This is a genomic window from Subtercola endophyticus (assembly GCF_021044565.1).
In the GTDB taxonomy this organism is placed as follows: Bacteria; Actinomycetota; Actinomycetes; order Actinomycetales; family Microbacteriaceae; genus Subtercola; species Subtercola endophyticus.
Genome location: NZ_CP087997.1, coordinates 1,146,998 through 1,204,668 on the forward strand (window position 1 = coordinate 1,146,998; position 57,671 = coordinate 1,204,668).

At 66.0% G+C, this 57,671-nt stretch carries 45 protein-coding genes (2 of these 45 running past the window's edge); 26 read left to right on the plus strand and 19 right to left on the minus strand.

What is annotated here, in order from left to right:
- The 3 genes from sucB to LQ955_RS05500 form a co-directional block, all read right to left on the minus strand.
- Positions 1–494, minus strand: the 5' portion of a protein-coding gene (sucB, locus tag LQ955_RS05490; RefSeq protein WP_231027184.1) for a 2-oxoglutarate dehydrogenase, E2 component, dihydrolipoamide succinyltransferase. The gene continues 1,000 nt to the left of window position 1, outside the view; the window shows 494 of its 1,494 coding nt (coding positions 1–494); it begins with the start codon at positions 492–494; its stop codon lies off the left edge, out of view.
- Positions 495–557: 63 nt separating this feature from the next.
- Complete coding sequence (gene lpdA, locus LQ955_RS05495) at positions 558–1,931, minus strand: dihydrolipoyl dehydrogenase (protein WP_231027185.1); 1,374 nt, start codon at positions 1,929–1,931, stop codon at positions 558–560.
- 125 nt (positions 1,932–2,056) lie between these two features.
- Entirely contained in the window at positions 2,057–3,589 is a 1,533-nt protein-coding gene (locus tag LQ955_RS05500) for a leucyl aminopeptidase (RefSeq protein ID WP_231027186.1), read from the minus strand.
- A gap of 96 nt (positions 3,590–3,685) precedes the next feature.
- Between LQ955_RS05500 and LQ955_RS05505 the strand changes: the two genes are divergently transcribed.
- The 5 genes from LQ955_RS05505 (at position 3,686) to LQ955_RS05525 (ending at position 9,748) form a co-directional block, all read left to right on the plus strand.
- A complete protein-coding gene (locus tag LQ955_RS05505; RefSeq protein ID WP_231027187.1) occupies positions 3,686–4,621 on the plus strand; it encodes a proteasome assembly chaperone family protein in 936 nt (311 codons plus the stop codon).
- Positions 4,622–4,757: 136 nt separating this feature from the next.
- Complete coding sequence (locus tag LQ955_RS05510) at positions 4,758–6,071, plus strand: MFS transporter (protein ID WP_231027188.1); 1,314 nt, start codon at positions 4,758–4,760, stop codon at positions 6,069–6,071.
- Positions 6,072–6,317: 246 nt separating this feature from the next.
- Positions 6,318–7,637 (plus strand): RNA polymerase sigma factor, encoded by a 1,320-nt coding sequence (locus LQ955_RS05515; protein WP_231027189.1) that lies wholly within the window; start codon positions 6,318–6,320, stop codon positions 7,635–7,637.
- Between the two features lie 3 nt (positions 7,638–7,640).
- On the plus strand, positions 7,641–8,936 hold the full coding sequence (locus LQ955_RS05520) for a MurT ligase domain-containing protein (RefSeq protein WP_231027190.1): 1,296 nt from the start codon (positions 7,641–7,643) through the stop codon (positions 8,934–8,936).
- Positions 8,933–9,748 (plus strand): type 1 glutamine amidotransferase, encoded by an 816-nt coding sequence (locus tag LQ955_RS05525; protein ID WP_231027191.1) that lies wholly within the window; start codon positions 8,933–8,935, stop codon positions 9,746–9,748. Before LQ955_RS05520 ends, LQ955_RS05525 begins: the two co-directional genes overlap by 4 nt.
- A 178-nt stretch (positions 9,749–9,926) precedes the next feature.
- Here LQ955_RS05525 and LQ955_RS05530 read toward each other — a convergent pair whose 3' ends face one another.
- Positions 9,927–10,541, minus strand: coding sequence for a helix-turn-helix domain-containing protein (locus LQ955_RS05530; protein WP_231027192.1), 615 nt, complete (start codon positions 10,539–10,541; stop codon positions 9,927–9,929).
- Positions 10,542–10,676: 135 nt separating this feature from the next.
- On the minus strand, positions 10,677–12,764 hold the full coding sequence (locus tag LQ955_RS05535; RefSeq protein WP_231027193.1) for a DNA gyrase/topoisomerase IV subunit B: 2,088 nt from the start codon (positions 12,762–12,764) through the stop codon (positions 10,677–10,679).
- 228 nt (positions 12,765–12,992) lie between these two features.
- On the opposite strand from LQ955_RS05535, the gene LQ955_RS05540 reads away from it, so the two are divergent.
- Positions 12,993–13,229, plus strand: a complete 237-nt coding sequence (locus tag LQ955_RS05540; protein ID WP_231027194.1) for a DUF7455 domain-containing protein — start codon at positions 12,993–12,995, stop codon at positions 13,227–13,229.
- A gap of 79 nt (positions 13,230–13,308) precedes the next feature.
- Here the strand turns inward: LQ955_RS05540 and LQ955_RS05545 are convergent, their stop codons facing one another.
- Positions 13,309–15,891: a DNA gyrase/topoisomerase IV subunit A gene (locus LQ955_RS05545; protein WP_231027195.1), complete on the minus strand. Its 2,583-nt coding sequence runs from the start codon at positions 15,889–15,891 to the stop codon at positions 13,309–13,311.
- 63 nt (positions 15,892–15,954) lie between these two features.
- Here LQ955_RS05545 and LQ955_RS05550 point away from each other — a divergent pair, with 63 nt between their 5' ends.
- A complete protein-coding gene (locus LQ955_RS05550) occupies positions 15,955–17,124 on the plus strand; it encodes an alkaline phosphatase family protein (RefSeq protein ID WP_231027196.1) in 1,170 nt (389 codons plus the stop codon).
- A 236-nt stretch (positions 17,125–17,360) separates the two neighbouring features.
- Here LQ955_RS05550 and LQ955_RS05555 read toward each other — a convergent pair whose 3' ends face one another.
- On the minus strand, positions 17,361–18,290 hold the full coding sequence (locus tag LQ955_RS05555) for an SDR family oxidoreductase (RefSeq protein ID WP_231027197.1): 930 nt from the start codon (positions 18,288–18,290) through the stop codon (positions 17,361–17,363).
- An 87-nt stretch (positions 18,291–18,377) separates the two neighbouring features.
- Here LQ955_RS05555 and LQ955_RS05560 point away from each other — a divergent pair, with 87 nt between their 5' ends.
- Entirely contained in the window at positions 18,378–19,046 is a 669-nt protein-coding gene (locus LQ955_RS05560) for a TetR/AcrR family transcriptional regulator (RefSeq protein WP_231027198.1), read from the plus strand.
- 67 nt (positions 19,047–19,113) lie between these two features.
- On the opposite strand, the gene sepH is transcribed toward LQ955_RS05560, so the two are convergent.
- Positions 19,114–20,571 (minus strand): septation protein SepH, encoded by a 1,458-nt coding sequence (gene sepH / locus LQ955_RS05565; RefSeq protein ID WP_231027199.1) that lies wholly within the window; start codon positions 20,569–20,571, stop codon positions 19,114–19,116.
- 202 nt (positions 20,572–20,773) lie between these two features.
- On the opposite strand from sepH, the gene LQ955_RS05570 reads away from it, so the two are divergent.
- A complete protein-coding gene (locus LQ955_RS05570) occupies positions 20,774–21,067 on the plus strand; it encodes a DUF4193 domain-containing protein (protein ID WP_104244106.1) in 294 nt (97 codons plus the stop codon).
- 20 nt (positions 21,068–21,087) lie between these two features.
- On the opposite strand, the gene LQ955_RS05575 is transcribed toward LQ955_RS05570, so the two are convergent.
- The gene (locus LQ955_RS05575; protein WP_231027200.1) at positions 21,088–21,540 is read right to left on the minus strand and encodes a DUF3093 domain-containing protein; all 453 of its coding nucleotides are present in this window, start codon (positions 21,538–21,540) and stop codon (positions 21,088–21,090) included.
- Positions 21,541–21,591: 51 nt separating this feature from the next.
- On the opposite strand from LQ955_RS05575, the gene dut reads away from it, so the two are divergent.
- The 6 genes from dut to dxs all read left to right on the plus strand — a co-directional run bounded on the left by dut (position 21,592) and on the right by dxs (position 31,063).
- A complete protein-coding gene (gene dut / locus LQ955_RS05580; RefSeq protein WP_231027201.1) occupies positions 21,592–22,089 on the plus strand; it encodes a dUTP diphosphatase in 498 nt (165 codons plus the stop codon).
- A 116-nt stretch (positions 22,090–22,205) separates the two neighbouring features.
- Positions 22,206–22,832 (plus strand): DUF3710 domain-containing protein, encoded by a 627-nt coding sequence (locus tag LQ955_RS05585; RefSeq protein WP_390623473.1) that lies wholly within the window; start codon positions 22,206–22,208, stop codon positions 22,830–22,832.
- Between the two features lie 5 nt (positions 22,833–22,837).
- Positions 22,838–23,560, plus strand: a complete 723-nt coding sequence (locus tag LQ955_RS05590; protein WP_231027202.1) for a DUF3159 domain-containing protein — start codon at positions 22,838–22,840, stop codon at positions 23,558–23,560.
- Positions 23,557–26,013, plus strand: coding sequence for an HAD-IC family P-type ATPase (locus LQ955_RS05595; protein WP_231027203.1), 2,457 nt, complete (start codon positions 23,557–23,559; stop codon positions 26,011–26,013). The genes LQ955_RS05590 and LQ955_RS05595 overlap by 4 nt, the downstream gene beginning before the upstream one ends.
- Positions 26,014–26,154: 141 nt before the next feature.
- Positions 26,155–28,980, plus strand: a complete 2,826-nt coding sequence (gene acnA, locus LQ955_RS05600) for an aconitate hydratase AcnA (RefSeq protein WP_304961460.1) — start codon at positions 26,155–26,157, stop codon at positions 28,978–28,980.
- Positions 28,981–29,101: 121 nt separating this feature from the next.
- A complete protein-coding gene (gene dxs, locus LQ955_RS05605; RefSeq protein ID WP_231027204.1) occupies positions 29,102–31,063 on the plus strand; it encodes a 1-deoxy-D-xylulose-5-phosphate synthase in 1,962 nt (653 codons plus the stop codon).
- A 119-nt stretch (positions 31,064–31,182) separates the two neighbouring features.
- On the opposite strand, the gene LQ955_RS05610 is transcribed toward dxs, so the two are convergent.
- The 5 genes from LQ955_RS05610 to LQ955_RS05630 all read right to left on the minus strand — a co-directional run bounded on the left by LQ955_RS05610 (position 31,183) and on the right by LQ955_RS05630 (position 37,062).
- Complete coding sequence (locus LQ955_RS05610) at positions 31,183–31,737, minus strand: dihydrofolate reductase family protein (protein ID WP_231027205.1); 555 nt, start codon at positions 31,735–31,737, stop codon at positions 31,183–31,185.
- Positions 31,738–31,789: 52 nt separating this feature from the next.
- Positions 31,790–33,925: a 3-hydroxyacyl-CoA dehydrogenase NAD-binding domain-containing protein gene (locus LQ955_RS05615; protein WP_231027206.1), complete on the minus strand. Its 2,136-nt coding sequence runs from the start codon at positions 33,923–33,925 to the stop codon at positions 31,790–31,792.
- A 33-nt stretch (positions 33,926–33,958) separates the two neighbouring features.
- Positions 33,959–35,170 carry a thiolase family protein gene (locus LQ955_RS05620; RefSeq protein WP_231027207.1) on the minus strand — a complete coding sequence of 404 codons (1,212 nt, stop codon included), beginning with the start codon at positions 35,168–35,170 and terminating at the stop codon, positions 33,959–33,961.
- 79 nt (positions 35,171–35,249) lie between these two features.
- Positions 35,250–36,473, minus strand: coding sequence for an HRDC domain-containing protein (locus LQ955_RS05625; RefSeq protein ID WP_231027208.1), 1,224 nt, complete (start codon positions 36,471–36,473; stop codon positions 35,250–35,252).
- Positions 36,466–37,062, minus strand: a complete 597-nt coding sequence (locus LQ955_RS05630) for a DUF3000 domain-containing protein (protein ID WP_231027209.1) — start codon at positions 37,060–37,062, stop codon at positions 36,466–36,468. Before LQ955_RS05630 ends, LQ955_RS05625 begins: the two co-directional genes overlap by 8 nt.
- Positions 37,063–37,170: 108 nt before the next feature.
- Here LQ955_RS05630 and LQ955_RS05635 point away from each other — a divergent pair, with 108 nt between their 5' ends.
- Together LQ955_RS05635 and LQ955_RS05640 are read left to right on the plus strand one after the other, a co-directional pair.
- Positions 37,171–38,418, plus strand: a complete 1,248-nt coding sequence (locus LQ955_RS05635; protein ID WP_231027210.1) for an alpha/beta hydrolase family protein — start codon at positions 37,171–37,173, stop codon at positions 38,416–38,418.
- 72 nt (positions 38,419–38,490) lie between these two features.
- Positions 38,491–39,009, plus strand: a complete 519-nt coding sequence (locus LQ955_RS05640; RefSeq protein WP_231027211.1) for a hypothetical protein — start codon at positions 38,491–38,493, stop codon at positions 39,007–39,009.
- On the opposite strand, the gene LQ955_RS05645 is transcribed toward LQ955_RS05640, so the two are convergent.
- On the minus strand, positions 38,999–39,442 hold the full coding sequence (locus LQ955_RS05645) for a SufE family protein (protein WP_231027212.1): 444 nt from the start codon (positions 39,440–39,442) through the stop codon (positions 38,999–39,001). The two genes, LQ955_RS05640 and LQ955_RS05645, sit on opposite strands and share 11 nt — an antisense overlap.
- 101 nt (positions 39,443–39,543) lie before the next feature.
- Positions 39,544–40,452 carry a sulfurtransferase gene (locus tag LQ955_RS05650; RefSeq protein ID WP_231027213.1) on the minus strand — a complete coding sequence of 303 codons (909 nt, stop codon included), beginning with the start codon at positions 40,450–40,452 and terminating at the stop codon, positions 39,544–39,546.
- Between the two features lie 59 nt (positions 40,453–40,511).
- Here LQ955_RS05650 and zapE point away from each other — a divergent pair, with 59 nt between their 5' ends.
- A complete protein-coding gene (gene zapE / locus LQ955_RS05655) occupies positions 40,512–41,549 on the plus strand; it encodes a cell division protein ZapE (RefSeq protein ID WP_231028060.1) in 1,038 nt (345 codons plus the stop codon).
- A gap of 256 nt (positions 41,550–41,805) precedes the next feature.
- Positions 41,806–43,083 (plus strand): ammonium transporter, encoded by a 1,278-nt coding sequence (locus LQ955_RS05660; protein WP_231027214.1) that lies wholly within the window; start codon positions 41,806–41,808, stop codon positions 43,081–43,083.
- 75 nt (positions 43,084–43,158) lie between these two features.
- Here the strand turns inward: LQ955_RS05660 and LQ955_RS05665 are convergent, their stop codons facing one another.
- Positions 43,159–44,862, minus strand: a complete 1,704-nt coding sequence (locus LQ955_RS05665; RefSeq protein ID WP_231027215.1) for a long-chain-fatty-acid--CoA ligase — start codon at positions 44,860–44,862, stop codon at positions 43,159–43,161.
- A gap of 227 nt (positions 44,863–45,089) precedes the next feature.
- Here LQ955_RS05665 and LQ955_RS05670 point away from each other — a divergent pair, with 227 nt between their 5' ends.
- Together LQ955_RS05670 and LQ955_RS05675 are read left to right on the plus strand one after the other, a co-directional pair.
- Positions 45,090–45,284, plus strand: a complete 195-nt coding sequence (locus LQ955_RS05670) for a hypothetical protein (protein ID WP_231027216.1) — start codon at positions 45,090–45,092, stop codon at positions 45,282–45,284.
- A gap of 86 nt (positions 45,285–45,370) precedes the next feature.
- The gene (locus tag LQ955_RS05675) at positions 45,371–45,829 is read left to right on the plus strand and encodes a type II toxin-antitoxin system PemK/MazF family toxin (protein WP_231027217.1); all 459 of its coding nucleotides are present in this window, start codon (positions 45,371–45,373) and stop codon (positions 45,827–45,829) included.
- Between the two features lie 61 nt (positions 45,830–45,890).
- Here LQ955_RS05675 and LQ955_RS05680 read toward each other — a convergent pair whose 3' ends face one another.
- Entirely contained in the window at positions 45,891–48,590 is a 2,700-nt protein-coding gene (locus tag LQ955_RS05680; RefSeq protein WP_231027218.1) for an MGH1-like glycoside hydrolase domain-containing protein, read from the minus strand.
- A gap of 158 nt (positions 48,591–48,748) precedes the next feature.
- Here LQ955_RS05680 and LQ955_RS05685 point away from each other — a divergent pair, with 158 nt between their 5' ends.
- Positions 48,749–51,487 carry a helix-turn-helix transcriptional regulator gene (locus LQ955_RS05685; protein ID WP_231027219.1) on the plus strand — a complete coding sequence of 913 codons (2,739 nt, stop codon included), beginning with the start codon at positions 48,749–48,751 and terminating at the stop codon, positions 51,485–51,487.
- Here LQ955_RS05685 and LQ955_RS05690 read toward each other — a convergent pair.
- On the minus strand, positions 51,431–52,771 hold the full coding sequence (locus LQ955_RS05690) for a glycosyltransferase family 2 protein (RefSeq protein ID WP_231027220.1): 1,341 nt from the start codon (positions 52,769–52,771) through the stop codon (positions 51,431–51,433). The genes LQ955_RS05685 and LQ955_RS05690 overlap by 57 nt on opposite strands.
- Positions 52,772–53,075: 304 nt before the next feature.
- On the opposite strand from LQ955_RS05690, the gene LQ955_RS05695 reads away from it, so the two are divergent.
- The 4 genes in view from LQ955_RS05695 to LQ955_RS05710 are tightly spaced (at most 59 nt apart) and all read left to right on the plus strand, a layout consistent with a single transcriptional unit that may run on beyond the window.
- Positions 53,076–54,434, plus strand: a complete 1,359-nt coding sequence (locus LQ955_RS05695; RefSeq protein ID WP_231027221.1) for a nucleotide sugar dehydrogenase — start codon at positions 53,076–53,078, stop codon at positions 54,432–54,434.
- A complete protein-coding gene (locus tag LQ955_RS05700) occupies positions 54,431–55,462 on the plus strand; it encodes a GDP-mannose 4,6-dehydratase (protein WP_231027222.1) in 1,032 nt (343 codons plus the stop codon). The genes LQ955_RS05695 and LQ955_RS05700 overlap by 4 nt, the downstream gene beginning before the upstream one ends.
- On the plus strand, positions 55,462–57,300 hold the full coding sequence (glmS, locus tag LQ955_RS05705; RefSeq protein WP_231027223.1) for a glutamine--fructose-6-phosphate transaminase (isomerizing): 1,839 nt from the start codon (positions 55,462–55,464) through the stop codon (positions 57,298–57,300). The genes LQ955_RS05700 and glmS overlap by 1 nt, the downstream gene beginning before the upstream one ends.
- Before the next feature lie 59 nt (positions 57,301–57,359).
- Positions 57,360–57,671, plus strand: partial view of a polysaccharide deacetylase family protein gene (locus LQ955_RS05710; protein WP_231027224.1) — the 5' end (the start) only. The gene runs 1,449 nt beyond the window's last position; only the first 312 of its 1,761 coding nucleotides appear in the window; the start codon lies at positions 57,360–57,362; the stop codon falls past the right edge of the window.

A 57,671-nucleotide genomic window follows, 5' to 3' on the forward strand; every position in this document is an offset into this window, starting at 1 on the left:
GCGGGTGCCGCAGCGGGTGCCGGCGGAGCCGCGGGGGCCGGTGCTGCAGCAACGGGTGCCGGCGCAGCGGCGACCGGAGCAGGCTCCGGCGCAGCAGGAGCGGGCGCCTGCGCTTCAGTGGCTGCGTCGGCAGAGGGTGCTTCGGCGACGGCGGGACCGGCGTCGGGAACCTGCGCCTCGGCCGGAGCCTCAGCAGCCGGAGCCTCAGCAGCGGGAGCCTCAGCAGCCGGAGCCTCGGGCGCGGCAGCCGCACCCGAACCATCGCCGATGGTCACCAGAGGCGTACCCACCTCGACGGTCTCGTCTTCTTGAACCAGGATCTGCTCGATGACCCCGGCGACCGGCGACGGGATCTCGGTGTCGACTTTGTCCGTTGACACTTCGAGAAGGGGCTCGTCGACCTCGACGTGGTCCCCGACGTTCTTGAGCCAGCGGGTCACCGTTCCCTCGGTTACACTCTCGCCGAGTGCGGGAAGGTTGACGGATTCGCTCATCAGTGTGTCTCCTCTTCAGAAACAGTTCAGTTGTTGATATCTACTTTAGGTCTACAGCGAGATCTAGATTGCGTGCAGCGGCTTGCCCGCGAGAGCAAGGTGTGCCTCGCCGAGGGCTTCGTTCTGCGTGGGGTGCGCGTGGATGAGCGAGGCGACGTCTTCGGGGTACGCCTCCCAGTTGACGATCAGCTGGCCCTCACCGATGAGTTCTCCGACGCGAGCACCGATCATGTGGATGCCCACGACCGGCCCATCGTTCACACGAACGACTTTCACCGACCCCGTGGTGCCGATGATGTGGCTCTTGCCGTTGCCGGCGAGGTTGTACTCGTACGCCGAGACGTTCTCGGCGCCGAACTTGTCGGCGGCCTTGGCCTGTGTGTAACCCACCGACGCCACCTCGGGGTCTGAGTACGTGACCTTGGGAATGTTGACGTCTTCGACGACCTGAGGCTTCAGCCCGGCGATCTCTTCTGCAACGAAGATGCCCTGCTGAAAGCCGCGGTGCGCCAGCTGCAGACCGGGCACGATGTCGCCGACGGCGTACACACCCGGGATGCTCGTCTCGAGCCGCTCGTTCGTGATGACGAAGCCGCGGTCGATGGTCACACCCTGCTCTTCGAAGCCGAGACCGGCGGTCGAGGGGCCGCGGCCGACGGCGACGAGCAGCAGCTCGGCCTCGATCACGGTGCCGTTCTCGAGCGTCACGACGACACCCCGGTCATCCTGAGTCACGCCTTGAAAGCGCACCCCGAGCGAGAACTCGATGCCGCGCTTGCGGTACGCGCGCTCGAACTGCTTGCTGATCGACTCTTCTTCGTTGGGAACCAGGTGCGGCAGCGCCTCGATGATCGAGACGTCGGCGCCGAACGACTTCCAGACGCTGGCGAACTCGACGCCGATCACGCCGCCGCCGAGAATGGCGACCTTCTTCGGAATGTAGTCGAGCGCGAGGGCCTCTTGGCTCGTGATGACGCGGCCGCCGAGCTCGAGGCCGGGCAGTGAGCGCGAGTACGAACCGGTGGCGAGGATGACGTTCGTGCCGGTGATACGGTCGTCGCCGACCTGAACGGTCTTGGGGCCGACCAGCTTGCCTTCGCCCCGCACGACGGTGATCTTGCGGGCGTTGATGAGACCCTCGAGACCCTTGAACTTGCTTGAGACGATGCCCTCGCGGTACGTGGTGACCGCGGCGATGTCGATACCCTCGAACGTTGTCTTCACGCCGTACTTGCCCGATTCGCGGGACACATCGGCGACCTCGGCGGAATGCAGCAGCGCCTTGGTCGGAATGCAGCCGCGGTGCAGGCAGGTGCCGCCCAGTTTGTCTTTCTCGATCAGCGCGACGCTGAGGCCCAACTGGCTGGCACGCAGAGCAGCAGCGTAGCCACCGCTCCCGCCGCCCAGAACGACAAGATCAAAGTTCTGTTCCGACACTACGAGACTCCCTCATGCATGAAGATTCTGCTGCATGGCGTTTGTAAGGCCATGACGATCGTGAGACGGCCCTGCGCCAAGCAGGTATCTCGACGGCGAGCTATTTTTTCGCCCATCAGAGCCTACTACGCCTGTGCGGCCGCCAGCTTCTCGGCGACATCGAGCAACGTGCGAACGGTGACTCCGGTCGGGCCCTTCGGGGTGTAGCCGTAGCCTTCGCCGCCGTTGACGGCAGGCCCGGCGATGTCGAGGTGCGCCCAGGGGATCGGCCCGGATCCGTCGGCCTTGTCTCCCACGAACTCCCGCAGAAAGATCGCAGCGATGAGCATGCCGCCGGCCGTGTTTCCGGGTTTCATGTTCTGCAGGTCGGCGATATCGGAGTTCAGCAGCGGCCGCAGTTCTGCCGGCAGGGGCATGTGCCAGAGCGTCTCGCCGACGGCACGCGCCGACGCAAGCACCGAGGCGACGAGTTCTGAGTCGCCCATCGTGCCGACGTAACGGTTGCCGAGCGCCGTCACCTGGGCTCCGGTCAGGGTGGCGACGTCGATGATGGCATCCGGATGCTCTTCGCTGGCGATCACGAGACCGTCGGCCAGCACGAGCCGCCCTTCGGCGTCGGTGTTGAGCACCTCGACCGTGCGACCGCCGTAGATGCTGAGCACGTCGCCGGGCCGGATCGCGGCACCCGACGGCATGTTCTCGGCGAGGCACAACCACGCCGTCACGCGAACGTTCAGGCCGAGAGACGCCGCGGCCAGCACCGTCGCCAGAACCGTGGCGGCGCCTGTCATGTCGTTCTTCATGCCGATCATCGAGGCGGGCGGCTTCAGCGAGAGTCCGCCGGAGTCGAACGTGATGCCCTTGCCGACCAGGGCGAGGTGCTTGGCGGCTCCGCTCGGCTCGTACGACACACGAACCAGTCGCGGGCCACGAGTCGAGCCCTGACCGACGCCGAGAATGCCGCCGAAGCCGCCCTCGGCCAGTTCGTCGACGTTCCAGACCTTGAGCGACACCGGAACACCGTCTGCCGCCGACACCACCTTGTCGACGAACGAACTCGGGTACAGATCGAGTGCCGGCTCGTTCACCAGGTCGCGCGTGAGCGCCACGGCGCGGGCCGTTGCGCTGGCCGCCGAAACGGCCGCGTGCACGTCAGAACTCGCCGCAGAGTCGCCGGCCAGCGTCGTCGACAGCGCGATCGTCTGGGCGCCAAGCAGCTTCGCGTCGAGCGACTTCACCCGATAGGTCGTATAGCTGTACGAGCCCATGGCAGCGCCCTCGAGAATCGCGCGCACCTCGTTCGCATCGGTGGCGGGAAAGGCGATGCCCATCTTCGGCAGGCCTCGCACCCGGCGCCCGGCGGTGCCTGCGGCGAAGCGCAGCGACTCCGAGTTGGGGTCACCGGTGCCGAAGCCGATCACCACGACGACGGGCGAACGGATGCCCGCGGGAGCCGGCAGCCGAACCAGTTCGTCTTTCTTGGCGCCGAATCCGAACGCTTCGAACATGTTCTCTATGGCGGCCTCGACCTCGGCGTCGAAACCCGGCGGAACGAGAAGCCGGCCCCGGTCATCCACTCGCGTCGCCCCCAGAACGAGTACATCTGTGTCGAGTTCTGACGCGGCGAGTGACGTGATGGAAATATCGGGGATGCTCATGCGCTTAATGCTACAGAGCCGTTCGCACCGGGCTCGTTCGCTGAGGGCATGAGCCGACCGGGCTCGAGTGACGGCGCTGAAGATTAGAGTGGAAGTATGAAGGATCCGGCAGAGCTGTACGAATTGGCCGACGAAGTCGACCAGATTCCCGATGGTCTGCCGCTCGTGGCCGCACTGACGGGGTTCACCGACGCGGGCTCGGCTGTGAGCCAGTTCGGCGAATACGTTCTCGACACCCTGAACAATCGGGTCGTCGCCGAGTTCGACGCCGACATTCTGCTCGACTACCGGGCGCGCCGACCGATCATCTACTTCGATCAAGACCACCTCACCGACTACCAGCCGCAGACCCTGCGGCTGTACCTGGTCAACGATGAACTCGGCCAGCAGTTCTTGCTCTTGCACGGTTTTGAGCCCGACTTCCGCTGGGAACAGTTCACTGCGGCAGTGCTGCAGCTGGTCGACCGGTTCCAGGTGAAGACCACGACGTGGGTGCACGCGATTCCGATGCCCGTTCCGCACACCCGCACGGTGGGCGTCACGGTGAGCGGTAACCGCACCGAGCTGACCGACGCGATGTCGGTGTGGCGGCCGCACACGCAGGTGCCCTCGAATGCGCTGCACCTCGTGGAGTACCGCCTGCAGCAGCTCGGGCATCCGGTCGCCGGGTTCGTGCTGCTCATTCCGCATTACCTCGCCGACACCGAGTATCCCTCTGCCGCCGTCGCTGCGCTGGAGTGCATCAGTGCGGCGACCGGACTCATCTTTCCCACCGACAAGCTGCGCGAAGAGGGTCGTGAGTTCTTGACGAAGATCGACCAGCAGGTGGGTTCGAACTCCGAACTCGAAAAGCTCGTCGGAACGCTCGAAGAGCGGCACGATTCGTACATGCAGAACGCGGGCCTGCGCTCGCCCCTGACCGACGAAGACGGCGAGTTGCCGTCGGCCGACGAGATCGCGGCCGAGCTCGAGAATTTTCTCGCCATCAAGCGTCGCGGTGACGACTCGGGGCCGGGGTTCGGGGGGCTCTAGGCTCTCGCCGCGCGGTCGCGCGCGACAGCTTTCGCCGGGGCGCTCGCCCTCGGTAGAGCGGATGCCCGGGCCTTGCTTTCGCCCTCGGTAGAGCGGATGCCCGGGCCCCGCTTTTGCCCTCGGTAGAGTAGAGCGAGTGAACTCGCGGCGCTCCTGGCTCATCTTCGGCATCGCCGCGCTCGCCTACGTGGCCGCCGTTCTGCAACGCTCGACGCTCGGCGTCGCGGGAGTCTCGGCGGCCGATCGGTTTCAAACGTCAGCGGCGATCCTCTCGAGCCTGGCCGTCGTTCAGCTGATCGTGTACGCCGCGCTGCAGATTCCCAATGGCGTGCTGATCGACAAGCTCGGGCCGCGCTGGCTGGTGATCGTCGGTACCGGCGTGATGGTGGCCGGCCAGCTGATTCTGGCCTTCTCACCGACCATCGGGATGGCGATCTTCGGGCGAATTCTCGTCGGGGCGGGGGACTCCGCGATCTTCATCTCGGTCATCCGCCTGGTGAATTCGTGGTTCTCGGGGCGCATCGTGCCGCAGTTGTCGCAGTGGATGGGCAATATCGGCGCGCTCGGGCAGATTCTCTCCGCCATTCCGTTCGCTTATGTGCTGCACACGGCCGGGTGGTCTACGGCGTTCACCTCGGCCGCGAGTGTGGCCTTTCTCGCGTTCGTGCTGAGCATCATCGCCCTGCGCGACCGTCCGGCGTCTGTGATCGCAGCGCCCGCGCCCACGTTTCGCACGGTTCTCGGCCGGCTGGGGCCGACACTGAAACGCCCGGGCACTCGGCTGGGCTTCTGGTCGCATTTCGTGACGCAGTCGTCGGGCACGGTGTTCAGCCTGTTCTGGGGTTTTCCGTTCATGGTCTCGGCGCTCGGATTCTCGACCGGGCTCGCCTCGGGCCTGCTGGTGGTGATGGTCATCACGGGACTCATCGCGGGGCCGCTGCTCGGGGTACTCACCGCTCGCTTTCCCACCCGGCGATCGAACCTCGTGCTGGCCATCGTCGCGATGCTCGCCATCGTCTGGACCGTGGTTCTGCTCTGGCCCGGCACGCCGCCGCTGTGGATGATCGTGGTGCTCGTTGTGGCGCTCGGCATCGGCGGCCCGGGCTCCCTCATCGGGTTCGACTTCGCTCGCACCTTCAACCCGCCGCACACCCTCGGTTCGGCGAACGGCGTCGTCAACGTCGGCGGCTTCACCGCGAGCTTCATCATGATGTTCGTCATCGGCGTGCTGCTGGATGCTCAGCACAACCTGGGCTGGAGCGCGAACCTCTATGACCTGGGAGCCTTCCGGCTCGCGTTCTGCATTCAGTACGTGGTCATCGGCACCGGAGTCGTCTTCTTACTACGGGCTCGCCGCCGAGCCCGGCAACAACTAGAAGAAGACGAGGGAATATCGGTAGCCCCCTTATGGGTTGCACTCAGTGCGGCATGGCAACGAAGAAGGTCTTGACAAATCGGTGAGCGACACTAAGCGCGCGGTCAGGCTCCACTCGCAAACCGTGCAATAATTGTCGTTAGAGACCCGTTCTTGTGTAGGGGTGGTCAGTAACATGACCACGCAAAATCCCCGCACTTGACATGGGTCTTAGTAATGTCAAAAAACAACTCTGGTTGACCGTGACGCGGGGCGGCGACTGTGCCTCTTTCTCAGTCAGTGCCGCTCGAACGTATCTCTCCCAGTGTGAAAGGTGATCGTATGGCCACCACAAAGGCTCCAACAGCCAAGACCCCCACCAAGGCGCCCGCCGCGAAGGCGAGCGCAACCAAGAAGACCGCAGCGGCCGGCAAGGGCCCTGCCACCAAGACGGCCGCCAAGGGCAAAGCCACCGCGAGCAAGGCCAGCGCCGAGCTCGACGGTGACGATGAAGAGGCCGTCGACCTCGAAGACGTCGTCGACGACGACACTGAGGGCGAAGACGTGCTCGTCGTCGTCGCCGTGCCCGACGATGCCGACAGTACTGAGGCAGTCGCAACCGACGACGACACCGACTCCGACGACGACTCGAAGAAGAGTGCTGTCGCCGAAGACCTGCCGACCGGTGCGCTCGTGTTGTCGCTCGTCGACGACGATGACGACGTTCCCGTCTATTCGAGCGCCATCACCGGTGCGACCGCCGACCCTGTCAAGGACTACCTGAAGCAGATCGGTAAGGTCGCCCTGCTGAACGCGGCCGAAGAGGTCGAGCTCGCCATGCGCATCGAGGCGGGCCTGTTCGCCGAAGACAAGCTGGCGAACACCGAAGGCATGACGCCCCAGCTGAAGCGTGAGCTGCAGTGGGTGGCCAAAGACGGTCAGCGTGCGAAGAGCCACCTGCTCGGTGCGAACCTGCGCCTCGTGGTGTCGCTCGCCAAGCGCTACACCGGCCGCGGCATGCAGTTTCTCGACCTCATCCAAGAGGGCAACCTGGGCCTCATCCGTGCCGTCGAGAAGTTCGACTACACCAAGGGCTTCAAGTTCTCGACCTATGCCACCTGGTGGATTCGCCAGGCGATCACGCGTGCCATGGCCGACCAGGCCCGCACCATCCGTATTCCGGTGCACATGGTCGAGGTCATCAACAAGCTCGCCCGGGTTCAGCGGCAGATGCTGCAAGACCTCGGTCGTGAGCCCACGCCAGAAGAACTCTCCCGCGAGCTCGACATGACGCCTGAAAAGGTCGTCGAGGTGCAGAAGTACGGTCGCGAGCCGATTTCGCTGCACACCCCGCTGGGTGAAGACGGCGACAGCGAGTTCGGTGACCTCATCGAAGACACCGAAGCGGTCGTTCCGGCCGACGCGGTGGGCTTCACCATGCTGCAGAAGCAGTTGGAGTCGCTGCTGGATTCGCTCTCCGAACGTGAGGCGGGCGTCATCCGCATGCGCTTCGGGCTCGGCGACGGCATGCCGAAGACGCTGGACCAGATCGGTGACACGTTCGGCGTGACGCGTGAGCGCATTCGCCAGATCGAGTCGAAGACCATGGCGAAGCTTCGTCACCCGTCGCGCTCGCAGTCGCTGCGCGACTACCTCGAGTAAACCTTGGGCGTTCGCACCACGACGGCCGTTCTTGTCGGTCGCGCCGTACGCGTCGCTGCGCGTGCGCGCGGCGGCGGGTCGGCGATTCCGGGCAACATCGCGCTCAAGATCGATCCCGAGTTTCTGCAGCACAGCATCGCGCGCATTCCGCTCGGTGTGGTCGCGGTCTCCGGATCGAACGGCAAATCGACCACGACGAACATGCTCGCGGCCATCCTGCGCGAGCACGGCCTGAGGGTTTTCACGAACCCCTCCGGCGGCAACCTGCCGCAGGGAATCGCGTCGTCGGTACTGGCGTCGGTCTCGGCTTCGGGGGTGCTCGACGCCGACATCGCCATTCTCGAGGTCGACGAGGGGTATGGCCCGAAGCTCACGAAGATGCTGAAGCCGACGACCGTACTGCTGCTGAACATCCAGATCGACCAGCTGAACCGTTACCACGAGCCCGATCGGGTGGTGCGGATGCTCGCTGAAGTCGCCAGTACGGCCACGAAGTCGCTCGTGCTGAACCGCGACGACAACCATCTCGTCGACCTCGACTCCAGGCTCGGCGCAGCGTTCACCTCGTCTCGCGACGTGTCGTTCTTCGGGGCGACGCCTGAGCTCATCGGGGCTTCGGCCCACGGTCTGGCCTCGGCCGACCGGTTCGGAGACGAAGCAGCCGGAGCAGGCGACCGCGAGGCGGCGGTCACCGTCACCGACCTCGGCGACAGCCAAGCCGTGCTCGGCGTCGACGGAACCGACATCGCTGTTCGCTTGCCCGCCCGTGGCCTGCACTATGCGCTCGACGCCGCCGGAGCTACCGCCGCCGCTCGTTCGGTACTCGGTGCACGCTTTCGCCCGGGGCTCGTCACTGCCGCCCTCAACGGGCTCACCACGGTCTACGGCCGCGGCGAACTGCTGCGGGTCGACGGCGAAGACATCGAGATCATCATGATGAAGAACCCGGCGAGTCTGCAGCTGAACCTCGACTCGCTCGAGTCGGCGCCCGAGCAGGTCTTCATGGCGGTCGACGAAGGCACGCCCGATCCGTCGTGGGTGTACGACATCGATCTGTCGAGCCTCGACCACGTCGATGTCATCACCGGGTCGAAGGCCTGGCAGTTCGCCGTGCGCTTCGGTTACGCGAACATTCCCGTCGGCACGGTCGATCTCGACGTTCGCGCCGCCATCAAACAGTTTCTCGCTCTGCCTCGGCCGGCACACGGCCGCAAGACCATGATTCTGAACTATGAGCAGATGATGCTCATTCGTAAGATTCTCGGGTTCAAAGAACTCGAAGGCGGGGGCAAGGCATGAGCGAACCACTGCGCATCCTGCACCTGTTCCCGCGCACACTGGGGCTCAACGGCGAAAGCGGAAACGTCGAGATTCTGCGCCGCAGGGCCGAGTCCCGCGGGCTGACGGTCGAGGTGACTCGGCTCGAAGACGGTGACACCGTTCCTTCGCCGGTCGATCTGGTCTTCATCGGCAGCGGTCCCGTCTCTGCGCAGGTGCAGACGCAGGCTGCTGTGCTGGCGGTCGCTCCGGCGCTGCGAGAGCTGGCCTCATCCGGTGTGCCGTTTCTCGCCGTGGGAGCCGGGTTTCAGTTGCTCGGCACGTCGATCACGCTTGCCGACGGTGCGGCGCTGGTCGGGGCATCCGTTTTTCCGGTGACCACGGTGGTCGCGGGCGAGCGCGTGGTGGGCGACTTCGTCGTCGAGTCACAGATCGGCACCCTGGTGGGGTTCGAGAACCGTGGTTCGTACCTCGACATCGGCACAGCGACGCCCATCGGGCAAGTGGTCTACGGGCGCGGTAACGTCGCGGCCGAGGGCCCCGGTGCCGGTGCGTCGGCGGCGGCGATCGCGGCCTCGGGTGGTACGCCCGCCTCGGTGGTGCGCGTGGCTCCGGATGCCCGCGTCGAAGGATTCTGGGTCGACAACCTCATCGGCACCCACCTGCACGGGCCGGTTCTCGCGAACAACCCGGCCCTCGCCGACTGGCTGCTTTCGGTCGCCCTCGCCCGTCGCGGCGAGACCCTCCCCGCGGCGACGCCCGACCTCGTCGAGATCGACCGCCGCGCCGCCGAGGCGCGCGCCACCATCGCGGCCGCCCCTCTCTCCGAGTAACCACTCTCCCTCCCTCCCTCCCGCTCCTCCCTCTGTCCCTCACGCTCGTTTCGATTTTGCGCAGATGCACCTAAGTTCACGGTCTTAGGGGCATCTGCGCAAAGTGGATAAACAGGGGTGCGGGGAGATCGCGGAGGAGACGAGCCGGGGAGGGACGGGCCGAGAGGGAACCGGGGGGTCAGGCGGGGGAGGCGCGCACGTGCATCCGCTCGCCCTGGGGGCCGAAGAGGCTCAGAAACTCGACGGGCTCGGTGCCGGCGCGGCCGAACCAGTGCGGGATGTCGGTGGCGAACTCCGCCACTTCGCCGGCGGCGAGCAGCAGGTCGTGCTCGCCGAGAACGAGGCGCAGCGATCCCTTGAGCACGTAGACCCACTCGTGGCCGGGGTGCGTTCGCGGCACCGGATCGCCCTGCGGCGCAGAAGCGGGAATGATGTGCTTGAACGCCTGAACCCCGGTCGCTCCACGGCTGAGCGGCAGAATCGTCTGCCCGTGGCGCCGCAGCGGACGGATGTGGATGCGCGGGTCTCCCGTCGCCGGAGCCCCGACCAGCTCATCGAGCGGAACGCCGTACTCTCGCGCCAAGGGCAGCAGCAACTCGAGCGTCGCACGGCGCTGGCCCGACTCGAGCCGGCTCAGCGTGCTGACCGACATTCCCGCGTTCTGCGCCACCTCGGCGAGGCTGCGCTGCCGCGCGGTTCGCAGGGCCCGAAGTCGCGGCCCGACGGCATGCAACACAGCGTTGAGATCGCTGTTTTCGGCGGAGATGTCGCCGGAACCCTCGCTATGCTTCATGCCGTTATCTTGCCAGAGCAGCAAACGACATTGCTGAAAGCGCCGGCAGGAAAAAAAGAGGAGTTATCGAGGGGGTGCGCCCCTACCGCGCCTTCCCGGTCGAAATCTCCTTCGTTTTGACGCGAGGTGGTGCGCTCAGGTGTCGATACGATCAGCACTGAGGCTCGCGCCGCCGGCGATGATGAACTCCTTGCGCGGCGCGACGTCGTCACCCATGAGCAGCTCGAAGGTGCGCTCGGCGAGCTGGGCGTCAGAGACGCGTACGCGGCGCAGCATGCGGTGCCGCTTGTCCATGGTGGTGAGAGCGAGCTGGTCGGCATCCATCTCGCCGAGGCCCTTGTAGCGCTGAATCGGGTCTTGGTACTTCTTGTTCGACTTCTTGAGCCCGGCCAGCACGCCGTTGAGCTCGGTCTCCGAGTAGGTGTAGATCGTCTCGTTCGGCTTGGTGCCGGGGTTCATCACCACGACCCGGTGCAGCGGTGGCACGGCGGCGAACACGCGCCCGGCGTCGATCATCGGCCTCATGTAACGGAAGAACAGCGTGAGCAGCAGCGTGCGGATGTGCGCGCCATCGACATCGGCGTCGCTCATCAGAATGATCTTGCCGTACCGGGCGGTATCGATATCGAACGAGCGGCCCGACCCGGCCCCGAGCACCTGGATGATCGACGCGCACTCGGCGTTCGACAACATGTCGGCGACCGACGCCTTCTGCACGTTCAGAATCTTGCCGCGAATGGGCAGCAGCGCCTGGAACTCGCTGTTGCGCGCGAGCTTCGCCGTGCCGAGCGCGGAGTCACCCTCCACGATGAACAGCTCACTCGACACGACGTCGCTCGAGCGGCAGTCGACGAGCTTCGCCGGCAGCGACGAGCTTTCGAGCGCATTCTTGCGGCGCTGCGTCTCTTTGTGCGCACGGGCCGAGATACGCGACTTCATCTCGGCGACGACCTTGTCGAGCACCAATGCGGTCTGCGTCTTGTCGTCGCGCTTGCTCGAGGCGAATCGTTCGCCGAGAGCCTTGGTCACGACGCTCGTCACGATGTTGCGCACGGCCGGGGTGCCCAAGATCTCTTTGGTCTGCCCCTCGAACTGCGGCTCGGGCAGCCGTACCGTGAGAACCGCGGTAAGCCCGGCCAGCACGTCTTCTTTGTCGAGCTTGTCGTTGCCGACCTTCAGCCGGCGGGCGTTGTCTTCGACGGTCTTGCGCAGAAAACGCAGCAGCCCGGCCTCGAAGCCGGCGAGGTGCGTGCCGCCCTTCGGCGTGGAGATGATGTTGACGAAGGTCTTCACCTCGGTGTCGTAGCCGGTTCCCCAGCGCAGGGCGATGTCTACCGCGCAGTCGCGCGTGAGCTCGGTGGGCACCATGGCGCCCGCGTCGCTCAGCACGGGAACGGTCTCGGTGAAGGTGCCATCACCTTGCAGACGCCAGGTCTCGGTCAACGGGGCATCCGGTGCCAGAAAATCGACGAACTCGGCAAGCCCTCCTTCGTAGGAGAACGACTCGTGCTGCGTTTCTTCGCCCCGGGCATCCGTGATGTCGAGCTGCAGGCCCGACACGAGAAAGGCCGTCTGGCGGGCGCGGTCGACGAGTTCATCCGTCTGAAACTGCGTCGACTCGGTGAAGATCTGCGGGTCGGCCCAGTAGCGGATGCGCGTGCCGGTCACGGTGCGGCCCACCTTGCCGACCACCCGCAGCTCGCTGGTGTTCTCGAAGGGAGTGAATTTCGACGACGGCGACGGGTTCTTCGGGTTGACGTCGTCGAAGTTTCCCGGCTCGCCGCGGTGGAACGACATCGCCCAGGTCTTGCCGTCACGGTCGACTTCGACGTCGAGCCGCTCGCTCAGGGCGTTCACGACCGAGGCGCCGACGCCGTGCAGGCCACCGGATGCGGCGTACGACCCCGAACCGAACTTGCCACCCGCATGCAGTTTGGTGAACACGACCTCGACGCCGGTGAGGCCGGTGCGCGGCTCGATGTCGACCGGGATGCCCCGGGCGCGATCGCGCACTTCGACGCTGTTGTCGGGGTGCAGGATGATCGAGATCTCGTCGCCGTGACCACCGAGCGCCTCGTCGACCGAGTTGTCGATGATCTCCCAGAGGCAGTGCATGAGCCCCTTGGGGCCCGTGGAGCCGATGTACATTCCCGGGCGCTTGCGAACAGCTTCGAGGCCCTCCAGAACCGAGAGGTGTCTGGCCGAATAATCGGAGGATGCCACAGAGTTCTCCTTGTGAGGTGGTGCGGAAAGGCGCAGGGGCGGGCTGGGGATCCCGTCCAACGTCTAAGACTACGTTCCGGCACCGACACCGAGCCGCTTCGACACGTCAGACCAATCCGCTCGTACGCGCACAGCGAAACACAGGGGAATGTAACGTAGAGGGAACATAGTCATGCTTGAATCGGTTACACAGATTGTCTGAGGTACGAACCCGTGAGGAGCCATAAGATGCAATCCATTGCAACAGATGACGGCGTGGTAGGCGATCTGCACGTGAGCAGGCAGTTGACCGGCGCAGACCGCTGCGACAGCTGCGGCGCCCAGGCGTACATCCGGGTCGAGATGGCGAGCGGCGAGTTGCTGTTCTGCGCCCACCACGGCCGCGAGGTGCACGCGAAGCTGTTCCCCATCGCCAAGAGCTGGCACGATGAGTCGGCGCGTCTTCTCGAAGACCACCGCTCCTAACTCGTAGCCCTAAACAACGTCGGCGGCGCCGGTGCATCCTTCGGGATGCCCGGCGCCGCTTTTTAGCGCTGAGCGAGGCTTAGGGCTGGGTGACGGCGAAGCCGATGGAGCCGACGGGGGCGGCCAGGGGAGTGCCGGAGGCGTCGCGTTTGGCGCCGGAGTCGGGGAGGGTGCGCACGGCGCCGTCGGGGGCGACGGCCAGAGCGGGGGCGGGGCCGACCCAGGCGAGCTGCAGGGCGTCTTCACCCTTGATGAAGCGCTGGGAGCGCACGCCGCCGGTGGCGCGGCCCTTCTGCGGGAACTCGCTGAACGCAGAGACCTTCGCCGAACCGGCGTCGGTGCCTGGCAGCGTGGCCGAGCTGCCGGCGATCGTGACGACCACGATGCCAGGGCCTGAGGGCGAAGCATCGTCGCCACCGGCAGCGGATGCTGCCTCGACGCCCGATGTCGCCGCCAGCGGATCGACGGCGCTGAAGGCGATGATGGAGGCACCCGCGCCGAGGCTCATGCCGGCCATGCCACCCGCGGAACGGCCCTGGGGGCGAACACTTGCGGCCGGGAAGTGGAGGAGCTGGGCATCCGTCGCCACGAACACGAGATTCGACGACTCGGTGGGCTGTTCGGCTCCGACGACTTCGTCGCCGGGCTTCAGCGTGATGAGCTCGAAGTCGGGCTTGTTCGGCCAGTCGCCCGGGATGACTCGCTTCACGGTGCCCTGCTTGGTGCCGAGCGCAATCGGCACCGAACTCGTGAGAGACACCAAAGCGACGACACGCTCGCGCTTGGCGTCGAGAGCGAGGTAGTCGGCGATGCGAACGCCGGCCCCGAGCTGGATCGAGTTGGCGGGCGCCGCAGGCAGGTCGAGCACCGACATGCGGATGAGGCGGCCGAAGTTTGTGACCGCGCCGATCTCGGTGCGGGTCGTGGTGGTGACGATGGAGCGCACGGCGTCGTGCTTGCTGCGGCGCAGTTTCGCGGCAGGTGCCGGGCGGGCGGAGGTGGCCGAGGTGATCTCCGCTGCGACGTCGTCGGCGCCTGCGGCATCGTCGGGTCGAGCATCCACGCGAATCGTGCGACCCGTCGTGGAGAGGAACACCTGGCACGGGGTATCTGCCAGCTCGAGCACGGCCTGCTCGCGGCGTGCGGCGGCCGTCGACGCGGGCGCCGGGCGCGCCTCGGTGAGCAGCGTACGGCGCGGCGTGCCGAGCCGGTCGGCGACCTCGTCGAGCTCTTCGGAGACGGTCTGACGTATCAGGTTCGGGTTCGACAGCAGATTCTCGAGCATCTCGATCTCGCTGAGCAGGGCATCCCGCTCGGTCTCGAGCTCGATGCGCGAGAACTTCGTCAAACGGCGCAGGCGCAGCTCGAGAATGTAGTCGGCCTGCAGGGTGTCGAGATCGAAGACGTCGATGAGCCGCGTGCGAGCCTGATCGGTGTCGTCGCTGTTGCGGATGACCTGGATGACTTCGTCGATGTCGAGAATCGCGATCAGCAGCCCGAGCAGCAGGTGCAGCCGCTCGCGGCGCTTGGTGAGCCGGTACTGCGTGCGCCGGGTCGTCACCTCGATGCGGTGGTCGATGTAGACCTGCAGCAGCTCTTTGAGCCCGAGCGTCTGCGGGCTGCCGCCGACGAGCGCGACGTTGTTGATGTTGAACGAGTCCTCGAGCGGCGTCTGGCGGTAGAGCTGCTCCAGAACGGCGAGCGGATCGAACCCGGTCTTGATGCCGATGACCAGCCGCAGCCCGTTCGTGCGATCGGTGAGGTCGGTCACGTCGGAGATGCCCTGCAGCTTCTTCGAGTTGACGCCGTCTTTGATCTTCGAGATGACTTTCTCGGCGCCCACCAGGTACGGCAACTCGGTGACAACGAGGCCGACCTTGCGCGCGGTCAGGGTCTCGACGCTGACCTTCGCGCGGGTCTTGAAGGCTCCGCGGCCGGTCACGTAGGCGTCGCGCACGCCGGCCAGCCCGACGATGGTGCCGCCGCCGGGCAGATCGGGCCCCGGGATGAACGACATCAGTTCGTCGATCGACGCATCCGGATGAGTGATGAGGTATCGGGCTCCGGCCACGACCTCGATGAGGTTGTGCGGCGCCATGTTCGTCGCCATGCCCACCGCGATGCCGCTCGCCCCGTTCACCAGCAGGTTCGGGTAGGCGGCGGGCAGAACATCCGGTTGCACGAGCTGGTTGTCGTAGTTCGGCACGAAATCGACGACGTCTTCGTCGAGCCCGTCGGTCATGGCCAGGGCGGCCGGTGCCAGCCGGGCCTCGGTGTACCGCGATGCCGCGGGGCCGTCGTCGAGCGAACCGAAGTTGCCGTGCCCGTCGATGAGCGGCAGGCGCAGGGTCCACGGCTGGGCGAGGCGCACCATGGCGTCGTAGATGGAGGCGTCGCCGTGCGGGTGCAGCTTGCCCATCACCTCGCCGACCACGCGCGCCGACTTCACGTGCCCGCGATCGGGCCGCAGCCCCATGTCGCTCATCTGGTAGAGAATGCGGCGTTGCACCGGCTTGAGGCCGTCACGGGCATCCGGAAGCGCCCGGGAGTAGATCACCGAATAGGCGTACTCGAGAAACGACCCCTGCATCTCACTCGAGACATCGATGTCTTCGATGTTCTCGACCACGTCGGGCACGGGCTCGGGAGTCTTCGGTGTCATTCCTGCTGTTTCGTCGGTTGTCGAAGTGCGTTCTGCGGCGCTCCGCGTGCCAGACTTGGCACAATGCCACCCATGCTACCGGGCCTTGATTCCGCGGCCGCGCACCTCACAGACGTGTTGCCGAGTTGCCTCGCCGCCCTCGACGGTCAGCCCAATCGCCTCGAGCTGCCGGCCGCCGAACGAGTGGTCGTCGTGCTCGTCGACGGCCTCGGAGTCTCGTCGCTGCGCGCCCGTGCCGGCCACGCCCGGCACCTCGCCCCGTTGCTCACCAAGAAGAGCAAACTGGCCAGCGGATTCCCCACCACAACGGCAGCGGCACTCGCCTCGCTGACCACCGGCGTCTCACCCGGAACCCACGGCCTGGTCGGGTACACCGCCCTCGTGCCCGGACTCGCTCCGACCGCCGACGCCGTGGTGAACCAGCTCACCGGCTGGGGACCGAAGACCATGCAGCCCGATACCTGGCAGGCGGTGCCCACCCTGTTCGAGCGTGCCTCGGCGGCGGGCATCGGATGCACGGCCATCGGTGCACCGCGCTACGCCACGAGCGGCTTCACCCACGCGGTGCTTCGAGGCGCCGAGTACGTGGGCGGCAAGACCGTCGCCGACCGGTTCGTGGCCGCCCGGCGGGTGCTGGATCAGGCCGCCACGGCCTCCCGGCCCGCCCTCGTGTACCTGTACATTCCCGAGCTCGACATGGCCTCGCACGCGCACGGCTGGCAGTCCGACCAGTTCATCGCGGCTCTCGAGACCGTCGACGCCGAGATGGCTTCGTTCGCGGCGGCTCTGCGTCAGGGCGAAGGAATGCTGCTGACCGCCGACCACGGCATGGTCGACGTGCCGCACACCTCGCACGTGCTGTTCGATTCCGTGCCGCAGCTTGTCGCCGGGGTGCGGCACGTGGCGGGGGATCCGCGCTGCCTGCAGCTGCACGTGGAGCCCGACCTCGGCGCCGAGGGCCTCGCGGCGCTCGTCGAAGCGTGGCGCGAGATCGAGAGGGAACGCGCCTGGGTGCTCACGCGCGACGAGGCGATCGAGGCGGGCTGGTTCGGCGAGGTGCTGCCGGGCATCCGGCCGCGCATCGGCGACGTGATCGTGGCGGCGCGCAAGAACATCGCCTACTACGACTCGCGCCGCACTCCCGCGTCGAAGCGCACCATGATCGGCCAGCACGGCTCCTGGAACGACGACGAGCTGTTCGTGCCGCTGCTGCGCTTCGGCGCTTTCGCCTGACGCTCGGCGGTCGCTTAGGTCGGAGCAGGCGCATCATGTCGACAATGCGCGGGGATGATCGCTGTGCTCCGACCTCAGCCCCACCGAGGCTGACAGCTCGAAGCCGACAGCCCGAGGCCGACCGGCCCGGCCGAACGCGGCCTGAGGGCGCGTCGGGTCAGGCGGCCCGCTGGCCACGCAGACGCTGCCGCGGGCTGCCCGACGTCGCGCCCGGGTCGGGGCAAGCAGGCCGTCCGTTACGCAGACGCTGCCGCGGCGATGCGCACCGGCAGATCGGCGCTCGTGAGAGCGGCACCGACCGCCCAGAGTGACGCCGCGAGGTCGACGCCGCGCGAGCTGCGGGGGAGGGCGACGCGCTTGGTAGGCCCGACCAGCCCGTAGCGGCTCGGCCCGTAGTACGCGCCCTGGCGCGCCTCAGCACTGGTTGCGGCGAACAAGAGCGGCTCGGCGCCCTGTTCCACGCCCTGCGAAGGCAGCAGCGTGCGACGCACCGGTGGGCGCTGCGTCTCGCGGCCCAGGTTGGCGCCGGCCGTCTGCAGGTTCGTGCGGGTGTATCCCGGGTGCGCAAGCGTGCTGAGCAGACCCCAGCCGCGTGCATCCGAAACGCTGGCGAGGTGCAAGCCCATCAGCATGTCGGCCAGCTTCGACTGCGCGTAGGAGAACGTCGGCCGGTAGCTCCCCTGCCACTGCAGGTCGTCGAAGTGCAGCTTGCCGAAGTTCGCGGTGCCGCTAGTCATGGTGGCGACGCGGGGGGCGCTGGATTCGAGCAGCCGCGGCAGCAGCAGGTTTGTGAGAGCGAACGGGCCGAGAAAGTTGCTGCCGAACTGCAACTCGAAACCGTCTGCCGTGGTGAGGCGCTTCGGCGGGGCCATCACGCCCGCGTTGTTGACGAGTACGTCGATCGGTGTGCCCGAGTCGATGATGTCTGCGGCGAATGCGCGAACGCTGGCCAGGTCGGCGAGGTCGAGACGCTTGACGGTCAGCCGGGCATCCGGAACCGCGGCAATGATCTCGTCGCGGGCGGCCTCGCCTTTCGACGGCGTGCGCACCGCCATGATGACGTGGGCGCCGGCCGCGGCGAGGCGCTTCGTCGCCTCTTTGCCGGTGCCGCTGTTCGAACCGGTGACGATAAAGGTGCGACCGGCTTGATCGGGTACGACGTACATGTGTGCTCCTGAGTGATAATAGAACTGCGGTCTCTTGTGTGATCACCGTAACAGACCGACAGTCTTTTAATCAACCGAGGACGATCGATGGCCCAGCCCACAGCCTTTCAACGAGCGCGAACCGACGAACAACGTGCCGCCCGGCGCGCGATCATTCTCGAAACGACGCTGTCATTGCTCACGACCACACGCGTCGCCGACCTCACGCTGAACGAACTCGCGCGCACAGTCGGCCTGGCGAAGTCGAACGTGCTGCGGTACTTCGAGTCGCGCGAGGCGATACTGCTCGAACTCTACGATCGCGAATACGCGGCGTGGCTGGATGCGCTCGACGTCGCCCTCGCAGGCATCGTGTCGATCGAGCCCATCGCCGACGTCATGGCGCAGACCATCAGCGAGCGGCCGATCTTCTGCGACCTCTGTGCGAGCGCGCCGGGCGTGCTGGAGCACAACGTCTCTGCAGAGGTGGCGGCGGCGTACAAACGGTCTGCGGTGGCCAATGCCGAACGCCTGGGCGCCCTCGTGCTGCCCCGGCTCGGCGTCGACTCGTTCGCCTCGGGCATCGTCTTCGTCGGCGGGGTCAACATCATCGTCGGCGGCGTGTGGGCCAACTCGCAACCGTCGACCGGAATGGCCGCGGCGTACGAGGCGAATCCCGACCTGCGGGCAATGCGGGTCAACCTCGGGTATTCGCTTCGGGAGCTGCTGGCGACCCTGCTGGTCGGTGTCGTGGCACGAACGCCGCGAACCTCCTGACGCCGCTCTGCAGGCGCGACGAACGCGAAGGGCTAGTTCGACGCGAAGGGTCAGTTCAGGTCGAGGGTCAGTTCAGGTCGTCGTCGCTGCGGGCACCGAAGACGATCTCGTCCCAGCTGGGCATGGCGGTGCGGCGCTTGGAGCGGGATTGCGGTCCCGTTTGGCGCTGGTTCGCCGCGGGAGTGTCGTCGAAACCGTCGAGCGTCGTGACGCCGGCGCCGGAATCGGCGACAGCACTCGCACCAGGCGACTCCGCACCGGCAGACCCGCCAGCGCCGGCCGACCCGCCGGCCGATCCGCTCGAGCCACGCGTGCCACTCGGTGTCACGGCGCCGGAGTCGCCGGCCCGCGTGAGGTGCGCCACGGGGCGCGTGTCTCGTTCGCTGGCCGCTGAGCCCGCCGCTGAACCGCGGCCCGACGGATGCCCGGCGGAACCGTAGGCGTCGAAGTCGTCTTCATCGCCCACGTTGAACGGGGCCGCCTCGCGCTCACCGCGGCGGCGGCGCAGGGCTTCGAGTAGATCGGCGGTCTCATTGTGCGAGGCCGGGCCGGGTGGCTGCCGGGTCACGGCGGCCGCTGCTGCAGCGGGCGAGGACTCCTCGGCGGTGCGGCCGAACGGAGACCGAGAGAACGGTGTCGGCTCGGTGAAGACCGGGGGAGCGGTGGGTCCGGCCGGGGTGTCCGAAGAAGAGGAGGCCGCGGCGCCGCCCCACAAGCCGCCCGACGAAGCGGTGGCCGGCGATGCGAAACCCGCGCCCGAAACTGCGGGGTCGTCTTGTTCGTCGGGCTCCAGCGCCTGGTCGAGCGCTTCGAGGTCGAGCCCGGGCGAAGCGATTCGCCGGGCATCCGCACCGCCCGCCGCCGCACTGCCACTAGCGCCCGCGCCCCCCGTGGGCAGCGCAGCGATCGCGCCCGAATCGACGGCACGAAGCCGCGGAATCAGCCCGTCGACGATCTCGCCCTGCTGGGAAAGCGTCACGGCGCCCGAGTTCAGCGGCGTGAGGGAGTGGCGCTTGGGGTCGAACTGCCAGCGCGCGTCGTGGTCGATCTCGGAGGCGGTGAAGGTCAGCTTGACGATCCAGCCGGTCTCTTCTTTCCAGCTCGCCCAGCGCAGGTCGATGGCACCCAGACCCTCGAGGCGCTCTTCGATGGTCTCGCCGAACGTGGAGGACTGGTCGTCGGTCAGGGGATCATTACGCAGCGGGTCGCTGCCCGAAACCTTCACCGGTACGCGCAGAGCGGAACTCACGATGTGCAGCCGCTCTGCCACGACCGGGCCTTCGAAGCGCTCGACGTACTCGAGTGACGCTCCTGTGGCGCGCGCCACATCTTCGGCGCTCATGCCGGCCCTGATCTGCGCCTGGATCTCGCGTGGCGAGACCTTGACGCCCGTGTCGGGCGCGGTCGTGCTCTGGCGGAGCCTGGATTGCAGTACTTCGTCGATGGCGACGCGATAACGCTCACCCGTTTCGGAAGCGACGAGGAGTGCCCCGTTCTCGATTCCGATGACTGTTAGATCTTGCATGGTGAAAGGCCCCGTCTTGGTCTGGAGTTCCCTGCAAGGATGCCATGACAAACCCCCGGAAGACGGGAATGTTCGGGGCGTGCCGTAAGTTGCTACGGGCGAGGATGCGAACTGCAGAAATCGCGGTTTGCTATTCCCCTTGTAATGATGCAAACTAACGCCGCCGATTTTGTTTCAGCTGGCGTATGAGAAGTGGATAAGCATGGCAACCGATTACGACGCTCCGCGCAAGACCGACGACGACTCAGACTCGATTGAGGCGCTGAAAGAGCGAGTACCAGACAAGATGTCTGGTGTCGTAGACGTTGACGACGCCGACAACCCCGGTGGCTTCGAACTGCCAGGGGCAGATCTCTCCGACCTCGACCTCGACGTGGTGGTTCTGCCGCCTCAGGCAGACGAGTTCACCTGTGTGAGCTGTTTTCTCGTGAAGCACCGTTCGCAGATCGACCACCAGACCAAACTGGGCCCGGTCTGCATCGAATGCGAAATGTAAGAAAGACTCAGGCGCAACGTCTAACTTGCGAGCTCGCGGTTCGCCCCTTCGAGGGCAGCCACGAGCTCGTTCGGGTTTCTGGTGGAAATAAGCCAGTACGGCACCGGGTCTGCGGGGTCGTGCACGTTGACCTTCACGACGGGCTGAATCCAGCCCCGGATGCACAGCCACGCCCGGGCGTCGAGTTTTCGCCCTCGGGCGAGCGTGGCGGCGTCGCCCGTGAACGCCTCGGGCTCACCCAGGAGAGACACCGGGATTCGCGCTTTACCTGCGCTGAGCATCCCGCCCTCGACAGAGACCACCGGCGACAGCACGTTGAGTACAAGCACAGAACCGCCGTAGAGAACGACCGCGCAGACATAACCGATGACGATGTTGATGGGTGCGAAAACGAGGATGCTCGCTGGAATGAGCAGCACCAGGTAAATGTAGATGCGCCCCGATGGCACGAGCTTCTCGCGATACGTCGACATGTCTCTATTCGATCAGAGATTTGCCGCGACAATCTGCACTACCCTCGACTCGTGACTGAAACCGTCGAAGTTCTCATCAAAGCTGAGCAGATTCCCAGCTACGCTCATCCGGGCGATGCCGGAGCCGATCTGCGCTCGACCGAATCGCTGATTCTTCAGCCCGGCGAGCGGTACACCATCGGCACAGGCGTCTCGATCGCCCTGCCCGACGGCTATGTGGCCTTCATCGTGCCGCGCAGCGGGCTCGCCAGCAAACACGGAATCACCATCGTCAACTCGCCGGGAACAGTGGATGCCGGCTATCGCGGCGAGATTCGCGTCACTCTTCTGAATACTGACATCGCGTTGCCGTACGATATCGCCGTCGGCGACAGAATCGCCCAGATGATCGTCATGCCGGTGACCCGCGCGACCTTCGTTCCCGTAGAAGTGCTGCCGGGCAGCGCCCGCGGCGAAGGCGGTTTCGGGTCGACCGGCACCGCCGATCTTAACGAGTCCGCTGCGGCACCCCGCAGCGACAACCCAGACAGTGAAGAAAGCATGCCGTGAGCAAAAGGTCCGAACGAAAGCAAGAATTGGCTGCGGCCGCTTCGGCGGCCGACGAGGCCGAGTCGGCTGACGCCGCCGACATCGTCGACGCGACAGAGCTCGACGCCGGTGAACTGGTGGCGGTTGCGGCCGGAGACGCCGAGGCGGCTCCGCTCGACGCCAAGTCCGCCCCGGAGAACCGCGCGACCGACGGCCCCTTCGACTCAGAAGAAGCCAACCCCGCTCGCCCCTACGTCGACCTCGGCGGCATCAAGATCCTTCCGCGTGAAGGCCTGCAGCTGAGGCTCGAGGTCGAAGAGGGAACGCAGCGCGTCGTGGCCGTGGGGCTCGACTTCGCGGGGTCGACCCTGCAGATCCAGGCGTTCGCCGCACCCCGCTCGACGGGGCTCTGGCACGACATCCGCGGGCAGATCCGCGAGCAGATCGCCGGCCAAGGCGGCTCGCTCGTCGAGCGTGATGGCGTGTTCGGCCCGGAACTGGTCGCCGAGGTGCCCGCCGCCGGGCCCGACGGAAAGCCGGTCGCCCGCCTCGCCCGCTTCATCGGCGTCGATGGCCCGCGCTGGTTTCTGCGCGGCGTGATCGCGGGTGACGCCATGACGAGCGAAGATTCGCAGGCCGCCGTCGAAGAACTGTTCCGCAGCGTCGTCGTGGTGCGCGGGCAGTCGCCCATGCCGCCGCGCGACCTGATTCCGCTCAGCATTCCGAAGACCACGGCGGGCCCGGCCAGCACCACGGCGATCTAGTATCCATGTCAGATCCCGAAGAGCGCCCGCTCTCGTTCTCCGAAGCCTTCGCGGCCGCGGCCCGTCGTTCGGGCATCGGCCAGGTCGCACCGGGCGAGACGCCGACCGCCAACTCGCTGCTGAAGGCGATGGGCGGCATCCGGGGACTCGTGGAGTCGATTCTGCCGGGCCTGGCCTTTCTGGTGATCTACACCTTCACCAAAGACCTGACCCCGAGCGTCATCGTGCCGGTGGCTGTCGCGGTGGTGTTCATCATCGTGCGCCTGGTGACGCGCAGCGCGGTCATGCCCGCGATCGTCGGGCTGCTCGGGGTGGCCATCTCGGCGGCCCTCGCTCTGTTCACCGGCAAGGCCGAAGACAACTTTCTGCCGGGCATCATCATCAATGCCGTTTCGGTGATCGTGCTGCTCGGCTCGATCATCGCGCGCTGGCCGATCATCGGCTTGATCGTCGGGGTGCTCACGGGCGACACGTTCGGCTGGAAGGCCGACCCGGCGAAGTTCCGGGTCGTGCTGATCGCCACCTGGTGCTGGGTGGGGCTGTTCGCGATTCGGCTGGGCGTCGAGGTTCCGCTCTACCTGGCGGGCCAGGCCGAGGCGCTCGCCTCGGCGAAGCTGCTGCTCGGCGTGCCCCTGTATGCGGGCATGCTCTGGGTGACCTGGCTGCTCGTGCGAGCTGCGTTCGGGCACCAGAAGGCTCAGCAGAAAGCTGATCCGGGCGAGGGATGACCGGGGGAGCCGCCGGGGAGGGCACGGGTTCGGCCGAATCGGCCGGCCCGAACGTCGGCGCGCGCATCCTGACCGAGGCTCACACCGACGGTCTCACGGGCGCGGAGGTCGCTCAGCGTATCGCGGCGGGCCAGACGAACGTCACCCACACCCCCACGTCGCGCTCGCTCGGCGACATCGTGCGCGAGAACGTCTTCACGTTCTTCAACGGCATTCTCACCGTGTGCTTCATCGCCGTGCTGCTGCTGGGCGATCTGCGTGACGGGTTCTTCTACGGTGTCGTGGTCTTCAACGCCCTGATCGGCATCGTGCAGGAGCTTCGCGCCAAGCGCGCGCTCGACAAACTCGCCGTGCTCGCGGCACCCGAGACCGCGGTGCGCAGAGACGGTGTCGTCACGATCATCCGGCCGGAAGAGGTGGTGCTCGGCGATCTCATCATCGCCCGGCCCGGCGACCAGATCACCGCCGACGCCGAGGTCGTGACCACCACGGCGTTGTTCATGGACGAATCGCTTCTCACCGGCGAATCCGACCCGGTGCCCAAGGCTGTCGGCGACCGATTGATGTCGGGATCTCTCGTGCAGTCGGGCACCGCAGAAGCTCGAGTCGTCGCGGTTGGGGCGGATTCGTACGCGAGCAAGCTGACCGCGGAGATCCGCAGGCACAGCCTCGTTCACTCGGAGCTGCGCGCGGCGACGAACCGCATTCTCGTCTACCTGTCGTGGATTCTCGTGCCGCTGATCATCATCATCGTGTTCGGGCGCATTGCGACCTACGGCGGGTTCGCGGCGCTGGCCGACCCGAACGACCAGAGCTGGCGGCAGGCCCTCATCGACGCGGTAGCCGGCGTCGTGGGCATCATTCCCGAGGGTCTCGTGCTTCTCACCAGCCTCGCGTTCGGCGTCGCGGCCATCGCCCTCTCACGCCAGAAGGTGCTCGTGCAGGAGCTGGCTGCAGTGGAGGTTCTCGCCAGAGTCGACGTGCTCTGCCTCGACAAGACGGGCACGCTCACCACCGGAACCATCGGGTTCCACGGGCTCGAGCAGTTGCCCGGAAGGGTCGCGGCAGACCTCGGCCCGTGCCGTGTGGCTCTGGCCGCCCTCTCGATCGACGACGCCGGCAACGCGACATCCCGTGCGCTGGCCAACCACTTCGACATCGGCGACGCGGTGGTCGAAGACCGGCTGGCCTTCAGTTCGTTCCGAGCATTCAGCGCGGTGCGGCTGCGGCACGCGGAAAGCACCACCACGTGGCTGCTGGGGGCGCCCGAGCGGCTGTTGCACGGGCATCCGGAGGCCCTTGCGGCCGCGCACGAGATCGCGTCGAGCGGGCGGCGCACGCTCGTGCTCTCGCAGTGCGACCTCGAACCGGCACGACTGGTCGACGAACCCGAACTGGTGCGCGAGGCGACACCGGCGTGCTTCGTGATTCTCGAAGAGACCCTGCGGCCCGAAGCCGCCGACACGCTCGCCTACTTCGCCGACGAAGGCGTGCGGGTCATCATCGTGTCGGGCGACAACCCGCACACTGTCGCGTCGATCGCTCGGCAGCTCAATCTCGGCGACACGGCGGTCGATGCCAGCACGCTCGCCGACGACGACGCCCTTTCGGCTGCGCTCGAGACGACCGATGTGTTCGGCCGTGTCGCGCCAGAGCAGAAACGGCAGCTCGTGAAGCTGCTGCAGGCGCAGGGGCACTCGGTGGCCATGACCGGTGACGGCGTGAACGACGCGATGGCCATCAAAGACGCCGACCTCGGCATCGCGATGGGCAACGCCACCCCAGCGACTCGCGCCGTGTCACGGCTCGTGCTGCTCGACAGCCGCTTCGACCGGATGCCCGAGGTGCTCATGCTCGGCCGGCGGGTCATCGCGAACGTCGAGCGCGTGTCGAACCTGTTCTTGTCGAAGACGGTCTACGGCATCGTGCTGGCCCTGTTCACAGCGATCTTCGCATGGGAGTTTCCGTTCCTGCCCCGGCAGCTCACCCTCGTCTCGGTGCTCGCCATCGGAGTGCCCTCGTTTTTTCTCGCGCTCGCGCCCAACCGCCGTCGGTATCGGGCGGGCGTGCTGCCCCGGGTGCTGAAGTTCTCGGTGCCCACCGGACTCATCGCCGCGACGGCGTGCCTCACGGCATACGCCCCGATGCGCGATCGGCTGCCGCAGGTCGAGGCGAAGAGCCTGGCCACGATCGCGCTGTTCATGGTGTCGCTCTCGATCGTGTCGGTGCTCGCCCGGCCGCTGTCGAAGCCGCGGGTCATCCTTGTGCTCAGCATGTGCGTCGCGTTCGTGCTGGCCTACCTGCTGCCGTTCACACAGAGCTTCTTTGTGCTGACGGTCACGTCGCCGGGCTGGTTGCTCTACGTCATCGCGGTCGGTGCGGTCGGGGCATTCGGCATCGAGATCTACTACCGCATTGCGAAACGGCGCGGGCTCGTTCAAGACCGCGAATAGGCGTCGCCTGGTGTTATAGTTATCTCGACGTCAAGATACTTTTGCGATGCCGAGGCAGCGTGACCGAGTTAGGGCAGCCTTGCTAGCCACGGGCATCCGGAGCCTTAGAAAATAGACGTACCAAGCGAAGGAGAGACCATCGTGTCTGCAGTAAACAGCTTTGGATCGAAAGACACTCTCAAGGTCGGCGATGCGTCGTACGAGGTCTTTCGCCTCGACACCGTTCCGGGCTTCGAGAAGCTTCCGTTCAGCCTGAAGGTTCTGCTCGAGAACCTGCTCCGCACCGAAGACGGTGCGAACATCACGGCAGAGCACATCAAGGCCCTGGGTTCGTGGGTTCCGACGGCGGAGCCCGACACCGAGATCCAGTTCACCCCCGCTCGCGTGGTGATGCAGGACTTCACCGGCGTGCCCTGCATCGTCGACCTCGCAACGATGCGCGAAGCGGTCGGCGCCCTGGGCGGCGACCCGACGAAGATCAACCCGCTGGCTCCGGCCGAGCTGGTCATCGACCACTCGGTGATCGCCGACCTGTTCGGCACCGAGAACGCCCTCGAGCGCAACGTCGACATCGAGTACGAGCGCAACGGCGAGCGGTACCAGTTCCTGCGCTGGGGCCAGACGGCGTTCGACGACTTCAAGGTCGTTCCGCCGGGAACCGGCATCGTGCACCAGGTCAACATCGAGTACCTGGCCCGCGTCATCTTCACCCGTGAGGTCGGTGGAGTGCTGCGCGCCTACCCCGACACCTGCGTCGGCACCGACTCGCACACCACCATGGTCAACGGCCTCGGTGTGCTCGGCTGGGGCGTCGGCGGCATCGAGGCAGAGGCGGCCATGCTCGGCCAGCCCGTGTCGATGCTCATTCCGAAGGTCGTCGGCTTCAAGCTGAGCGGATCCATCCCGGCCGGCGTCACCGCGACCGACGTCGTGCTCACCATCACGCAGATGGTGCGCAAGCACGGTGTGGTCGGCAAGTTCGTGGAGTTCTACGGCGAAGGTGTCACGCAGGTTCCGCTGGCGAACCGCGCCACCATCGGCAACATGAGCCCCGAGTTCGGCTCGACGGCCGCCATGTTCCCCATCGACGACGTCACGCTCGACTACCTGCGCCTCACGGGCCGCAGCGAAGAGCAGGTCGCCCTCGTCGAGGCCTACGCAAAGCTGCAGCACCTCTGGCACGACGCGTCCGTCGAACCCGTCTTCAGTGAGTACCTCGAGCTCGACCTGTCGACGGTCGTTCCGTCGATCGCCGGCCCGAAGCGCCCGCAAGACCGCGTCGAGCTCAGCAATGCGAAGTACCAGTTCGAGCAAGACCTGAACGACTACGCCTCCCAAGATCTGTCGCGTGTGGATGCTTCGCTCGACGGTTCGTTCCCGGCATCCGACCCCAACGGCTTCACCGCGCAAGACGAAGACACGGCGCACGAGGTGTCGCACTCGCATGTGAGCCACGCACCGTCGACCGTCTCTGCGCCGACGCCGGTCGTCACACCGGCCGGGCTCAACTACACGCTCGACCACGGCGCCGTCGCGGTCGCCGCCATCACCTCGTGCACGAACACGTCGAACCCGAGCGTTATGCTCGCGGCCGGTCTGCTCGCCCGCAACGCCGTGAAGAAGGGCCTCACCTCGAAGCCCTGGGTCAAGACCACACTGGCTCCGGGCTCGAAGGTCGTCACCGACTACTACGAGAAGGCCGGCCTCACGGGCGACCTCGAGGCCCTCGGCTTCTACACGGTCGGCTACGGCTGCACCGTCTGTATCGGCAACACCGGCCCGCTCATCGAAGAGGTGACCGACGCGATCAACAAGAACGACCTCGCCGTCACCGCCGTGCTCTCGGGCAACCGCAACTTCGAGGGCCGCATCAGCCCCGACGTGAAGATGAACTACCTGGCCTCGCCGCCGTTGGTCATCGCGTACGCCCTCGCGGGGTCGATGAACTTCGACTTCGAGGTCGATGCGCTGGGTCAAGACACCGAAGGCCAAGACGTGTTCTTGCGCGACATCTGGCCCGACGCGGCCGAGGTGCAAGACACCATCGACAGCTCGATCAACACCGGAATGTTCACGCACGAGTACTCGAGCGTGTTCGACGGCGACGACCGCTGGCGTTCGCTGCCCACCCCGACCGGCCCGGTCTTCGAGTGGGAGGCGTCGTCGACCTACGTTCGTAAGCCCCCGTACTTCGACGGCATGACCATCGAGACCACGCCGGTCAGCGACATCTCCGGCGCCCGCGTGCTGGCCAAGCTCGGCGATTCGGTCACCACCGACCACATCAGCCCCGCCGGCAGCATCAAGGCCGACAGCCCGGCCGGAAAGTACCTCTCGGGCCACGGCATCGACCGCAAAGACTACAACTCGTACGGCTCGCGCCGCGGCAACCACGAGGTGATGATCCGCGGCACGTTCGCGAACATCCGTCTGCGCAACCAGCTGCTCGACGGAGTAGAGGGCGGCTACACCCGTGACTTCACTCAGCCCGATGCGCCGCAGGCGTTCATCTACGACGCGAGCGAGAACTACCAGGCGCAGGGCATTCCCCTGGTCATCCTGGGCGGCAAGGAGTACGGCTCGGGCTCGTCGCGCGACTGGGCGGCGAAGGGCACCTCGCTGCTCGGCGTCAAGGCGGTCATCACCGAGAGTTTCGAGCGTATTCACCGCTCGAACCTCATCGGTATGGGCGTTCTGCCGCTGCAGTTCCCGGCGGGGGAGTCGGCCGGATCCCTCGGACTCGACGGTACCGAGGTGTTCGACATCACGGGTGTCGAAGAGCTGAACGAGGGCCGCACGCCGAAGACGCTGCACGTCGTCGCTACTCCTTCGAGCAACTCGCCAGAGGGCAAGCAGCCGATCGAGTTCGACGCCGTGCTGCGCATCGACACCCCCGGTGAGGCCGACTACTACCGCAACGGCGGCATTCTGCAGTACGTGCTGCGTTCGCTCGTGACCGCGGCCTAACCCGGCTGCATCTGCAACGGGTGCTCCGGGCATCCTGACCGACCTGAGGCTGGCTCTTAGCACACCTGTGCTGGGACGCCAGCCTCAGTCATTTCTCCGCCTCACAGAATAGACTCGGGTGATGAGCCTCCTCGAACAGATCTCTGGGCCCCGAGACCTCGACCGACTGTCGAACGATCAGCTCATCGCACTCTCGGCCGAGATCCGCCAGTTCTTGATCACTGAAGTGTCGAAGACCGGCGGTCACCTCGGGCCGAACCTCGGTGTGGTCGAACTGACCATTGCCATTCACCGCGTTTTCGACTCGCCGCACGACGCGATCGTGTTCGACACCGGGCACCAGTCGTACGTTCACAAGCTGCTGACGGGCCGCCAAGACTTCAGCCACCTGCGCGAGCGCGGTGGGCTCGCCGGCTATCCCCAGCGCTCTGAGAGCCCGCACGATGTCGTCGAGAGCTCGCACGCCTCGAGTTCGCTCTCGTGGGCCGACGGCATCTCGCGCGCCTTCGTGATGACCGGGCAAGCCGACCGGCACGTGGTGGCGGTCGTCGGTGACGGCGCGCTCACCGGGGGCATGACGTGGGAGGCGCTGAACAACATCAGCGACGACAACGATCGCAACCTGGTGATCGTGGTCAACGACAACGGGCGCTCGTACGCGCCCACCATCGGCGGCATGGCGCGCTACCTCAACTCGGTGCGCACCGCGGCCGGCTACCGCGACCTGCACCACTCCAGCGAGCGGCTCTTCGGGCATTTCGGTGCGGCCGGACGCGCGGTGTATCGCGGAGTGCGCGGCGGCACGCACGGGTTTCTCGCCCGGCTCACCAACAACGAAGCGCTCTACTCGAACCTCGACATCAAGTACATCGGGCCGGTCGACGCCCACGACGTGCACGCCATGGAGCAGGCTCTGCACCAGGCCAAGGAGTACCGCCAGCCGGTCATCGTGCACGCCATCACCGAGAAGGGCCGCGGCTACGAACCGGCCCGCAACGATGAGGCCGACCAGTTCCACGCCGTGGGCCAGATCGACCCCGAGACCGGCGAGCCCATCGGCGGCGCCGACGGTCGCCCCTCGTGGACGGGTGTGTTCAGCGACGAGATTGCCTCGCTAGCTGCGCTGAACCCCAAGATCGTGGGCATCACCGCGGCCATGCTGCGGCCAACCGGCCTGCACACCATGGCCGAACGATTTCCGTCGCGTGTGCTCGACGTGGGTATCGCCGAGCAGCATGCCGTGACCAGCGCCGCGGGGCTCGCCTTCGGCGGTCTACACCCCGTCGTCGCGCTCTACGCCACCTTCATCAACCGTGCGTTCGACCAGGTGCTGATGGATGTCGGCCTGCACCGCGCCGGTGTCACCTTCGTGCTCGATCGCGCCGGCGTGACCGGTCCAGACGGACCTAGTCATCACGGCATGTGGGATCTGGCGATTCTGCAAGTGGTGCCGAACATCCGCCTCGCCGCGCCTCGCGACGGTGAGCGGTTGCGTGAAGAGCTGGCCGAGGCCATTGCGGTCGATGACGCCCCCACGGTCATCCGGTTTCCGAAGGGTGCCGTGGGCCCCGAGATCGTGGCCGAGCGGCGTACCGCCGACGGAGTGGATGTTCTGCGCGAGGCCGCCCAGCACGACGTGTTGCTCGTGACGGTCGGTCCGTTCGCCTCCCTCGGTCTCGAGGTGGCCGAGCGGCTCGCCGCCCAGGGCATCGGAGCCACCGTGATCGACCCCCGCTGGGTCGTGCCGACGGCGTCGAGTCTCATCGAACTCGCCGCGCAGCACCGGCTCGTGGTGACGATCGAAGACGGTATTCGGGTGGGTGGCATCGGCACGCGTATCCGGCAAGACCTGCGCGATGCGGGCGTCGACACCGCCGTCACCGAGCTGGGGCTGCCCGACGAGTTTCTCGACCACGCCAGCCGCTCGCAGATTCTCGAAGACGCCGGCCTCACGCCGCAGCACATCGCCCGCGACGTCGTCGCGCAGGTGCTGGGCAGCAAGATCCCCATCGCGCGCCCCGTGGCCGACTCGGCCGACGCGGAGCCCACCGACGACGCCGAGAGCCACCAGGGCCGGCGCTAGCACCCCCTCATCCCGGGGCACGCCACGTAACACCGGCCCCCTCGCTCGCGCGGCGTTTTTTGCCGCGACTGCACCGCCGATGCGGCAGAAATCGACGCGCGAGTTCGCGTGTGAACGCGTCAGACTTCTGAGCGCGCGCCCTCGACGCGGTACGTGAGCCCGATGGCGCCACTGTCGAACTGAGTCGTGTCGGTGTGCGTGAGACTCAACGGGGTGCCGCCGATCGGCAGCAGGGGAGTACCCGAGCCGAGCACGATGGGCATGACGCTGACGATCAGCTCGTCGAGCAGGTTATTCGCGGCGAACTGGGCCGCCACGTTGCCGCCGCCGACGATCCACACGTTCTTGCCCTCGGCCGCTGCCAGAGCTCGCGCCGCGACCACCTCGACCGCCTCGCTCGAGAACAGGATGTTCGCTCCCTCGGCCGTCGGCAGCTCACGACTCGTCAGCACCCAGATCGGCATGTCGCCGTACGGCCACGCCTGCAGCTCTTCGTCGAGAATGAACTGATACGTGCCCGAGCCCATCACGAGCGCGCCTACCTCGGCGAGGAACGCGTTGTAATGCGCCTCGTACGCTTCGTACCCGAACTGCAGCAGCCAGTCCATCTTGTCGTCGGCGTCGGCGATGAACCCGTCCAGGCTTGCCGCCACGTAATACTGCATCTTGGCCATGCACCCCACCCTATTGGTGCATGGCCCTATTAGTAGTCAGCTCAGACCGCTGCTATTCGACGCCCGCGATGCGGGGGTGGTGGAAGGTGTCGCCGAAGACGCGCTCGGAGGCACCGACACGGTCGAGGTAGGGCGTTGCGCCACCCATCTGGAACGGCCATCCGGCGCCCAGAATGAGGCACAGGTCGATGTCTTCGGCGGCGTGCACCACGTCGTCTTCGAGCATGCGGTGGATCTCGTCGGCGAGGCCGTCTTCGACCCGGCGCAGAATCTCGGCGCCCGTCATGGGCGTCGTGCCACCCGCGACGATAGCCACGGCGGTCTTGTCGAAGCCCTTGACCTTGCCCTTGGCGTCGCGCTCGAAGATCTTGCCGTGCTCGGCGAGCTTGTGCAGGTTCTGGCTCTCGAAGAACCGATCGGGAAAGGCCGCATGGTGCGTGTCGAGCACATGCGCACCGACTTTGAGGCCCACCAGCTCGAGCAGCTCGAACGACGTCATCGGCAGGCCGAACGGTGCCAGCGCGGTGTCGACGACCTCGAACGGGGTTCCGGTGTCGACCGCGTGCATCGCCTCGCCGAGCAGCTTGGCCAGAATGCGGTTCACCACGAACCCGGGGGTGTCGCGCGTAATCACCGCGTTCTTGCGCAGCTTCGCCGCGACGACCATCGCGGTCGACAGCGTGGCGTCGTCGGTGTGCGGCGTGTTGACCACCTCGACCAGCGGCATGACGGCTACCGGGTTGAAGAAGTGGAACCCCACGACCCGCTCGGGGTGCTTGAGCTTCGACGCGATCTGCTCGACCGAGAGCGACGAGGTGTTCGTGGCGAGAACCGCCGTGTCGGAGATGTACTGCTCCACATCGGCGAACACCTCCTGCTTCACGCCGAGCTCTTCGAAGACGGCCTCGATGACCCAGTCGGCGTCGGCGAAATCGGCCTTGTTCGTCGTGCCCGAGATGAGCGCGTTCAGCTTGTTCGACTCGTCGGGCGAGATGCGCCCCTTCGACAGCAGCGTGGCGATCTCGCCGCGAATGTAGTCGAGCCCCTTGTCGACACGAGCCTGGTCGAGGTCCGTGATCACGACAGGCACCTGCAGGCGCCGCACGAAGAGCAGCGCGAACTGCGAGGCCATGAGGCCGGCACCGATGACGCCCACCTTGGTGACGGGCTTGGCGATCTTCTTGTCCGGCGCGCCGGCGGGCCTCTTGGCGCGCTTCTGCACGAGGTCGAACGAGTAGATGGATGCCCGGAACTGGTCACCCGCAACAAGATCCGCCAGCGCCTCGTCTTCTCGCGCAAAGCCCTCTTCGCGCGTACCCGACTTGGCAGCCCGCAACAGCTCGAGTGCGGCGTAGGGACTCTTGGCGACCGTGCCGATGCGGCTCTCGAGCTGCTTGCGGGCAATGCCGATCGCGGCATCCCACTTCACCAAGCGCTCGATCTTGCCGGGCACGTTCGGCCGCTTGACGGTGATCGCACCGGTGAGCACGCCGTCGGCCCAGATCAGCGACTCCTCTAAGAAGTTCGCCGAGCTGAACATGGCGTCGGCGATGCCGAGTTCGAGCACCTCGGGCGCCTTCAGGGTCTTGTTGTTACGAAGCGGGTTCGAGATGATCACGTTGAGTGCGTTCTCGATGCCGATCAGGTTCGGCAGCAGGTATGCCCCGCCCCAGCCCGGAATGATGCCCAAGAACACCTCGGGGAAGGCGACCGCAGGCGCCGACGAGTCGATGGTGCGGTAATCGGCGGCGAGCGTGATCTCCACGCCGCCACCGAGCGCGAGCCCGTTGATGAACGCGAACGACGGTACACCGACCTCACTGAGCTTGGTGAGCGTGTAGTGGCCGAGTTGCGCCATCTGCAGCGCCATCGCGCGCGACGACACCTCGCCGACCTTGCTGAGGTCGGCACCGGCAGCCAGGATGAACGGCTTTCCCGTGACGGCGACGGCGTCGATTTCGCCCGCTGCCGCACGCTTCTTCAGGGCATCCAGTGTCGCGCCGTACTCGGTCAAGGTCACGGGGCCGAGAGTGTTCGGGCGAGTGTGGTCGCGGCCGTTGTCGAGGGTGATGAGGGCGAGCGTCTTACCGCTCGCGAGCTTCACGTCACGCACGAAGGAGTGCGTCACCACCTCATCGGCAGAGAACGCGAGCAGGTCGGAGAAGTCGATCTCGGAATAGTTGGTCACAGAATTCGTCATGGTATTCGTGGGCTTCGCGCTCTAGCGACGTGCCTTCTTCGCCTTTCGGTCGTAGTTCGGGTTCTCCCAGATGACGGTGCCGCCCTGGCCGAGGCCCACGCACATGGCGGTGAGGCCGTACTGCACCTCAGGGTGCTCGGCGAACTGTGCAGCGAGCTGGTTCATCAAGCGCACGCCCGACGAAGCCAGCGGATGCCCGATGGCAATAGCCCCGCCGTATTCGTTCACCCGCTCGTCGTCATCGTCGATTTTGAAGTGATCGAGGAACGACAGCACCTGAACGGCGAACGCCTCGTTGAGCTCGAACAGGCCGATGTCGGTGATCGACAGGCCGGCCTTCTTCAGCGCCTTCTCGGTCGACGGAACCGGGCCGATGCCCATGATCTCGGGTTCGACACCGGCGAAAGCGAAGCTCACCATCTTCATCTTGGGCGCGAGACCCAGCTCGCGGGCGACCTCGCCGCTGGCGAGCAGAGCTGCGGTCGCACCGTCGTTCAGACCGGACGAGTTACCGGCCGTGACGCGCCCGTGCGGGCGGAACGGAGTGCGCAGGTTCGCGAGCCCCTCCATGGTGGTCTCGGGGCGTGGCGCCTCGTCTACCGTTGCAAGGCCCCAGCCGTTCTCGCTGCGGGTCGCGACGGGAATCAGATCGGGCTGAATCTTGCCGGCGGCGTAGGCCGCGGCCACCTTCTGCTGCGAACGGAAGGCGTAACGGTCGGAACGCTCCTTCGTGAGCTGCGGAAACCGATCGTGGATACGCTCAGCGGTGTTGCCCATGTTCAGCGCCTCGGCGTCGACCAGACGCTCGGAGAGAAACCGCGGGTTCGGGTCGGCCCCGGCGCCCATCGGGTGATGGCCCATGTGCTCGACGCCGCCGGCGATGACGAGGTCGTAGGCACCGAACGCGATGCCGCTTCCCGTCGTCGTGACGGCCGTCATGGCGCCGGCGCACATGCGGTCGATCGCGAATCCGGGAACCGACTTCGGCAGCCCCGACAGCAGGGCTGCGGTGCGGCCGATCGTCAGGCCCTGGTCGCCGGTCTGCGTGGTCGCGGCGATGGCGACCTCGTCGATGCGGTCTTTCGGCACGTTCGGGTTGCGCTCGAGCAGGCCCATGATCGCCTTGACCACCAGGTCGTCGGCACGGGTCTGCCAGTACATGCCCTTTTCGCCCGCACGCCCGAACGGGGTGCGAACGCCATCAACGAATACGACTTCAGATTTTTCGGCCACTATGCCTCATGCCTCCTGGAATAACATCTGTGACGATCCTAGGCACGCCCCGAAAGGGTCAGAAATCGTTTGATTCTTCCTACGATTCACCCTCGGCGGCGTCGAGAAGGCTTTGGTGGGCTTCTACAAAGGCTTGGGCGATTGGCTGTGCGGTTAGCTCAATCTGCCACGGCCGGGCGCCCGACTTCTGCAGGGCTTCGGCGACCGTCTGGGCGTCGACCACGGTCGGCGGCGTCCAGGCCAGCCTGCGCAACAGCTCGGGCGTGAGCAGGTTCTCGAGCGGTATGGCGTGCTCTTCACCGAGCGCCAGAAGGGCCTGGCGCGCGGCCTTCAGCCGGGCATCCGCTTCGGGGTTCCGGTCGGCCCAGGCCCGCGGCGGGGGCAGCGTATCGGTCGAGCGAGTCAGTTGTGGCGGGGTCGTGGATGCCCGGCCCACCTCGATGGCGGCCCACCAGCGGTCGAGTTCCGAGCGTGACGCGCGCCCGGTGAACTCGCGCATGGCGGCGAGCTCACGTTTCGACTCCGGCAGCGCCCGCGCCACCGCGGTCAGCGACAGGTCGGGAACGAGCCGGCCCGGGGCGATGTCGGTCTCGCGCGCCAGCTGGTCGCGGGCCAACCACAGCTCGCGGGCGACCGAGAGGTTCTTGGCGCCTCGCAGCGAATGCACGCCCGACAGTCGGCGCCACGGATCGGCGAGCGGCGCTTTGGCCTCTTTGTCGAGCGTGGCCTGAAACTCCTGCCGCGCGATTTCGGTCTTCTGCTGCTCGTCGAGCAGCCGCACCATCACGTCGCGCAGATCGATGAGCAGTTCGACGTCGAGTGCCGCGTACTCCAGCCATGCCGCGGGGAGCGGGCGCGTCGACCAGTCGGCCGCCGAGTGCTCTTTCGCCAAGTGGATGCCCAGCAGCTCTTCGACCACCGTGCCGAGCCCCACGCGGGGCAGCCCGAGCAGCCGCGCGGCCAGTTCGGTATCGAAGATGCGCGTCGGTTCCAGCTCGACCTCACGCAGGCAGGCGAGGTCTTGGCTCGCGGCATGCAGCACCCACTCTTCGTCACCGATCACCGCAGAGAGTTCGGCGAACGATCCGATCGGGGGAGGGTCGAACAAGAAGGTGCCGGCACCGCGCCGGTAGAGCTGAATGAGGTAGGCGCGCTGCGAGTATTTGAAGCCCGACGCTCGTTCGGCATCGATAGCAATGGGCCCGGTGCCCCCGGCGATGACCTGCACGGCGTCGAGGTACGCCTGCCGGGTGTCGATGACGCTGCGCGGCGAGCCCTCGTTCGCCGGCAGTGCGTCAGTCACGGGCGTTGCGTTTCGCAGAGAGCAGGCTCACACCTTCGGCGACGGGCGGCAGCCCGGCCAGCATGCACAGCAGCTCACCCCAGGCTTCGACGTGGGTCTTCACGTCAGCGTCTTTCGGGCTCCACGAAGCGCGCAACTCGATCTGCGCCCCGTCGCCCTGCTTGGCGAGCTCGCCGAACCCGGAAGAGATGATTTTGGTTGCTGTACCCGAAGCATGTGAATAGTTTGCTCCCTGAGCATCCAATGCATCAATCAACCACGACCAGGTCACGTCGGCGAGAAACGGATCGAGGCCGATCTCGGTCTCGAGCGGGGCCTGAACGAAACACACAACACGGAACGGGCCGCCCCACGCCGGGGGCTCTTCGGGGTCGTAGAGCAAGATGAATCGCCCGGTGCCGAGGTCGGAATCCGACCCATGGCGGGCGGGAGAGACGTCTGCCGAGAGAGCGATCGAGTACGGTGCGAGGTTGGCCGGTGACGCGATCTCGTTCACCACGAGTTCGGGGCGGGTTACGGCCTTTCGCAGAGAGCCGAGCGCGCCTGCGAATTCCGTGGGCAGCGCGGGGCTGAAAGGAGAATCGGACACGACGCAAGACTAGAGTTTTTTTGTGTATCTGCTGGGAAGGCACGCCGTTTGACCGCAGCGCCCGCCTGCGTCATGAATAATCCCGCCACGCTGTGAAAAGGTGAACTAATGACCACTCGCGACCCGCATCCCTCGATCAAACGCGACATCATCGCCCCGTGGGTGATCTCGGCCATCGCTGTCGGCACCGCGGCGACTCTGGCCACGGCGGCCGCCGCCTTCGTCACTGCGAAGTTCTCTCGCTCTGTCGTGATTCCCACCGACTCGGCCACCGAGAACCTGCGCATCTACGCGGTTGATCTCGAGGCAGGCACCGTGACGCTGGGCATCTCGCCCGACTCGCTGGTGGCCGGGCGGTACAGCCTCTGGTTCGCTGGCGGAACCGGTCACGCCCGCATCGGCGGCATTCTCTCGGTCGCCGACGGCCGCGTCGTACGCACCCTCGAGAGCGTCGACAACGGCGAGTTGCAGGATGCCCGCTGGTGCCGCCTCGGCAGCTGGTACTTTCTCGACCCCCGCGAGCTCGGTTTCGAGGTGCAAGACGTCATCGTCGAGACCGAGGTCGGGCCCGCCCCGGCCTGGCTCATTGCCGCGGCGAATCGCGCCGATGGCGCCGGCCCCGACGCGGGGGGCTCAGCGGCGTTCTCGGAGGCACCTGTGGCGAACCGCTGGGCGATCCTGGTGCACGGCAGGGGAGTGCGCCGGGCCGAGACGATCCGCGCGCTGCCGCTCTTTCACGAACTCGGCTACACCACGCTGCAGGTGTCGTATCGCAACGACGGAGAGGCCCCGAAGAGTGCCGACGGCCGGTACGCGCTCGGCGACACCGAATGGCACGACATCGACGCCGCCATGGCCTACGCCGTCGAGCACGGTGCGACCGAGCTGGTGCTGATGGGCTGGTCGATGGGCGGGGCGACGGTGCTGCAGGCGGCGACCCGATCATCCTCTCGTTCCTACCTGAAGGCCGTGGTGCTCGACTCGCCCGTCGTGGCCTGGAGCGACACCATCGTCTTTCAGGGGCACCTCAACCACTTGCCCGAGCCGATCTCGAAGGCCGTGATGGCCACGATCGGGTCGGAGGTCGGCCGCACGGTGACCGGCCAGTCGCAGCCGATCGACTTCAAACGGCTCGACTTCGTCGCCCGCGCCGCCGAAGTCGTGTGGCCCGTGCTCATTCTGCACAGCGACGACGACGGCTTCGTGCCCTCGACCGCCTCGCGCAAGCTGGCCGAGGCCCGCCCCGACCTCGTGACGCTGGTGCCCTTCTCCGTGGCCAAGCACGTGCGCCTCTGGAACTACGACCCCGAGAAGTACACCACGGCCATCCGCACCTGGCTCGCAGCAAACACCTGAATCATTTCGCCGAACTCGCGTAATGGTCGTCCCGGAACGTGATCTTTCTCATTGAAGAGCGAAGGAGTTCTAATGAAGAGAAAGACCGGTCGTTTCGTGGCGTCGCTGGCATCGGCGGTTCTCATCGGCGCGGCGCTGCTGATGGCGGGAGCCAGCGGGGCGCAGGCAGCGCCATTGTGTTCAGGGCCGGACGCGCCGTCAGCGTGCCATCCGAAACCACCGGCGCCCCCTCCGCGGCCGAACGATCTCGAGAGCCAACCGTTCACGCCCACTCCGGGCGTCTACAACGTGATCGACGTAGCCATGGGAGTCGTCACCCCCGCTGCGGTGCAAGGCTACGCCAAGGGCGACGACACACCGTATCGAGTGTCCATCAGCTGCACGAACGGCTATTTCTTCAGCCATTCGATGACAATGTCTGATCCCGGCACCCTGAGGTACACCATCGTGATTCCTCCAGACGCGGCGGCCGGCGCATGTTACGGCGCCACCTGGGATCAATCGACGCTCGGGCTTTACACGGTGAACGTCTACCTGGAAGAGCGAAAGACCAAGACGTTCGACGACTGGCACGTCGACTTCAACCCGTGACGATCTTGTCGCGGATCTGGCGCTTGGTGCGGGCGAGCAGGGCCGTCATTCCGCGGATGCGCAGGGGAGAGACCGCCTGGGTGAGGCCGATCATCGAGGGATAGTCGTCGGGAACGGCGAGCACTTCGTCGGCCGTGAGGCCGGCGAGGCCCTGCGCCAGAATCGAGGCGAAGCCGCGGGTGGTGGGCGACTCCTTCGGGGCGGTCGCGAACAGGTGCACGATGCGGTTCTCGTCGACTTCGACGAAGATGAACACGGGCGACTGGCACTCGACGACACGCTCGAAGAGATCCGGATGATCGCGGTACCGCTCGGGCAGCTCGGGCAGCTCGTTCGAGAACTCGAGCAGCAACTGCAGCCGGTCTTTGAGCGACAACTCGAGAAAGTCGTCGCGAATCTCGGCCAGGGCGGGTTGGAGTTCGGTGTCAGCCATGCTGCCTCAAGTTTCTCACGAAAAACGTAGGAGAATCCGGGGGTGTGGCGCGCATGCGGCGGTTCACCCTCGGATTCTCCTAGGTTTTGGCGGGCGGTGATTTACTTCTTGGAGACGTGCTCGCCGCGGCCTTCGCCTTGCACGATGGGCACACGCACGGCGGAACCCCACTCGGTCCACGAGCCGTCGTAGTTGCGCACGCCCTCGAAGCCGAGCAGGTGGGTGAGCACGAACCAGGTGTGGCTCGAGCGCTCACCAATGCGGCAGTAGGCGATGACGTCGTCGCTGTCGTCGAGGCCGAGGCCCTCGCGGTAGATCGAGTTCAGGTCGGCCAGCGGCTTGAACGTTCCGTCTTCTGCGGCAGCCTTGGCCCACGGCACGTTGTGCGCGCTCGGAATGTGGCCGGCGCGCAGCGCGCCCTCTTCTGGATAGGCGGGGGCGGTGGTGCGTTCTCCGCTGTACTCCTCGGGGGAGCGCACGTCGATGAGCTTGCCACCGGCTTCGAGGTGGTCGAGCACGTCGTCTTTGAAGGCGCGGATCTCGACGTCGCTACGTTCGGCGATCGGGTACTCGCGCGGGGTGATGTCGGGCTCGTCGGTGGTGACGGCGCGGCCTTCGGAGATCCACTTGTCACGTCCGCCGTCGAGCAGCCGAACATCCTCGTGCCCGAACAGGCTGAACACCCAGAGTGTGTACGCGGCCCACCAGTTGCTCTTGTCGCCATAGATGACCACGGTGGAGTTGCGGTCGATGCCGCGGCTGCCGGCCAGTACGGCGAACTCTTCGCCGAAGATGTAGTCGCGCGTCACCGGGTCGTTGAGGTCGGTGTGCCAGTCGATCTTGACCGCGCCCGGAATGTGGCCGGTCTCGTAGAGCAGCACGTCTTCGTCGGATTCGACGACAACCAGATCGGTGTCGCCGAGGTGTTCGGCGAGCCATTCGGTGCTCACCAAGCGGTTCGGGTGAGCGTACTCGGCGAATTTGGGCGTGGTGTCGGCTTCGACAGCCATTGTTACCTCCGGGTTGTGGCCGTGCGGCCAGTCGTTCAAAGTGCTGTTTAATACTGATGATGACAACCGAGAGCGGCAGTACAACTATTCCATTGCACCTCGTCGATCTTCGCCCCACCTTGAGTGGCGCAGAGATGGCGGCCGTTCTGGTGCCACCGCGCCAGTTTGACACGGCTTCGTTCGACTCTTATAGGCCCGACCGTGATTACCCGTCACAAGGCGAAACACTGCACAAGGTGCGCGACTTCGCCAAGACCTGGGGGCCCGCCAAGGGCGGCGGGTTCTTCAGCCGCTCCAAGAAGATTGCCGCAGAAAAGCCCGGCATCTACCTCGACGGCGGGTTCGGCGTCGGCAAGACTCATCTGCTCGCCTCGCTCTGGCACGCGGCGCCGAGCCCGAAGTACTTCGGCACGTTCATCGAGTTCACCGCGCTCGTCGGCGCACTCGGCTATCTCGACACCGTGAAGCTGCTCACCGGGGCCAAGCTGATCGCCATCGACGAGTTCGAACTCGACGACCCGGGCGACACCATGATGATGACCCGTCTGCTCGGCGACCTCGTGGCCGGCGGAACGAAGATCGCCGCGACCTCGAACACCCCGCCGAACGCGCTCGGCGAAGGCCGTTTCGCCGCACAAGACTTCTTGCGCGAGATTCAGAAGCTGGCCGATCGCTTCGAGATCATTCGCATCGACGGTCTCGACTACCGCCGCCGCAACATCGAAGGGCACGCGCGTTCGCTCGACGACGACGCACTCACGGCCGCCATGGGCACGCTCACTGCAGAGGGCCGACGGTACACAGTCGACTCGTTCGCCGACCTCGTCGCCTTTCTCGGCTCGCTGCACCCCTCGAAGTACGTCAAGCTGCTCGACGGCCTCGACGCGCTCGTCATCACCGATGTGAGCCCGCTGGCGAACCAGACGGATGCCCTGCGGTTCGTCGCGTTCATCGACCGCGTCTACGACGCTCAGTTGCCCGTCTTCGCCTCGGGCATCCCGCTCGACGAGGTCTTCGCGGGCGACATGATGAACGGCGGATACCGCAAGAAGTACCTGCGCGCCGCCTCCCGCCTCATCGCCTCCACCCAGCGCTGACACGTCGCGTTCGGCTCGCTAACACGCCAATCCGATGACCCCCGAAATGGGGGTACAGATTTCAATCGAATTGTCGGCAGCCCGAAACACAGTTGTTACAAAGGCGTGGATCGCGTTACGAACGCGAAACATAGATTCACCTCAACCGAAACCTCGACCCACGAAGCTAATGGCGTAGCCGAGGCGAGCAGACCCGAACTGTGGGGGACATCTGCGCACCGGTGCATTTACTCGGTTCGAGAGAGGTAATTTTTCCATGATGTTCCTAGCAGATGATCCAACAGCTGGAGACGTTCAAACCGCTGTCAACGCCCTGTGGCTGCTTGTAGCAGCCGCCCTCGTCCTCATCATGACCCCCGGTGTCGCCTTCTTCTACGGCGGTATGGTCAAGGCGAAGAGCGTTGTCAGCATGATGATGATGAGCTTCGGCGCGATGGGCCTTGTCGGCGTGCTGTGGGTTATCTACGGATACGGCATGTCGTTCGGTACGACGCTGATTCCGGGGCTCCTGGGCAACCCGTTCGACGCCTCGAACCCCCTGTTCTTCTTGACCGGCCTTCTCGGCACCGGTGACAGCACCGGAGCGATGAGCCCAGACCTCCCGTCGCTGGCCTTCGTCGGGTTCCAGGCGACGTTCGCCATCATCACAGTCGCTCTGATCTCGGGTGCCATCGCAGACCGCGCGAAGTTCGGTGCGTGGATGGTCTTCGCCGGCTTCTGGGTCACCATCGTGTACTTCCCCGTCGCGTTCTGGGTCTTCAACCTCTCCGAAGGCTGGGCTCCGACCTGGGGCGTCAACGACTTCGCCGGTGGTACTGCGGTGCACATCAACGCTGGTGCAGCAGGCCTCGCCCTGGCGCTCGTGCTCGGCAAGCGCATCGGATTCCAGAAGGGCATTCAGAAGCCGCACAACGTTCCGCTGACGCTGCTCGGTGCATCGCTGCTGTGGTTCGGCTGGTTCGGCTTCAACTCCGGTTCTGAAGCCGCTGTCGACGGCGTCGCCGCCATCGCCTGGATCAACACGCTCGCCGCCCCCGCCGCCGCCATCATCGGCTGGCTGGTCGTCGAGAAGATCAAAGACGGCAAGGCGACCTCGATCGGTGCCGCATCCGGTGCCGTGACCGGCCTCGTCGCCATCACCCCCGCGTGTAACATCCTCACGCCGGGCTGGGGTCTGCTGCTCGGTCTGCTGGCCGGCGCGCTCTGCTGCCTCACCATCGAGCTGAAGTTCAAGCTCGGCTTCGACGACTCGCTCGACGTGGTGGGCATCCACCTCATCGGTGGTCTGTTCGGTACCCTCTACATCGGTATCTTCGGCGCCGGCATCGGCCTCATCGACACCGGCAGCTTCGCTCAGCTCGGCAAGCAGGCCGGCGCGGCGTTCGCAGTCATGGGGTACTCCTTCGTTCTCGCCTGGATCATCGGCACGATCATTCAGAAGACGATGGGCTTCCGCATCACGACAGAAGACGAGATCGCGGGCGTCGACACGACGGTTCACGGCGAAGAGAGCTACGCTCTCGACCCGGCATAACCGCCGCCTGCACCAGGCGTAACAGCATCAGCTGGGCGTCGTTCCTTCGGGAGCGGCGCCCAGCTTTTTTGTCGGCTATTCGGCGGCGGCCAGCAGGTCGTCGCGCACCTTGCGGCGCAAGACCTTGCCGATGAGCGAGGTCGGCAGTTCATCCAGTTCGACCACACGCCGCGGCACCTTGTACGCCGTGAGGTGATCGCGGCAGAAGTCGCGAATGGCCTTCTCGTCGAGCGTCGCGCCCGGCTTCAGCACGACCGCGGCGACCACGTCTTCGCCGCCCTTCTCGCCGGGCAGGCCCACCACAGCGACATCTTTGACACTCGGATGATCGCGCACGGCATCTTCGACCTCAGAAGGTGACACGTTGAATCCGCCCGTGATGATGAGCTCCTTCATGCGGTCGACCACCGAGACGTAGCCGTCTTCGCTCAGCGAGACGATGTCGCCGGTGCGGAACCAGCCGTCGGGCAGCAACACCTCGCGGGTCTGGTCGGGCTTGCGCCAGTACCCCGCGAACACCTGCGGGCCCCGGATGAGCAGTTCACCGGCCTCGCCGACCGGCCGGTCGACCTCGACGTTCTCCGGGTCGACGACGCGGATCTCGGTATTCGGAAACGGCAGGCCGATCGATCCGGCGCGCCTGGTGGGCCCCACCGGATTGGCCAGGGCGACCGGAGAGGTCTCGGTGAGGCCGTACCCCTCGACGAGCAGACCGCCGGTCACGCTCTCCCACAGCTCGACCGTCGACACGGGCAGGTTCATCGCGCCCGACAGCGAAACACGGATGCTCGTGAGATCGACCTTGCGATCTTTGGCGCCCTGCGCGAGTCGCTGGTAGATGGGCGGAACCGCCGGCAAGAAGGTCGGCGGATGCTTCTTCGCCGCTTGCAGCACCAGATCGACATCGAACCGGGGGAGCAGCACCAGCCGCGCGCCCAGCGTCATGGCGAAGGTGAGGCAGAGGGTGAGCCCGTAGGCGTGGAACATCGGCAAGACGCCGTAGACGACCTCGGTACCCTCGGTCATGTCGGGCACCCAGGCGCGCCCTTGCAGCGCGTTCACGTGCAGGTTGAGATGGGTGAGCATCGCACCCTTCGGCGTTCCCGTCGTGCCACTGGTGTACTGCAGCAGCGCGAGGTCGGTCACGTCGGGCCGCGGCACCGACTTCTTGATGCGACGGTTCTGCAGCAGCGATTCCCACTCGATGGTGTGCCGCGCCTTCGCGTGCAGGGCGTCGCGCGATTCACGAGCGCGCTTGATCGGCAGTCGCAGAGCGGCCCGGGTCGACAGCGGCATGGCGCGGGTGAGGTCGACCGAGATGAGCGTGGTGACGGCGAGGTCGTCGGGCATCTTCTGAATCGTCTCGCACACCTTGTCCCAGGCGATCGCGACGGTGGCGCCGTGGTCTTCGAACTGGTGCCGCAGCTCGCGCGGGGTGTACAGCGGGTTGTGTTCGACCACGATCGCGCCCAGGCGCAGCACGGCGTAGAACGCGGCGATGTGCTGCGGGCAGTTGGGCAGAACGAGGGCGACTCGATCGCCGTGCTTCACCCCGAGCCTGCGCAGCCCTTCGGCGGCCCGGTCGATCTGTTCCCCCAGCTCGCGGTAGGTCGTCTCGCTGCCGAAGAACTCCAGCGCGACCTTCGGGCCGAACTTCGATACCGACGACTCGATGAGATCGACCAGTGAACCCGTCGGCAGCTCGATGTCGCTCGGTACGCCCTCGGCGTAGCTCGAAAGCCACGGTCGGGGGGTGCTCACAGGGGTGTCGATACTCATGGGCGTGGGCTGCCTTTCTTGGCCTCGATGCCAGACCCCATTATGAGCACAATCGACAGCCACGATTGAAGTCGGCTGTCGAGAACCCACAAAATCACTTCGGGTCGGGCCGTTTGCAATAGCACGATTCGTGAATCGGCGCCATCGGGTAGACGCGCATTTGGGGTCGTGTCTAACCTGAAACACGAGCGGTGCCGCATCGGGCACGCAGGAGAAGGAGCAGAACAATGGGACTTCTTGACAACGCCAAAGAGGCCGCTGAAGCGACCGGCGAGAAGATCAGCCGTACCGTCGACGACGTGAAGGGCCGCATCAGCGACTCAGCCGACGAGGCCAAGGCCAACGCCGACGTGAAGGCCGCCGAGGCCAACCGTGACGCCACGGAGAAGAAGAACGACTACAAAGAGAGCCTGCGCGACTAGCAGAGTTCGTCTTTCAGACTCGAAGCCCAGCTGCTGCCGCGATTCGCGGGCACTGGGCTTCGTTCTTTTCTGGGTACTCTGACGGGGTGGCTAGTCTCTCTGGTTTTCTTCGTGCCGTCAGGCGGATGTTCGGCGGCACCACGTCGGTCGCCACCGTGCAGGTCGACCCGCGTTCGCTCGGGCGCGTGAAGCTGTCGTACGCTCCGCACGCAGACCGTCGGCCCGACCCGGGCGAAGTCGTCTGGACCTGGGTTCCGTACGAAGAGAACGACGGGCGCGGTAAAGACCGCCCCGTGCTCATCGTGTCGCGACGGAGCGAGGCGACCTGTCTCGGCGTGGCGCTGACGAGCAAGTCGCACGACGGTGACCGCGGTGCTGTCGCGCTCGGCTCGGGCGCCTGGGATCAGAGCGGCCGGGCATCCTGGGCCCGAATCGACCGGCTGTTCGTGGTGCACGACGGCGGAATGCGCCGCGAAGGCGCGGCACTGGATGCCCGCCGCTACGGCCTCGTCGCCAGCGGCCTGAAGGCGCGCTACCGCTGGTAGGTGAGCGCGGCGGGCGGCCTGCACGGCCGCTCGCTCCAAGCGCGGCGCGAGGCACGACCTGCTAGATGCCGTCGGGCACGACCTCGTTGGCCGCGGGGCCATCACCCGCCCGGTCACCCCGGGTGAGGATGAGGTGCGCCACCAGCGCAGTCCACCCCGTCTGGTGCGACGCGCCCAGACCCTGGCCGGTGTCTCCGTCGAAGTACTCGTAGAAGAAGATGTTGTCGCGCCAACGCGGATCGGTCGAGAGCAGGTCGTACCGGGCATCCGAGGGCCGTCGCCCGTCAGGGCCAGGTGTGAAGAGCGAGATGAGCCGCCCCGAGAGCTGGTCGGCAGCCTCGTCGAAGGTGAGAAACGTGCCGGAACCGAGCGGGAACTCGACCCGCGTGGTCGGCGAACCCGTGGCGCCGTAGTTGCGCAGCGCCTCGACGAACAGCACGTTGAGCGGAAACCACACCGGCCCGCGCCAGTTCGAGTTGCCGCCGAACAGCCCCGAGGTGCTCTCGGCCGGTTCGTAGTCGACGACCGCCTCGAGCCCGTTCACCTCGACGCTGAACGGGTGGTCTTTGTGATAGGCCGAGATGCCGCGGATTCCGTGGTCGGAGAGCATGCCCTGCTCGTTGAACACCTTCGCGAGGATGCGCTTCAGGCGATCGGGCGACACCAGAGCGAGCAGAAAGATCCGTTTGCCGTCTTGGTCGTGCATGTGAAGCGAGGGCCGCATCTCGGGGTGGTTCGATAAGAACCAGATGACGCGATCGCGAAACTCGGGCAGCGCGACGAATTCGGTGTTGTCGAACACCAGCGAGGCGACGACCGGCACGAGCCCGACCAGCGAGCGCACCTTCATCGGCACGTCGCGGCCGTCGGCCAGGTGCAGCATGTCGTAGAAGAAGGCGTCTTCGTCATCCCACATGCCGGTGGCGTTCGCCGAGTTCGCGATCTGCAAGAAGTGCTCGATGAACTTCGTGGCGACGTCTTCGTACGACCGCTCGTTGCCGGCGAGCCGCAGCGCGATGTTCAGCAGGTCGAGGGCGTACATCGCCATCCAGGCCGTGGAATCCGCCTGCTCGAGAATGCCGACCTCGGGCGGCAGCTTCGATCGGTCGAGCGGGGCGATGTTGTCGAGGCCCATGAAGCCGCCCTCGAACAGGTTGTTCTCACCGTGGTCTTTGTTGTTGGTCCACCAGGTGAAGTTCATCAGCAGCTTGTGAAAGACGCGCGCCAAGAAGCTGTAGTCGGTTCCGCCGTCGAGCAAAAAGACGTGCAGCGCGGCCCAGGCGTGCGTGGGCGGGTTCACATCGGAGAAGTTCCACTCGTAGGCGGGCAGTTGCCCGCTCGGGTGCATGTACCACTCGCGCAGCATCAGAATCAGCTGCGCTTTCGCGAACTCGGGGTCGATGTGCGCGAGCGTGACGCAGTGAAAGGCGAGATCCCACGCCGCGAACCACGGGTACTCCCACGGGTCGGGCATCAGAATCACGTCGTGTGCGTCGAGGTGCCGCCACGATCCGTTGCGGATCTTCGCGCGCTCGGGCGGTGGCGGAGGAGTCGCCGGGTCGCCGTCGAGCCACTTCTGCACGTTGAAGTGAAAGAACTGCTTCGACCACAGCAGGCCGGCGAAGGCCTGGCGCAAGACGCGAGCCTCATCGGCTGAGGCTCCCTCGGGCGTCAGCTCGGCGTAGAACGCGTCGGCTTCGCGGTGCCGCCGGTCGACGACGCCGTCGAACGCCGACGTGTCGAGTTCGGTCTCGGCCGCCGCCTCGAATTCGGCATCGTCTTCGCCGGTGAGGCGCACCCGGATCACCCGCGTCTCGCCCGGCTGCAGGGTGAGCGAGTAGTGCAGCGCCGCCTTCGTACCCGTGAGTTCGGGGTTCACCGTGGCCGCACCATTCACGATGAAGTCGTTGATGCCGTCTTTCGGGTAGGCCGACAACTCGCTGGTGGTCTCGCCGTAGATGCGGGCGGTGTTCGTCTCGTTGTCGCAGAACAGCGGATGCCCGGCTCCCGCCTCACCGGAGCCTTCACCCTGCAGATACAGGGTTCCCGTGCTGGCTTGACGCCCCACCACGCGCCCGTCTTCCCACGTGAGGGCGGGCTTGGGGTCTTCGTTCGCGTAGCCCCAGCTCCAGGTGTTGCGGTACCACAGTGTCGGCAGAACCTCGATGGTCGCGGCATCCGGCCCCGCGTTCTCGACGGTGATCTGCATCAGAAGATCGTGCGCACCCTGTTTGGCGTAGTCGACGGTGACCACCCAGTAGCGCGAGTCGTCGAAGATGCCGGTATCGACGAGCTCGTATTCCTGCTCGGTCTTCGACCGGTTCGCGTTCGTCTCGATCAGGTCGTTGTAGGGAAACTCGGCCTGCGGGTAGTGGTAACGCCAGGTGTTGAAGGAGTGGGTGGGGGTGCCGTCGAGGTACCACCAGTACTCTTTGGCGTCTTCACCGTGGTTGCCCTGCGGGCCGGTGAGCCCGAACATCCGCTCTTTCAGAATCGGGTCGACGCCGTTGTGCAGGGCGAGGCCGAGGCACCATTTCTGGTCGAGGTCGCAGAAGCCGGCCATCCCGTCTTCGTTCCAGCGATAGGTGCGGCTGCGGGCGTGATCGTGCGGAAACGACGCCCACGCGTCGCCGTCGGCGCTGTAGTCTTCACGCACCGAACCCCAGGCGCGTTCGGCGACGTAGGGGCCCCAATCGCGCCACGCGACAGAGCCATCGTTCGCTTCGGAGAGCCGCTGGTGTTCTGCGTCGTCGATCGCCATACTGCTCATTCTGGCCTACACGCGACACCATCGGCGTCTGCACGTAAGCCCCCGTTCGGGTGATACAGATGCCAGAAAGAGTCTGAGAGCATGAAACCCGAGAGCAACGACGCTTTCTGCCCCACGAACAAAGGAAATTCGCACCTGGACCCTGTGCGATGGTCACCACTGCCGATACCACACGCCGCTCGGCGTTGACGAAGATCGTCTCACTCGCTGCACATCGCGAGGAGAACTCGCTGGTGGTGCGCGGGAGCCGCGGATCGGGCCGCACCCATCTTCTCGAATCGGCCCTCGAAGCAGTCTCGGTGAGATCGATTCTCGTGCGGGTGAACCGTTCCGAAATGGACTACCCGCTGTCTGGACTCTCGGCCGTTTTCGCCAAGGTCGGTGACAGCCGTCTCGCCGAATTCTCGGGTCGTTTCGCCTTGGTTTCAAGCGCACCCGACGATCTCTTCGCCGCAGCAGATCAGCTGCTCACTCTCTTGCGCGGGCTGTCGCTCGAGCCCGTGATGATTCTCATCGACGACGTCGACTTCATGGATGCCGAGAGCCTCTCGATTCTCGGCTATGTGAGCACTCGGCTCACGTCGACGAACATCTGTCTCGTCGTCACCGCGCGAGCGGGTGCAGATGCGCCGGATGCTGCGCGCCCGTCACCAGCCGCGGTCTTCTCTGGCGCGCCGACCGTCACGCTGGCACCGCTGAGCGGGGCCGAGACACGCGAGCTGATCTCGTCTGTCGCGTCACCCGCGCTCGATGACAGCACACGTCAGATCGTGGCGGAGTACGCCGACGGCAATCCGCTCGCGGTGTTCGAGATCGTTCAGGCACTGCCCACCATGACCGCGTCTGTGCACATTCCGCTCGTGCTGCCCTTCCGGCTCGGCGCGTCGGCCCAGGCGGTTGCCGCGGAGGCGATCTCGACTCTGCCCGACCCCGTGGTTTTTGTTCTTCAGAAGATCAGTTCGGCACCGCTGACGTCGATCGAGGCTCTCGTCGACAGCGACGCGGCAGCTTCGGATGCCCTCGACGAACTGGTTGCATCGCACCTCGTGACCGTGGAATCGCATCACGTGCGGGTTGCCGACAACCTCGTACGCTCGGGCACCTACTGGGGCATGCCGTCGAACGAGCGCCGCGCCATTCACCGCGAACTCGCCGTCGACTCCACCGCCTTCGACCCGCCCCTCGCCCTCTGGCACGAATCGTGGGCGTCAGCTCGCGGCGCGCGGGCAGACGAGTTGCTGCTTGCGGCTGCATCGCTGGCCAAACGCGGCTACCCGGGCGCCGCTGTCGAACTCGCCGAGCGCGCCATTGCGACCCGTTCGAATGACGACGTTGTCATCGCCGAGCTCGCTGATCTCTCTGACGCGCTTCTCGGCCGCGGCAGCCTCACTCTGGCGCTACGGTACTGCCAAGAAGCGCTCACCCTCGACACCAGCGTCAGCGACGACCTCGCTCTGCAGAGCATCAAACTGCAGGCCGAATTCTTGCGCGACGAATACATCGCTCCGAACGAGGTCGAGGCTCGACTGACTCCGCCGGCGGCCGCGCCGAGTGCTCAGTCGAATCAGGTGCTGCTCTCCGCAGCCGTCGCCCATGCCGAGCGCGGCGAGATCGCTGACGCCCGTGAGATCACGGATCACCTCGCAGGGCTTCGACGCGGCGAATCAGTGAACGAGAGCCTGTACTGGCCCCTTGCACTGGTTCGTGCGCTGAGCGGCGTACTCGAACCGCTCGCGCTGGCGGCAACGATCGCTCCCGACCCGGCGACACAGCCCCTCGCCGCACAAGTCGCCGCCGGACGAGCACTGAGTTTTGCGGAGCATCATTCCGAATCGCGTAAGACATTCGTCGGTCTGCTCGTTCACGCTCCCGAGACCGACCGCAGGCTCATCGAGTCCGCACGCATCTTCGCCGCAGAGAACGACATCCGGTCGGGATACCTGCAGCACGCGATGTCGTTCATCGACGGCTTGCCACACGAGTCGGAGGTTCTGCGGTTCCGGCGAGTGACGTTGCAAGGCTGGAGTGCCGAGACCCGAGGCCAGAAAGCCGAGGCGACTCCGTTCTTCGCCGAGGGGGCCGAATTGCTCGAGCACGAGCGGAATCCGGTGCTCGCCGCCCGGTACTTTTCTCTTCAGGGAACCTTCGACTTGATGCACGGTGACATCGACCGGTCGCTCGATCACTTTCACCGGGTGCGATCGATCACCAAGAGCCTGACGATGGCCTTTCACGCTCGGCACAACGTCGACCTCATCGAGGCGACTGTGCTCTCGGGCGCCGCTCGAGAGGCGCGAGCGCTGATGCTGGAGTTCGATGAGTTGCGGGCCCAGCTGCCGTCGCACTGGTCGACCCTCGCCGCCGCCCGCGGCCGAGCACTTCTCGCTCCCGACGAACGCGTCATCGCCAGCTTCGATGAGGCGATCACAAGCTACAAGCCCGACGACTCACCCTACGAACTCGCCCGTTTGATGCTGGCGTACGCCACCCGGCTCGATCAGATGGCTCTGTCAGACCAGGCGGCCGCCGCCCACGTCGGGGCCAACCAGATCTTCACGAGCATGGGGGCCATGGGCTGGCTGCACACCCCGGGCATCCGGCCGCAGCGGGTCGCCGAGCCGCCCCCGACCACGGCCGGTTTGACCGCTAATCTCACGCCCGGCGAGCTCGACGTGGTGCGGCTGCTCGGGCGCGGCTATCGCAACAAAGAGATCGCCGCCCGTCTCTTCGTGTCGTTACGCACGGTGGAAGTTCGGCTGACGCAGATCTACCGCAAGTCGGGAGCACGCTCGCGCTCTCACCTGCTGGCTCTGCTGGCGAATACGGAACCGTCAGACGTGCTCCCTGGCGCGTCGACCGTGAACAGGCAACTCGGCGGTCCGGCGTGACGGACTGGTCCACGCACCGGTGGACTCACCGACCACCGCCTCGGGCAGCCGGTGCAGGCAGAGCGCGGAATCGACGATGCGCAGTAACGGAAAGGCCAAACCGAACAACAGAAAACTCGGCCGCCGCGCCACGCATGCTGCGAAGACCGTGAGCAGATAGTCCGGCAGCACAAATCCGAGGAGCAGCACGCCGGGCGGAACGACGACGGCGACATCGACGCCGAGCAGCATCTGATCCCAGCCCAAGGCGTCGAGCACACCGCCCAACGCCGCGAGAAGCACCAGCGGCACAATCAGAACGACGAGCAGACTGCTGATCACCAGTTCGGCGATGTACAGGTAGAGCGCGAACCAGAACTTGCGCGGCTGCCAGGGATGCCGCAGCACCGTCTGCCAGAAGCCGAGCGACCAGCGGCCGACCTGTTTGACGTAGTCATGAAAATTGTCGGGATCTTGGGTCTTCGCGATGGCCGCGTAGGGATGGAAGGCGATGCGACCGAGTGAACGCGCGTGGATCTCGAACGTCATGTTGTAGTCCTCGATCGTGAGGCCTGGCGCAGCGATGTCGATATGGCCGAGCACACGGGAGCGATACATGCTCGCGAATCCCGGCACGATGGTGACGCAATCGATCGACCGTGCCGCCTGGCCGTACTTGATCAGAAGTTGCACAACGATGTACACCCGCTCGCGGTACGAGACGAGAAAACGACCGAACAGCGACCGCGCACCGGGCTTGAACAGCGTCGTCGCGCGACCCGCCACCGAGACCACGTCGTCGTCGGTGAACAACGGCAGGCCGGTCTCGAGATAGTCGTCGGCCAATTGGGTATCGGCGTCGAGCAGCAGCACCACCTCGAAGCGCCGGCTCAACTCGAAGTGTTCGACGCCGGCCACGATGGCTCCCGCCTTGCCTCGATTCGGGTTGAGCTCGAGAACCTGCGCCCCGGCTTCAGCCGCGAGCCGAGCCGTACCGTCGCTCGACCCGTCCGAGATGACGAACACCTGATTCATGGGCACTTGGCGCCCGGCCGAGCTCAGGGTCTGAGCGAGAACGAGTTCTTCGTTGTGCGCGGCGATCACGATGGCCACCTGCTCAGCCGTCACCGGCGGGCAGGTGCTGCGCACGATCTGCGGCAACCCCTGACGGGCACGGCGTGCGTCGCTTCGCCGCATCGTTTCTCGGGCAATGACCCGGCACAGCCCTGCCGTTCCCCAGATGAGAGTGTTCACGCCGACAAGCAGCACAATCACGACGAGAAACATCCACATCGACTGGTTCACGCGTCCTCCGGCGGGTATGAGCGGAGCCGGGCCGATCGCCCGCTCGCGAAACCTCACCGTACAAGGCGTTGCAACCGCCGACCTAGAGAACGACGACCGCAGTGCCCGCACACTTCTGCGGTTTACCGCAGGTACCCCCATAAAAAGCCTCGAAACCCGCAGGTTCGGTCTCGTTCGATTGCTGCGCGCCCGCTGCGGCGACGAGTGTATGAGCCACGGTCCGGGGTAACCGTAGCGATCTCACCTCAGAGTTCATCATCGCGGCCTGTCGCAACAGCCGTCTCATTCGCCAAGGGGAAGAAACATGTCATCAATCACCGGCATTCGCCACGACAGCTCAGAAGAATTCGACGAGGCGCCCAGCGCCACGGTCGTTCCCATCGATCGCGCCGGGCGCGAACCGGCCTTCGACTTCGACGTCGCCATCGTCGGGCTGGGTTACGTCGGACTGCCCACCGCCATCTCGTACGCAATCGCAGGCGTACGAGTGCTCGGTCTCGAAATCAGCACTCGACGACTCGAAACCATCATCGACGGTCAGGCCGATCTGCTCGACCGTGATCAGGCGCGACTGGCCGAGGCGCTCTCGGGAGGGGGCCTCACCTTGACCAACGACCACGCAGAGCTCGCAACGGCGCGGGCCGTGGTGGTCTGTGTTCCCACCCCCGTCGACGACTTTCTGATTCCCGACCTCTCGATTCTGCGGGCCGCATGCGCCATGGTTGTCGACTCGGCCCGCGCCGGCCAGACGCTGATGCTCACCTCCACCACGTATGTCGGATGCACAGACGACCTCTTGGTCAAGCCGCTGGCCGAGCGCCGCCTGGAGGCCGGCCGCGACATCTTCGTCGCCTTCTCAGCCGAACGCATCGACCCGGGAAGCGCGAGCTTCGAACAGCGTGATGTGCCGCGCGTGGTCGGTGGCGCGACCCCGGAGTGCGAAGAAGAAGCCGATCGTCTGCTGCACCTGTACGCGGCGAACGTTCACCACGTCGGTTCCCTCGCTGCCGCCGAAATGACCAAGCTCTTGGAGAACACGTTTCGCGCCGTCAACATCGCGCTGGCAAACGAATTCGCTGACATCTGCAGTTCGCTCGACCTCGACATCAATGTCGTCATCGACGCCGCCGCCACAAAACCCTACGGCTTCATGGCGTTCAGACCGGGGCCCGGCGTAGGCGGGCACTGCATTCCCTGCGACCCGCACTACCTGTTGTGGCAGCTGCGCAAATCTCGCGTAGACGCGCCGTTGATCGAGGTGGCCATGTCGGCCATCGCTCACCGGCCGAAGCACGTGGTCGAACGGGTGCGAGATGTGCTCTCCGATCGCGGAACCGGCCTCGCCGGTGCGAGAGTGCTCGTGGTGGGCATCGCATACAAGCCCAATGTGGCAGACCTGCGGGAGTCTCCCGCGCTCGAGATTCTCGCCGAATTGCGCGAGCACGGGGCATCCGTCGGCTACCTCGACGACCACTTCGACCTCATTGCGCTCTCGGACGGGCACATTCTGCAGAACGTGGTGCAGCCCTCGAGCTTCGACCCCGATCTGATCATCATGCACACCAGCCACGCCGGTGTCGACCTCGAATGGATCACCACCGACCAGCTCGTCATCGACGCGACCTACGATCACGTCGCCTACCCGCAGGCGGTGAACCTGTGAAGACGTTGGTCACCGGCGGGGCCGGATTCATCGGCAGTCACCTGGTCGATGCTCTGCTCGCGGCAGGAGACGAGGTGACCGTGCTCGACGATCTGAGCACGGGCCGGCTCGCCAATCTGGCCGATCACATCATCGACTCGGGCTTTCATTTCGTCGAGGGGTCGATTCTGGATGCCCGGCTCGTCGATTCGCTCGTCGCCGAGGCCGACCGGGTCTTTCACCTCGCGGCCGCTGTCGGCGTGAAGCTCATCGTCGAGCATCCGCTCGAGAGTCTGCGCACGAACATCCACGGCACCGAGAACGTGCTCGAAGCGTGCACAGCCCATCACGTTCGCCTGCTGCTGGCGTCGACCAGCGAGGTCTATGGCAAGAACGAGTCCGACAGTCTCAGCGAAGAGGCCGATCGTATTCTCGGCTCCGCTCTGAAATCGCGCTGGAGCTACGCGGCCGCGAAGGGCATCGACGAATCGTTCGCGTACGCCTACTTCACCGAATACGGCCTGCCGGTTTCGATCGTGCGGCTGTTCAATACGGTCGGGCCGAGGCAGACCGGGCGATACGGAATGGTCGTGCCGAACCTGGTGGGCCAGGCACTGGCCGGAGATTCCCTCACGGTTTTCGGAGACGGGCGCCAGACCCGCTGCTTCTCGTATGTCGGCGACATCGTTCCGGCGCTCATCCGGCTCAGCGAAACCGACGAGTCGCTCGGCCAGGCGGTGAATCTCGGGGGAGCACAGGAGATCTCGATTCTCGATCTCGCGTCACGTGCGATCGACGTGACGGGCAGCTCGAGCGGCATCGTCTTCGTTCCGTACAGCGAGGCGTACGCGCCGGGATATGAAGACATGCGACGGCGGGTGCCCGACAATTCGAAAGCCGCGGGCCTCATCGGGTTTGTTCCGCGAACCGGGGTCGACGAGATTCTGCAGCGTGTCGCCGACGGGCTGCGGTCGACTCCGCACCTGAACGACGAACTCATGATCCGGTCGCGGCAGAGTCGCCAGGCTCGAGCGCAGGTGATGCTCTGATGTGCGGAATCGTCGGATGCAGCACAGCGACCCGCGCTGATGAGTACTTGTTGCCCGCCCTGCAGTCGCTCGAATACCGCGGTTACGACTCGGTCGGGGTCGCCATCAAGGCCGTCGACGGCAGTGTCGCGACCGTGCGCTCCATCAACCGGGTCGACGATCTCGCCGCCCGCATCGACGCGTGGCCGGGCGCCGACTTCTCGGGAGTCGGCATCGGACACACACGGTGGGCGACGCACGGCGACGTGACCGAGGTGAACGCGCATCCGCATCTCGACTGCGACGGCCGGCTCGCTGTGGTGCACAACGGCATCATCGAGAACGCTGACGTTCTGCGCACCGAACTCGTCGCCGACGGGCACCGCTTCGCCTCGGCCGTCGACAGCGAGGTCATCTGCCACCTCATCGAGCGGGCCCTGGCCGACGGCGACGACATGCAGAGCGCCGTGCACTCCGCTCTCGCGCGGCTGACGGGCAGCTGGGCGCTGCTGGTGATGGAGACCGAATCCGGTCGCCTGTTCGCGGCAACACACCGCGCACCGCTGCTGGTTGCCACGAGCGAGCACGGTCTGTTCGTGGCGAGCGACGTCACCGCTATCGCTCCGTGGATCACGCAGTTCCGAGTGATGGGCGACGGCGACGTGGTCGAGCTGGGCCTCGGGCTCCGCTGGTTCAGCAACGGCACCGAAGTAGCACCGCCTCCGGTCGTCGGGCTCTCGTGGTCGAACACGATCCGCTCGCTCGGCGCCGACGACGCGGACTACATGGGCCGCGAGATAGCCGAACAGCCCGAGACGGTCGAGCGCATCGTGGGCGAACTCGCAGCGCCCGCGCTCGACGGATCGTTGTGGGGCGACCTGGCCCTGCCGCCGTTCGACCGGGTGGCCGTTCTGGGCTGCGGCACCTCATTGAACGCCGGAAAGGTCATCGCGCACAGCTTCGGCACCCTGGGTCGAATACCCACGAGCACGGTCATCGCCAGCGAGGCAGGCGAGACCGTCTTCGAGCCCAACACTCTCGTCATCGCCGCGAGCCAGTCGGGTGAGACCGCCGATGTGCTTCGGGCCCTCGACGACCTGCGGGCTCCCGGATGCTCGGTGCTCGCGCTCACGAACAGCACGCATTCGACGCTCGCCCGGCGCGCGGATGCCGTACTCAACTGTTTCGCCGGCCCCGAAGTCGGCGTTGCCGCGACGAAGACCTTCGTGGCCCAAGTGGTCACCGGGGTCTGCGTCGCCGTGTCGTCGATGATCGCCCGGGGGCTGACACCTAGCGCAGATGCTCAGGCGATCATCGACGACCTCCGGCGCGCACCGGAGCGCCTCGGGCTCGCCCTCGGCGTGTCGAGAACGCTCATCCCCGAGCTCGTGTCGTCGCTCACCGACGCGGCGGGCTTTCTGTTTCTGGGGCGCGGCGCCGGCGTGATCTATGCCGCCGAGGGTGCCCTCAAGCTCAAGGAACTCACCTATCGCTGGGCGGAGGCCTACCCTGCAGGAGAGTTGAAGCACGGCCCGCTCGCCCTCGTCGAGAGCGGAACTCCGGTGGTGGTGGTCGACCACGGCGACAGTCGTCTTCCGGCCAACATCGCCGAGGTGCGTTCGCGCGGCGGTCGCATCATCAGCATCGGCGGCCCGGGAAGCAGCCTGCCGGCTTTGGGGGCTCGCATCGAGGTTCCGAATGGCGCTGCCCCGGGCATCCGGTCGCCCCGCCGCGAAGCGCCGTGGGGCCCGCTCGAGAGCGTCGTTCCGATGCAGATGCTCGCCCGTCAGCTCGCCATCGCGCTCGGCCGCGATGTAGACAAGCCGCGGAACCTGGCCAAGTCGGTCACGGTCGAATAAGCACGGCCGAATTACCACGGCCGAAGAACCACCGCCGAAGAAGAAAAGAGTCACGAATCATGAAACCTTCGCACACCGTCGGCCCACGGCACACCCCACCGGGTGGTCCCCGCCGGCGGCGCACCACCCTTCTCGCGGTCACGAGCATCGTCGCGGTCAGTGTCGGCGCCGTCGCGTTCGGCATCGGCAGCTCGGCGTCAGCGTCGCCGCTGTCTGCTGCCGGGTCGATCGCGGCGGTGACGCCTACACCGACACCGACACCGACGGTCACACCGACACCGAAGCCGACGGCAACGCCGACTCCGACGCCGAGCGTCACCCCGAAGCCGACGGCAACCCCCGCGCCCACGCCGAAACCCACGGCCACCGCG

Excerpts from the sequence above, each read along its gene's own strand:
- LQ955_RS05500 (WP_231027186.1), bottom strand. The coding sequence starts at position 3,589 with ATGAGCATCCCCGATATTTCCATCACGTCACTCGCCGCGTCAGAACTC.
- LQ955_RS05505 (WP_231027187.1), top strand. The coding sequence starts at position 3,686 with ATGAAGGATCCGGCAGAGCTGTACGAATTGGCCGACGAAGTCGACCAG.
- LQ955_RS05515 (WP_231027189.1), top strand. The coding sequence starts at position 6,318 with ATGGCCACCACAAAGGCTCCAACAGCCAAGACCCCCACCAAGGCGCCC.
- LQ955_RS05525 (WP_231027191.1), top strand. The coding sequence starts at position 8,933 with ATGAGCGAACCACTGCGCATCCTGCACCTGTTCCCGCGCACACTGGGG.
- LQ955_RS05530 (WP_231027192.1), bottom strand. The coding sequence starts at position 10,541 with ATGAAGCATAGCGAGGGTTCCGGCGACATCTCCGCCGAAAACAGCGAT.
- LQ955_RS05540 (WP_231027194.1), top strand. The coding sequence starts at position 12,993 with ATGCAATCCATTGCAACAGATGACGGCGTGGTAGGCGATCTGCACGTG.
- LQ955_RS05545 (WP_231027195.1), bottom strand. The coding sequence starts at position 15,891 with ATGACACCGAAGACTCCCGAGCCCGTGCCCGACGTGGTCGAGAACATC.
- LQ955_RS05550 (WP_231027196.1), top strand. The coding sequence starts at position 15,955 with ATGCCACCCATGCTACCGGGCCTTGATTCCGCGGCCGCGCACCTCACA.
- LQ955_RS05555 (WP_231027197.1), bottom strand. The coding sequence starts at position 18,290 with ATGTACGTCGTACCCGATCAAGCCGGTCGCACCTTTATCGTCACCGGT.
- LQ955_RS05560 (WP_231027198.1), top strand. The coding sequence starts at position 18,378 with ATGGCCCAGCCCACAGCCTTTCAACGAGCGCGAACCGACGAACAACGT.
- sepH (WP_231027199.1), bottom strand. The coding sequence starts at position 20,571 with ATGCAAGATCTAACAGTCATCGGAATCGAGAACGGGGCACTCCTCGTC.
- LQ955_RS05570 (WP_104244106.1), top strand. The coding sequence starts at position 20,774 with ATGGCAACCGATTACGACGCTCCGCGCAAGACCGACGACGACTCAGAC.
- LQ955_RS05575 (WP_231027200.1), bottom strand. The coding sequence starts at position 21,540 with ATGTCGACGTATCGCGAGAAGCTCGTGCCATCGGGGCGCATCTACATT.
- LQ955_RS05590 (WP_231027202.1), top strand. The coding sequence starts at position 22,838 with ATGTCAGATCCCGAAGAGCGCCCGCTCTCGTTCTCCGAAGCCTTCGCG.
- LQ955_RS05595 (WP_231027203.1), top strand. The coding sequence starts at position 23,557 with ATGACCGGGGGAGCCGCCGGGGAGGGCACGGGTTCGGCCGAATCGGCC.
- dxs (WP_231027204.1), top strand. The coding sequence starts at position 29,102 with ATGAGCCTCCTCGAACAGATCTCTGGGCCCCGAGACCTCGACCGACTG.
- LQ955_RS05610 (WP_231027205.1), bottom strand. The coding sequence starts at position 31,737 with ATGGCCAAGATGCAGTATTACGTGGCGGCAAGCCTGGACGGGTTCATC.
- LQ955_RS05635 (WP_231027210.1), top strand. The coding sequence starts at position 37,171 with ATGACCACTCGCGACCCGCATCCCTCGATCAAACGCGACATCATCGCC.
- LQ955_RS05640 (WP_231027211.1), top strand. The coding sequence starts at position 38,491 with ATGAAGAGAAAGACCGGTCGTTTCGTGGCGTCGCTGGCATCGGCGGTT.
- LQ955_RS05645 (WP_231027212.1), bottom strand. The coding sequence starts at position 39,442 with ATGGCTGACACCGAACTCCAACCCGCCCTGGCCGAGATTCGCGACGAC.
- LQ955_RS05650 (WP_231027213.1), bottom strand. The coding sequence starts at position 40,452 with ATGGCTGTCGAAGCCGACACCACGCCCAAATTCGCCGAGTACGCTCAC.
- zapE (WP_231028060.1), top strand. The coding sequence starts at position 40,512 with ATGACAACCGAGAGCGGCAGTACAACTATTCCATTGCACCTCGTCGAT.
- LQ955_RS05660 (WP_231027214.1), top strand. The coding sequence starts at position 41,806 with ATGATGTTCCTAGCAGATGATCCAACAGCTGGAGACGTTCAAACCGCT.
- LQ955_RS05665 (WP_231027215.1), bottom strand. The coding sequence starts at position 44,862 with ATGAGTATCGACACCCCTGTGAGCACCCCCCGACCGTGGCTTTCGAGC.
- LQ955_RS05670 (WP_231027216.1), top strand. The coding sequence starts at position 45,090 with ATGGGACTTCTTGACAACGCCAAAGAGGCCGCTGAAGCGACCGGCGAG.
- LQ955_RS05680 (WP_231027218.1), bottom strand. The coding sequence starts at position 48,590 with ATGGCGATCGACGACGCAGAACACCAGCGGCTCTCCGAAGCGAACGAT.
- LQ955_RS05685 (WP_231027219.1), top strand. The coding sequence starts at position 48,749 with ATGGTCACCACTGCCGATACCACACGCCGCTCGGCGTTGACGAAGATC.
- LQ955_RS05695 (WP_231027221.1), top strand. The coding sequence starts at position 53,076 with ATGTCATCAATCACCGGCATTCGCCACGACAGCTCAGAAGAATTCGAC.
- glmS (WP_231027223.1), top strand. The coding sequence starts at position 55,462 with ATGTGCGGAATCGTCGGATGCAGCACAGCGACCCGCGCTGATGAGTAC.